General features: G+C 24.5%; 49 protein-coding genes and 4 tRNA genes (2 of these 53 running past the window's edge). 46 read left to right on the forward strand and 7 right to left on the reverse strand.

All coding sequences use genetic code 4. The annotated features are described in order from the left end of the window. The 5 genes from T397_RS0100715 to smpB form a co-directional block, all read left to right on the forward strand. Nucleotides 1-1,460, forward strand: partial view of a ribonuclease J gene (locus T397_RS0100715; protein WP_027123796.1) — the 3' portion only. It extends 256 nt beyond the left edge of the window; only the last 1,460 of its 1,716 coding nucleotides appear in the window; its start codon lies off the left edge, out of view; the stop codon is at nucleotides 1,458-1,460. Nucleotides 1,461-1,561: 101 nt separating this feature from the next. After that, on the forward strand, nucleotides 1,562-2,107 hold the full coding sequence (locus T397_RS03755) for a Spx/MgsR family RNA polymerase-binding regulatory protein (RefSeq protein ID WP_155947920.1): 546 nt from the start codon (nucleotides 1,562-1,564) through the stop codon (nucleotides 2,105-2,107). A gap of 2 nt (nucleotides 2,108-2,109) precedes the next feature. Continuing rightward, a complete protein-coding gene (locus T397_RS0100725) occupies nucleotides 2,110-2,898 on the forward strand; it encodes an NAD(+) kinase (protein WP_036448561.1) in 789 nt (262 codons plus the stop codon). Nucleotides 2,899-2,910: 12 nt separating this feature from the next. Continuing rightward, complete coding sequence (locus T397_RS0100730) at nucleotides 2,911-3,279, forward strand: hypothetical protein (protein WP_027123798.1); 369 nt, start codon at nucleotides 2,911-2,913, stop codon at nucleotides 3,277-3,279. A gap of 2 nt (nucleotides 3,280-3,281) precedes the next feature. Then, nucleotides 3,282-3,713: an SsrA-binding protein gene (gene smpB, locus T397_RS0100735; RefSeq protein ID WP_027123799.1), complete on the forward strand. Its 432-nt coding sequence runs from the start codon at nucleotides 3,282-3,284 to the stop codon at nucleotides 3,711-3,713. 1 nt (nucleotide 3,714) lies between these two features. Here smpB and T397_RS0100740 read toward each other — a convergent pair whose 3' ends face one another. Next, a complete protein-coding gene (locus T397_RS0100740; protein ID WP_081794283.1) occupies nucleotides 3,715-5,205 on the reverse strand; it encodes an aldehyde dehydrogenase family protein in 1,491 nt (496 codons plus the stop codon). Nucleotides 5,206-5,585: 380 nt separating this feature from the next. Here T397_RS0100740 and T397_RS0100745 point away from each other — a divergent pair, with 380 nt between their 5' ends. The 3 genes from T397_RS0100745 (at nucleotide 5,586) to T397_RS0100755 (ending at nucleotide 7,244) form a co-directional block, all read left to right on the forward strand. Next, the gene (locus T397_RS0100745) at nucleotides 5,586-6,599 is read left to right on the forward strand and encodes a coiled-coil domain-containing protein (RefSeq protein WP_027123801.1); all 1,014 of its coding nucleotides are present in this window, start codon (nucleotides 5,586-5,588) and stop codon (nucleotides 6,597-6,599) included. A gap of 304 nt (nucleotides 6,600-6,903) precedes the next feature. Continuing rightward, on the forward strand, nucleotides 6,904-7,053 hold the full coding sequence (locus T397_RS04350) for a hypothetical protein (protein WP_155947921.1): 150 nt from the start codon (nucleotides 6,904-6,906) through the stop codon (nucleotides 7,051-7,053). Nucleotides 7,054-7,169: 116 nt separating this feature from the next. After that, nucleotides 7,170-7,244: transfer RNA gene (locus tag T397_RS0100755), tRNA-Trp, on the forward strand. Nucleotides 7,245-7,286: 42 nt separating this feature from the next. Here the strand turns inward: T397_RS0100755 and T397_RS0100760 are convergent. Beyond that, on the reverse strand, nucleotides 7,287-7,631 hold the full coding sequence (locus T397_RS0100760) for a thioredoxin family protein (RefSeq protein ID WP_027123802.1): 345 nt from the start codon (nucleotides 7,629-7,631) through the stop codon (nucleotides 7,287-7,289). A gap of 151 nt (nucleotides 7,632-7,782) precedes the next feature. Here T397_RS0100760 and T397_RS03760 point away from each other — a divergent pair, with 151 nt between their 5' ends. From T397_RS03760 to recR, 13 genes are all read left to right on the forward strand, one after another. After that, nucleotides 7,783-10,194, forward strand: coding sequence for a hypothetical protein (locus T397_RS03760; protein WP_036448564.1), 2,412 nt, complete (start codon nucleotides 7,783-7,785; stop codon nucleotides 10,192-10,194). Continuing rightward, on the forward strand, nucleotides 10,187-11,083 hold the full coding sequence (locus T397_RS04160; RefSeq protein ID WP_027123803.1) for a glycosyltransferase family 2 protein: 897 nt from the start codon (nucleotides 10,187-10,189) through the stop codon (nucleotides 11,081-11,083). The genes T397_RS03760 and T397_RS04160 overlap by 8 nt, the downstream gene beginning before the upstream one ends. 2 nt (nucleotides 11,084-11,085) lie before the next feature. After that, nucleotides 11,086-12,234, forward strand: a complete 1,149-nt coding sequence (locus T397_RS0100775; protein ID WP_027123804.1) for a glycosyltransferase family 4 protein — start codon at nucleotides 11,086-11,088, stop codon at nucleotides 12,232-12,234. Between the two features lie 112 nt (nucleotides 12,235-12,346). After that, on the forward strand, nucleotides 12,347-14,128 hold the full coding sequence (dnaK, locus tag T397_RS0100780; protein ID WP_036448566.1) for a molecular chaperone DnaK: 1,782 nt from the start codon (nucleotides 12,347-12,349) through the stop codon (nucleotides 14,126-14,128). 309 nt (nucleotides 14,129-14,437) lie between these two features. Beyond that, a complete protein-coding gene (locus tag T397_RS0100785; RefSeq protein WP_027123806.1) occupies nucleotides 14,438-15,940 on the forward strand; it encodes an ABC transporter ATP-binding protein in 1,503 nt (500 codons plus the stop codon). After that, nucleotides 15,940-16,896, forward strand: coding sequence for an ABC transporter permease (locus T397_RS03770; protein ID WP_081794284.1), 957 nt, complete (start codon nucleotides 15,940-15,942; stop codon nucleotides 16,894-16,896). Before T397_RS0100785 ends, T397_RS03770 begins: the two co-directional genes overlap by 1 nt. A gap of 1 nt (nucleotide 16,897) precedes the next feature. Next, complete coding sequence (locus T397_RS0100795) at nucleotides 16,898-17,809, forward strand: ABC transporter permease (protein ID WP_027123807.1); 912 nt, start codon at nucleotides 16,898-16,900, stop codon at nucleotides 17,807-17,809. Nucleotides 17,810-17,814: 5 nt separating this feature from the next. Then, entirely contained in the window at nucleotides 17,815-19,227 is a 1,413-nt protein-coding gene (locus T397_RS0100800; RefSeq protein WP_052663042.1) for a type 2 periplasmic-binding domain-containing protein, read from the forward strand. Between the two features lie 3 nt (nucleotides 19,228-19,230). Next, nucleotides 19,231-20,208: a tRNA (adenosine(37)-N6)-threonylcarbamoyltransferase complex transferase subunit TsaD gene (gene tsaD / locus T397_RS0100805; protein WP_027123809.1), complete on the forward strand. Its 978-nt coding sequence runs from the start codon at nucleotides 19,231-19,233 to the stop codon at nucleotides 20,206-20,208. Nucleotides 20,209-20,226: 18 nt separating this feature from the next. Then, nucleotides 20,227-21,801 carry an amidohydrolase gene (locus tag T397_RS0100810; RefSeq protein ID WP_162150120.1) on the forward strand — a complete coding sequence of 525 codons (1,575 nt, stop codon included), beginning with the start codon at nucleotides 20,227-20,229 and terminating at the stop codon, nucleotides 21,799-21,801. Between the two features lie 47 nt (nucleotides 21,802-21,848). Beyond that, the gene (gene dnaX, locus T397_RS04165) at nucleotides 21,849-23,636 is read left to right on the forward strand and encodes a DNA polymerase III subunit gamma/tau (RefSeq protein WP_052663043.1); all 1,788 of its coding nucleotides are present in this window, start codon (nucleotides 21,849-21,851) and stop codon (nucleotides 23,634-23,636) included. A gap of 21 nt (nucleotides 23,637-23,657) precedes the next feature. After that, complete coding sequence (locus T397_RS0100820; RefSeq protein ID WP_027123811.1) at nucleotides 23,658-23,960, forward strand: YbaB/EbfC family nucleoid-associated protein; 303 nt, start codon at nucleotides 23,658-23,660, stop codon at nucleotides 23,958-23,960. Nucleotides 23,961-23,965: 5 nt separating this feature from the next. Further along, complete coding sequence (recR, locus tag T397_RS0100825) at nucleotides 23,966-24,565, forward strand: recombination mediator RecR (RefSeq protein ID WP_027123812.1); 600 nt, start codon at nucleotides 23,966-23,968, stop codon at nucleotides 24,563-24,565. On the opposite strand, the gene fldA is transcribed toward recR, so the two are convergent. Then, on the reverse strand, nucleotides 24,558-25,061 hold the full coding sequence (fldA, locus tag T397_RS0100830; RefSeq protein ID WP_027123813.1) for a flavodoxin FldA: 504 nt from the start codon (nucleotides 25,059-25,061) through the stop codon (nucleotides 24,558-24,560). The genes recR and fldA overlap by 8 nt on opposite strands. 81 nt (nucleotides 25,062-25,142) lie before the next feature. Continuing rightward, the gene (locus tag T397_RS0100835; protein ID WP_027123814.1) at nucleotides 25,143-26,228 is read right to left on the reverse strand and encodes an NAD(P)-dependent alcohol dehydrogenase; all 1,086 of its coding nucleotides are present in this window, start codon (nucleotides 26,226-26,228) and stop codon (nucleotides 25,143-25,145) included. 76 nt (nucleotides 26,229-26,304) lie between these two features. Between T397_RS0100835 and pth the strand changes: the two genes are divergently transcribed. The 13 genes from pth to T397_RS0100905 all read left to right on the forward strand — a co-directional run bounded on the left by pth (nucleotide 26,305) and on the right by T397_RS0100905 (nucleotide 40,542). After that, entirely contained in the window at nucleotides 26,305-26,871 is a 567-nt protein-coding gene (pth, locus tag T397_RS0100840) for an aminoacyl-tRNA hydrolase (protein WP_027123815.1), read from the forward strand. Nucleotides 26,872-26,874: 3 nt separating this feature from the next. Then, a complete protein-coding gene (tilS, locus tag T397_RS0100845) occupies nucleotides 26,875-27,735 on the forward strand; it encodes a tRNA lysidine(34) synthetase TilS (protein WP_027123816.1) in 861 nt (286 codons plus the stop codon). A gap of 143 nt (nucleotides 27,736-27,878) precedes the next feature. Further along, the gene (locus tag T397_RS04170) at nucleotides 27,879-30,449 is read left to right on the forward strand and encodes a hypothetical protein (RefSeq protein ID WP_027123817.1); all 2,571 of its coding nucleotides are present in this window, start codon (nucleotides 27,879-27,881) and stop codon (nucleotides 30,447-30,449) included. Between the two features lie 168 nt (nucleotides 30,450-30,617). Continuing rightward, nucleotides 30,618-31,682 carry a tryptophan--tRNA ligase gene (gene trpS / locus T397_RS0100855; RefSeq protein WP_238315393.1) on the forward strand — a complete coding sequence of 355 codons (1,065 nt, stop codon included), beginning with the start codon at nucleotides 30,618-30,620 and terminating at the stop codon, nucleotides 31,680-31,682. Then, nucleotides 31,654-32,556 (forward strand): HAD family hydrolase, encoded by a 903-nt coding sequence (locus T397_RS0100860; protein WP_238315394.1) that lies wholly within the window; start codon nucleotides 31,654-31,656, stop codon nucleotides 32,554-32,556. The genes trpS and T397_RS0100860 overlap by 29 nt, the downstream gene beginning before the upstream one ends. Before the next feature lie 506 nt (nucleotides 32,557-33,062). Further along, the gene (rpmE, locus tag T397_RS0100870; protein ID WP_027123820.1) at nucleotides 33,063-33,362 is read left to right on the forward strand and encodes a 50S ribosomal protein L31; all 300 of its coding nucleotides are present in this window, start codon (nucleotides 33,063-33,065) and stop codon (nucleotides 33,360-33,362) included. A gap of 77 nt (nucleotides 33,363-33,439) precedes the next feature. Continuing rightward, entirely contained in the window at nucleotides 33,440-34,519 is a 1,080-nt protein-coding gene (prfA, locus tag T397_RS0100875; RefSeq protein ID WP_027123821.1) for a peptide chain release factor 1, read from the forward strand. After that, nucleotides 34,519-35,358: a peptide chain release factor N(5)-glutamine methyltransferase gene (prmC, locus tag T397_RS03785; protein ID WP_052663044.1), complete on the forward strand. Its 840-nt coding sequence runs from the start codon at nucleotides 34,519-34,521 to the stop codon at nucleotides 35,356-35,358. Before prfA ends, prmC begins: the two co-directional genes overlap by 1 nt. Nucleotides 35,359-35,364: 6 nt before the next feature. After that, on the forward strand, nucleotides 35,365-35,931 hold the full coding sequence (locus T397_RS0100885) for an L-threonylcarbamoyladenylate synthase (RefSeq protein WP_027123822.1): 567 nt from the start codon (nucleotides 35,365-35,367) through the stop codon (nucleotides 35,929-35,931). Beyond that, a complete protein-coding gene (gene rpiB / locus T397_RS0100890) occupies nucleotides 35,915-36,394 on the forward strand; it encodes a ribose 5-phosphate isomerase B (RefSeq protein ID WP_036448570.1) in 480 nt (159 codons plus the stop codon). Before T397_RS0100885 ends, rpiB begins: the two co-directional genes overlap by 17 nt. Beyond that, nucleotides 36,381-36,860, forward strand: coding sequence for a hypothetical protein (locus T397_RS0100895; protein ID WP_027123824.1), 480 nt, complete (start codon nucleotides 36,381-36,383; stop codon nucleotides 36,858-36,860). The genes rpiB and T397_RS0100895 overlap by 14 nt, the downstream gene beginning before the upstream one ends. After that, nucleotides 36,847-38,796 (forward strand): transketolase-like TK C-terminal-containing protein, encoded by a 1,950-nt coding sequence (locus T397_RS0100900; RefSeq protein WP_027123825.1) that lies wholly within the window; start codon nucleotides 36,847-36,849, stop codon nucleotides 38,794-38,796. The genes T397_RS0100895 and T397_RS0100900 overlap by 14 nt, the downstream gene beginning before the upstream one ends. A gap of 6 nt (nucleotides 38,797-38,802) precedes the next feature. Continuing rightward, nucleotides 38,803-40,542 carry a septation ring formation regulator EzrA gene (locus T397_RS0100905; RefSeq protein WP_027123826.1) on the forward strand — a complete coding sequence of 580 codons (1,740 nt, stop codon included), beginning with the start codon at nucleotides 38,803-38,805 and terminating at the stop codon, nucleotides 40,540-40,542. A 7-nt stretch (nucleotides 40,543-40,549) separates the two neighbouring features. Here the strand turns inward: T397_RS0100905 and T397_RS04175 are convergent, their stop codons facing one another. Beyond that, a complete protein-coding gene (locus T397_RS04175) occupies nucleotides 40,550-41,587 on the reverse strand; it encodes a glycosyltransferase family A protein (RefSeq protein WP_027123827.1) in 1,038 nt (345 codons plus the stop codon). Nucleotides 41,588-41,791: 204 nt separating this feature from the next. On the opposite strand from T397_RS04175, the gene rplM reads away from it, so the two are divergent. The 11 genes from rplM (at nucleotide 41,792) to T397_RS0100965 (ending at nucleotide 55,416) form a co-directional block, all read left to right on the forward strand. Beyond that, on the forward strand, nucleotides 41,792-42,232 hold the full coding sequence (rplM, locus tag T397_RS0100915) for a 50S ribosomal protein L13 (protein WP_027123828.1): 441 nt from the start codon (nucleotides 41,792-41,794) through the stop codon (nucleotides 42,230-42,232). 25 nt (nucleotides 42,233-42,257) lie between these two features. Beyond that, on the forward strand, nucleotides 42,258-42,650 hold the full coding sequence (gene rpsI, locus T397_RS0100920) for a 30S ribosomal protein S9 (RefSeq protein ID WP_027123829.1): 393 nt from the start codon (nucleotides 42,258-42,260) through the stop codon (nucleotides 42,648-42,650). A 61-nt stretch (nucleotides 42,651-42,711) separates the two neighbouring features. Continuing rightward, nucleotides 42,712-43,683 (forward strand): phosphatidylglycerol lysyltransferase domain-containing protein, encoded by a 972-nt coding sequence (locus T397_RS0100925; protein ID WP_027123830.1) that lies wholly within the window; start codon nucleotides 42,712-42,714, stop codon nucleotides 43,681-43,683. Then, on the forward strand, nucleotides 43,673-44,512 hold the full coding sequence (locus T397_RS0100930; protein WP_027123831.1) for a hypothetical protein: 840 nt from the start codon (nucleotides 43,673-43,675) through the stop codon (nucleotides 44,510-44,512). The genes T397_RS0100925 and T397_RS0100930 overlap by 11 nt, the downstream gene beginning before the upstream one ends. Before the next feature lie 175 nt (nucleotides 44,513-44,687). Beyond that, entirely contained in the window at nucleotides 44,688-47,996 is a 3,309-nt protein-coding gene (locus T397_RS0100935; RefSeq protein ID WP_155947922.1) for a hypothetical protein, read from the forward strand. A gap of 22 nt (nucleotides 47,997-48,018) precedes the next feature. Continuing rightward, nucleotides 48,019-51,741 (forward strand): hypothetical protein, encoded by a 3,723-nt coding sequence (locus T397_RS0100940; RefSeq protein ID WP_027123833.1) that lies wholly within the window; start codon nucleotides 48,019-48,021, stop codon nucleotides 51,739-51,741. A 63-nt stretch (nucleotides 51,742-51,804) separates the two neighbouring features. Then, a tRNA-Ile gene (locus T397_RS0100945) sits at nucleotides 51,805-51,881 on the forward strand. 5 nt (nucleotides 51,882-51,886) lie between these two features. After that, a tRNA-Ala gene (locus tag T397_RS0100950) sits at nucleotides 51,887-51,962 on the forward strand. Between the two features lie 219 nt (nucleotides 51,963-52,181). After that, a complete protein-coding gene (locus T397_RS0100955; protein ID WP_036448573.1) occupies nucleotides 52,182-53,066 on the forward strand; it encodes a DegV family protein in 885 nt (294 codons plus the stop codon). A gap of 101 nt (nucleotides 53,067-53,167) precedes the next feature. Beyond that, nucleotides 53,168-54,172, forward strand: a complete 1,005-nt coding sequence (gene gap, locus T397_RS0100960; protein ID WP_027123835.1) for a type I glyceraldehyde-3-phosphate dehydrogenase — start codon at nucleotides 53,168-53,170, stop codon at nucleotides 54,170-54,172. Between the two features lie 5 nt (nucleotides 54,173-54,177). Then, nucleotides 54,178-55,416, forward strand: a complete 1,239-nt coding sequence (locus T397_RS0100965; RefSeq protein WP_027123836.1) for a phosphoglycerate kinase — start codon at nucleotides 54,178-54,180, stop codon at nucleotides 55,414-55,416. A 203-nt stretch (nucleotides 55,417-55,619) separates the two neighbouring features. Here the strand turns inward: T397_RS0100965 and recA are convergent, their stop codons facing one another. Together recA and T397_RS0100975 are read right to left on the reverse strand one after the other, a co-directional pair. Then, on the reverse strand, nucleotides 55,620-56,600 hold the full coding sequence (recA, locus tag T397_RS0100970; RefSeq protein WP_265736605.1) for a recombinase RecA: 981 nt from the start codon (nucleotides 56,598-56,600) through the stop codon (nucleotides 55,620-55,622). 476 nt (nucleotides 56,601-57,076) lie between these two features. After that, a tRNA-Ser gene (locus tag T397_RS0100975) sits at nucleotides 57,077-57,167 on the reverse strand. Between the two features lie 119 nt (nucleotides 57,168-57,286). On the opposite strand from T397_RS0100975, the gene T397_RS0100980 reads away from it, so the two are divergent. Then, nucleotides 57,287-57,671, forward strand: the beginning of a protein-coding gene (locus tag T397_RS0100980; RefSeq protein ID WP_027123838.1) for an ABC transporter permease. The gene runs 584 nt beyond the window's last position; only the first 385 of its 969 coding nucleotides appear in the window; the start codon lies at nucleotides 57,287-57,289; its stop codon lies beyond the right edge, outside the window.

Genomic DNA, 57,671 nt, shown 5'->3' on the forward strand with positions numbered 1-57,671 from the left:
TTGGGGGAATTCCATACTTATTAAAAGAAGTAGAAGTTCCTGTTATTTATGCGCCTAAAATAGCATCAGAATTTATTATGCGTAAATTGCAAGAGCATAAAGATGCTAAACCTACTGAAATAGTAGTTTATGATGATTTTTCAATTTTTAAAACTAAACACTTTACAATTGATTTTTATCGAGTAAATCATTCTGTTCCAGATTCATTTGGTGTTTGTGTTCAGACACCTAATGGCAATATTGTTGAAAGTGGTGATTATCGTTTTGATTTTGCTGCTCGAAATGAAGAATTGGATATGCAAAAAGTAGTTGAGATTTCTAATCGTGGTGTTGATCTTTTTATGACTGAAACTACAAATGCAGAAGTTAATGGTTTTAGTTCTTCAGAACAAGATATTTATAAAAACATTAATAAAATTATTTCAGAAGCACCAGGAAGAGTAATCATGACTACTTTTGCTTCAAATACAACAAGAATTAATGAAGTAATTGAAATAGCTTTAAATAAAGATCGTAAAATTTGTTTACTTGGTAAAGCAATGGAAGCTAATGTTACTACTTCTAGAAAAGTAGGATACATAAACATTAAAGAAACTGATTTGATTTCACCGCGTGAATTAAAAAAATATGAAGATCAAAATATAATTATTTTTTGTACTGGTTCACAAGGTGAAGAGTTAGCCGCATTAAATGTTATGGCTCGCGGAAAACATTCTTGAGTTTCATTAAAACCTACAGATACTATTATTATGTCTTCAAATCCAATACCAGGTAATTATGCTAATGTCGAACATCTATTAAATGAATTATACAAGCATGGAGTAATTATTTATGAAAATTCACCATCTTTGCGTTTGCACGCTTCAGGTCATGCAACTAGACAAGAATTGCAATTAATGTTACGTTTGGTTAATCCAAAATATGTTATGCCAATTCATGGTGAATATAAAATGTTTTCTAAAATTAAAAAAATTGCTTCTGAAGTTGGCATTGATAAAGAAAATGTCGTAATAGCTAAAAATGGAGATATGCTTTATTTAATTGATCATGAATTATATTATTCAGATCAGTTTTTTAATTCTGATTCAGTTTATATTGAAGGTCACGCTACTTCAAATAATTCAGCGAAAATTTTAAAAGAACGTAAAATTTTAAGCGAAGATGGAATTTTTACAATTATCTTGTTGATAAATAAAAAGAAATTCGATATTATAAATTTACCTATTGTTATAACTAGAGGTTGTTTTTTTGCAAAAGAATCAGCTGCTTTAGTTACTAAGATGACTCATGTTATTAAACAAGCTGTTAAAGAAGAACTTAGGAAACAATCTAATAATGAAAAAAACAAAGAAATCAATTATTCAAGTATTTCTGATTTAGCTTCTAACATTGCAAATCATTACATTTGAAGAAATAAACGTCGTAATCCTTTGATAAAAACAATTATTGAAGAAATTTAATTTTTTTAAAAATAAAACAAAGCACTTCATCTACAATTTTTAAAATTTAAATTATACTAAAACATATAGATAAAAAAGTTAATTAGGGGCAATGTAGATTTATGAAAAATAAGGATGTTTCTACTCCGAAAAAAGATATTTCATCTTTAGTTAGTTCTGATGCAGGTAAAACATTATTGTTGATTACTACAAGTTGTTCAAGTTGTGTGAGAACAAAAAAGTTTTTTATAGATAATAAATTGCCTTTTATAGAAATAAATTTTTATACCTTGCCAATAACTGAAAAACATTTTAAAGATATTTTGAGTTTAACAGACAATGGTGTTTTTGATGTGATATCAACAAATAGTAAATATCTTTCAAATAATAAAGTAGATATTGGTTCATTAAAGATTTCGGAATTAATAGATTTAATTCATAAACATCCTTCAATTGTAAAACGTCCTATTATATTGCAATATGATAAATCAGGAATTCCAAAAAGATTAATGATTGGATATAATAGTGTTGATATTAGAGTTTTTTTAAGACCAATTAAAGAAGCAGAATTTCATAAATCAGATCTTAGTTACGAAAATCCAGATAAATATTTTGAATTTTTAGATGATATTTCTCCGGTTAAATTTGCAATAAAAAAAGCAAAATAATTATGTTGAATAAACAAACTTATAAAATTGTTTTTAGTGATGCGCCTAAAGCGAAATTAATAGCAATTGAATTAGAAAAAATTTTAAAAAAATTTTTATCACCCGCTGTTAATTTAACGCCAAATTATTTGTTTTCTATTGGTGGCGATGGCACATTCATTAAGCATGGTATAGAATACAATAAACCAAATACTAAAATAATTGGAATAAATGGCGGGAATTTGGGATTTTATAGTTCATTTAGTGAAAAGGATTTACATAAATTAATTTCAAATTGAAAAAAACTGAATTTTGAAAAAATTGATTTATTAAAAGTTAAACAAAAAAATCAAACTTGAATTGGAATTAATGAATTAGCCATAACTAGTAGCACAGCATATCCATTAGAAATTTATTTTGATAATATTTTTTATGAAAAATTTCGAGGTACAGGAATTTTAATTGGTACTAGACCAGGAAGCACAGGATTTATAAAATCTGCAAAAGGAGCAATTATGTTTCCTAAAATTAATGCTTTAGAATTTGTAGAATTACAACCATTATTACATAAAGAATTTATTACAATTCAATCACCTTTAATTCTTCCTTTAAAAACAAAAATTAATATCAAGTCAGAAAAAAATTATAATTTTGTATCTAATATTTGTAGAGTTTTTTTAGATGGTAATGAAATCGATGGTAATTTCGTGTCTAGTGAATTGGAAATAACTTCAGTGAAAAGTCAAGCTAAATTCTTGTTACCTAATACGCTTGAATCATTTATTAAAAAATTACAAAAAACATTTATATAGGTTATTAAATATATGAAAAAACATCACAAATTTTTTTTAGTATTAGGTTATATTTTTACATTCGGAATTCTTTATTTGGTTCTTAATAATTTTGCTAAGAAAAAAGCAACATTATCAAATGAAACTTTATTGGTTTCAAATAATATTCCTTTTGATGTAAATAATTTTTTAATTGTTTTAGGTGGTGCTGAAAATATTGAAAGTACATCAAGTACTATTTCTTCAATAAAAATTAAATTAAAAAACAAAAATTTATTTATAGAAAATAAGTTAAAAAATTTTAAACCAAAAGGTTACTTGTGAAATGCGGACAATGTTTTGACAATATTGTTTGGAGATTTTTCACAAGCACTATCTAATGAAATAAATAAAATGATATAAATATGAAGATTTTAATAAATAACCGTAAAGCAAATTTTAATTATGAAATTATCGATAAATATGAAGCAGGTATAGTTTTAACTGGGAGTGAAGTTAAATCACTGAATGAATCTCACGGAAATTTAGAAGAATCTTTTGTGATAATTAGAAATCAAGAAATTTATATTTTAAATTTTAATATCCCAAAATATAAGTTTAATACTTTAAAAAATCATGAAGAAACTAGAACACGCAAATTATTGATGCATAAACATCAAATAAATAAAATTAATTTAATCAAAAAACAAGAAAAATTAACATTGATTCCACTAAAAGTTTATTGAAAAAAAAATAAAATTAAAGTAGAAATTGGTTTAGCTAAAGGTCGTAAAAAACACGATAAACGCGAAATGTTAAAATTGCGTGATGATATGAGAGCTATTAAAAATTATTAAATTATTTATTAACTATAAATCCTTTATATCTTGTCATAGACAAGATAGCATCTTCTATCCCTTGGACACCAACACCTGAATCTTTTATTCCTAGAAATGGAAATATGTCTGGACCGCGTGATGAAGCTTTATTTCAATTAACAGTTCCAACTTCTAATTGATCAGCAATTTGATGTGCTATAGATTCTTTTTTTGTAAAAATTGATGCTTGCAAACCATATTCTGACATATTGTGAATTTTAATAGCTTCTTTGATATCTTTAACTTCAATTACAGGCAAAACAGGACCAAATGGTTCTTCTCAAGCAATTTTCATTTTATCTGTTACTTTAGTAATTAAAGTTGGTTGAATATAATTTCTTTCTCTTTTTCCACCCGTTTCAATTACCGCTTTATGTTTCTTAGCGTCTTCTATTAATGATTCAATATATTCAGCTGATTCAATATCAATAACTGGACCTATATCTGGACTTTGAATTGGATTTCCCATAATTAAATTTTCTATTGATTCTTTCAATAATTTAATTAATTTATTTGCAATAGATCTTACAACAATAACTCTTTTGATCGCTGTACATCTTTGGCCAGAAAAACTAAATGCACCTTTTACAATTTCAGAAACAGCATTTTTTAAATTAGCATCAGGTAAAACTATAGCTGCATCTTTGCCACCCAATTCCAAAGAAATATTACCAACTTTACTATTAGCTAATAATTCCTTTCCAACTTTTGTTCCGCCCGTAAATGAAATCATAGAAATGTGGGGGTCAGTAATCAAAACATCACCTATTTCACTTCCGTGACCAACAATACAATGGAATACACCTTTTGGTAAACCAGCTTGAATTAACAACTCAGATATTTTGATACCTATTATTCCAGCTTGTGTAGCGGGTTTGAAAACAACTGTATTACCACTAATTAAAGCTGGAATTATTTTTGTTATAGGTGCATTTACTGGATAATTAAATGGTGTTATTGCCAAAACTACACCCAACGGTTCTCTTGTAAAGTATCCTATTTTATTTTTAATTTTGTGTTCTTTCGGCCCAATAATCTTAGGTTTAGACATCATTTTTTCATAAACGTTAATTGTTTCATGAATGTATTCAATTGAACGCTGAATTTCAATTACAGATTCTTTTAAACTTTTGCCAACATGATTTACTAATAACTTTGCAAGATTTTGTATATTTTTGTTTAATAAATCAGCAAATTTTAATAATATTTTTTTACGTTTTGCATAAGTTTCTTTTGATCATGTTTTAAATGATTTGTTTGCAGAAATATATGCTTGCTTAACATCATTTGCAGTCATTGCACAAATTCTTCCATCATCTTCTAAATCAACAGGTGATTTGATAATAATTACTTTTTGAGATGAAATTTTTTTATTTTCAATTAAACCACAAATATTATCTTTTAAATATTCAATGTTAAAACCTTCAGGTGCACAATGCAAACAGTTTTTATTTTTTTTGTTGTCATTCATATATTTTTCTCATTAAATTATTGCAATCATATACATTAATAAGATAATTTATTTTATTTTTTTATGTTAATAATTGCTTAGATTTTTATTCTATTGCGCAAAAATAAAAAATATAAGCATATTCGACTTGCAAAAATTACAAAGGTTTATACTCATATCCTAACATTTAATAATTAATTTTTTGTTAGATGAATTTTTCTTATTAATTTAGATAATTCATGTTGAAATATTAAGCATTGACTTGTATATAGATTAGTAAACTTGCAATACAAAAATGTATTGTGCTTAAAAGATATATAAACATTTAAATTATTAACTAATTTAAATAGTTTAAATTTTTATCTTTTTTTAAATTTAATAAATGAAAGCCGAAGTAACTTATGAATAATCAACAAATAAATAGAAATGATAAGAAATTAAAAAGTAGTAAAAATAAAAAGCGAATTTTAATAATAGGTTCGTTAGGTTTATTAGCATTTGGGGTTGCAGGATTAACAACTTTAACAGTAATTAGATCAATTGATGCAAATAAAAATAATTCTTCATTGAAATCAATAATTGAAAATAAACAATCAGAATTAGATGAAGTTCAAAATTCTTTAATTGAATCTAACGATCGCCTAAGTAAAGAACAATTAGAAAATAAAAAACAAATAACAAATTTGAATCTCAAATTAGAAAATCAGACTTTAAAACTACACAAGTTAAACCTTGAACTTGAAAATAAAAGTTTAGAACTACAAAAATTAAATTTGGAATTAGATGAACAAAATTTAATAATAACAAATCAAATTTTAGAAATATCCAAATTAAATTCTAAATTAGAAAAGCAAATTGAAAAAGTTGATAAAACTAATTTAGAAATTGCTAATTTAAATAATCTTTTAAATAAAAATCTTGAAACAATTAAATTACGTGAATCTGAAATTTTTAATCTTAATTTAGAAATTCAAAATTTAAAAAAAGATAAACTTGAACAAGGTAAAGAAATTATCAATTTAAATGAACAAATAACTAAAATAACTAATAAAAATCAAGAAGAAAGAAATATAGCTAATGAAGAAATAAATAAACTTAAATTAGAATTGTTAAATGAACGCAAAACAATAGATGAATTAGAAACAAAAAATAATCTGATAGTTGAGGCATTTATAAGAAATATTCCAGAAAATCAAAAAATGTTTAGAAATATTGGCACTATATCAAATAGTTCAGATCAAAACATTTTAAATGTTCTAAATAATTTATCTAGAAGAGGGTCTAATTTTTTCCCTCCATTCACAAATATTTTAATACTGTCAAACAATAATGTAGATAAAGCAATGTTATGAGTAACGACTCCAAATAGAGTAAATACATTTTATGAAATCACATATAATGTTTCAATGCAATAATTTTTTTATTTAATTACACAAAACCAAAAAACAAACCAATGTTTTTTGGTTTTTTTTGGTTCAACATTTGATAAATCAATTTTTTTATTTTAAACAATAATTTATAATATTGAAAAATACAAAACTTTTTGAGTACTTTAATTTTTCTTTTGATATTTAGAATCTTTAATAGAGGGTTTTAAATGTTAAAAGATAAAGAAAATTAAGTAAACAAGAATTAATTAAACAAATTACAACCGCAACTAATAAGTGTAATTGTAATGGTTGTAAAATTGCTATTCATTTAATCAAGGACAACTTTAAAATGGACGTTAAGAAAAATAAACGCACATTAGATGATTTGTTTAATGTTATTGTTGAAGTCAAAGACGACATTGTTGGAATTAAACAAGACATTAAACGATTAGACACAAGAATTGATAATCTTGTTAAAGTTAATAAATTAAAAGAATAATTAATAATTTTTACTTATTGCAAAATCTATTTTAATTTGAATAGTATGTATGTAAATTACAAAAAATATTTTATTTTTTTAAATTAATTATAAAATTTTAAATAACATTTTGAATTAGGGGTGTAGTTCAATGGTAGAACATCGGTCTTCAAAACCGAGTGTTGTGGGTTCGAGTCCTGTCACCCCTGCCATTAAATTTTTATGCAAAAGTGTAGCAATGTAATTGTTACACTTTATTTTTTTATTAAGTATTTTTTTACAAGCATTTCAAGTTTTTTAGGTTTAATTGGCCCTACATATTCTTCTATAATATTATTTTCTTTATAAAATCTAAATGTAGGAACTTTTTCTAAATTTCATGAATTATTACCATCTTCTAATCATACTTGATCTGATTCTTCAACATTAATTAAGTAAATTTTGTAATTAGCTTTTATTTCATTAAAATGTGTAATTATTTCTGGAATATTTTTTTGACAATAGGAACATCATGTTCCAAAGAAAATACCTAAAATTGGTTCATTAGTTTTTTTAAGTAATTCCTCAAAAGTTTTAATTGTTGTATTTTTTAAATCCATAATTTGTCTTCTCACTAAAAAAACTATATATTATTTATCATAAATAATATACATAAAAATAAGTATAAATTTGATTTTGTTTTTATAAAATATATAGACATGTATATAAATAAATTAAAATGATGCTAACTTATTCTAGTGATATAAACTAATGAATTACTTTTGAATAATCGGTTTAATTTTAGCCCCGTTTTTATTGAATATAGTTAGAAGTGTTGATCAAAAAGTTAAATTTTGGACTCACCCATTGTTTTTTTTATTGTTTGTTTTTGCAATTTTTCAAGTGGGTTTGTCATGATTTACAGTTATGGCTATACCGTCTTATTTAGCATATAGTATCATTTCATATTTAATCTTTGTTAGTATCTTTTTGTATGTGCTTATTTATTCAATAAGAACAATTTATAAAAATAAAAATTTGATTACTTGAAAATTTTTTTTAAAAACTAATATTTCGTCATTATTGGCAGCAAGTATCTTATTATTAGCTTTACTTATACTTTTATTATTTCCTGAAATTAATAATTTATCTGATACATCTGCTTATATGTCTATCAGTAATTTTTTCAAAAATAATAATTACAGTTTAACTAATGATAATAAAGTTTTAGATTATTTTTATAGATTTCCTTCTGGATATTATTTGAATAGCGTTTTTTCTACAAGAGAAGGATTATATCTTGCATACTATGTTGTTTGACCATTAGTAATTTTTTATTTGTTTTATTGAACTATTGATTTTTTTATAAATAGTATTTGCTTTAGATGAAGCAACATATATAAATTAATTTTTGTTGGTTTTGTTAATTCAGTCTATCTTGTTTTGTCATTTACAATAATATATTCCTTTACTGGTGGTAATTATGAAATTCAAGCAATTTTAGTATTTATAGCATTTGTTTTAGCACTAAATAAAAAATTTAATTATTTCACTTTGGTATTTTTGGGTTTTTCTTTATTTAGTATTACTGCTTTACTAATTTCATTACCTATATTTGTAGCATTATTAGTTTATTTAATATTCAAAAGCAATTGATTTAATATTTTTATTTGAGCAATATCATTTTGCTATATAGTGTTTAATTTATTAGCATTTAATTTTGATAATCCAGCATCAATTTACTCAACGAAACTTGTATACACTTTTGAATTAGTTGCTATTACTTCATTCCTAATATGTTTGAGTGCAATTTTTTATTTATATGAATTTAAAAAAATTGCTTTTTTACAAAAAAATGTTTTAGTTTCTTCAAAAGATATCTGATTAATTAAAAACATTAAAAATCAAAATAAAAATTTAATTTTAATTATTTTTTATTTAATAACTTTTATTGCAACTTTTTTATGTACACAATTTATTGTTTTAAACAATAATGCTGCTTCAGGCAATCTAATAATTTTATATGTAGGTTCTACTAGTTTATTTATTTTCTATATAACATATGCTTTATTTTTATTTTTCAAAAAACAAAGAAGTTTTTCAACAATAAATTGATTAATTATATTCCAATTCTTTTATGTAGCTTATGTATTGTTTAATTTTATTTTATTTGATTTATTTAATTTAAATTCATCAAGTTGAAGAATTATGTTGACTTCTTTTACAATTGGATTTATTTCAACTTATGTTGGCATGATAGGTATTTTAATTGCGACTATAATTAATGATAATTTAGATTTCTTTCAATCAAAATTATGAATTTATAAAAAACATAGATCTAAGAAACTATATTCTTTGAATTTGGGGTTGTGTTCAATATTTATTTTTTCTTCTGTTGCGGCCACTTCAATAGTTTGATCAATTCGAATTAATGATGGTTTTAATAAAGACAATTTGAATAATCAATTTTCAAAAAATTGAGTTGGAGATGTAATTGCTAATGAAGATAAGAATTTTTTAAAATTTATTAATAAATTAAATTCTAATCAAATTTCAAGTTATTCAAATTTAAGTAATAGTGACAAAATTAAAAATAATCCTAATAACATTAGATATTCATACTATTCAGATTTATCAATAAACATTTATTTAAATAATTTGTATGCCTTAAGTTATGGTGAACAATCAAGAACTAGCCAATATAATAATTTTGTTTTATCTGATACTTGATTAAAAATAATTCAAAACAAACCTATTAATGATTTGTTTTATGAAAATGTAAATAACACAATAGCAAATGTGGATCAAGTTATAAACTTGTCTATTGATAATCTTAATTCAAATAATTTACCTTTGTATCCAACAATTAATAAAAAAGCTAATATTCAACAAGATGATGCTTCAAGTCCAATAAAAGTTGATCAATTTATTGTTAATGGATCACCCGATTTTTTAATATTTAACAAAAAAACTGAATATTATGATCAGTTAAATATAATTAAAAATTTGAAATCATATTCAGGTAATAAAAATGATTTTATTTTTACAAATAATAATATTGATAATCAAAATGGATATCAATATTTATATGAAAGTCAAGATATAATTTATTTTTATAATAACAAAACAATTAAGTGAAATAATATAAATAATTTATTTAATGGTGTGGTAAATAATGACTAATACTTTTTCAATTGTAATACCTTCATATAATAGTAGTGAATATATATCAAAAACTATTGAATCAATTATCAATACTAAATATGATCCCAATTTATATGAAATTATTATTGTTAATGATGGTTCAACAGATAACACATTGGATATAATAGAACAATTAAGTCGTCAATATTCTAATATTAAAATTTATTCCAAAAATAATGCTAATTGAGGATCAGTTATTAACTATGTTATTGAAAATAAGTTAATAAATAATGATTATGTTGTTATTTTAGATTCAGATGATTTGCTAAGCAAGAATTTTTTTAATATAGCTAATCAAAATATAAAAAATGCTGATATGTTATTAATGAGTTTAATAGTAAAAGGTAAATTATTTAAATATTACGCAAGTCCACATTATTGATTTTTCAAAAGAACTGTAAATAAAAATCAAAGATATTCAGTTGCTTTTGCGCCTTTTTCAATAGTTATAAAAAAAGATTTATTTTATCAAGCACCTAAACTAGTTGAAAATGTTAGTTATCAAGATTATTTTTTATTTTTTGCATTGATGCAAAAAGCAAATATAGTTAGATTTACATATAAAGTATCAGGTATTTACAATAAATATAGAGTTGGCAATACCATGAGTGCTAATTGAACTGATAAAAGATTTGATCAAGAGTTAGTTTTGCATAAAAAAATGGAAGAAATTAATTTATCAGAAACTTTAATTTTTAGAGTTTTAATGAATGGTTACACCAAAAAAGCTAACGAAAAAAATTATAAAATTCAAATGAAAAATATACCAAAACCATATTGACTGCCGTGATTGGGAAGAGTTTTGTTTTTATTAATGTATAAAATTTATTTGCATAAATTTGTAGAAATTCAAGGATCAAAAAATTAAAAATGCCAAAAAAAGCTTTAATAATAAATATTCAAAATCATAATTATTCTGGCGGAATTGAAACATATAGCAGAAACTTGATTCCTATATTGCATGATCTTGGATATGAAATTTATGAGTATTCAACTTGTGAAAATATTCAAAGCAAAGTTTGTGAACCTATTCCTTATGTAAATCAAGTTTATGTTAATAGAAAAAATTTATTACAAGAATTGAATCTTAATTCTTTTAATAATAATGTTTTTACTTTTTTAAAAAAATCTTTTGATGAATTACTTGCATTAAAGGCGCAAAGAAAACAATTAAAATCTATTATTAAAAATTATGATTTAATCATTAATAATCAAACTGTTTTATCAGGAATTTCATATAAGGATTATGACAAAATAGTTTGGGTTCAACATAACGATATTAATTTTCTTAGAAAAATAGCAATTTTTGGTCGTTTAATTTTAAAAATTTTTTTAAGACAACATTTACCATATAAAGAATTTAAAAATTTAGTTCTTTTTTCTCCATATAGTAAAAAATTATATGAAAAAACTTATCCAAAATTAGTAAATAAAAAAGATATTAATTGTGTTCAATTGATTTCAAAATATCAAAATATGCTGGATTCAACACCTAGTGAAAAAATTTCTAAACCAATCGTTTTATTAGGAAGAATGTTAGATGTTAAGCAAAAAAGACCAGATATAGCTAACAAAATTGCGAAACATTTAAATTGCAAAATTCTTGTTTATGGTGAATACAATCAAAAATTAGTTAAGAAGTATAAAAATCTAATTTTTAAGGGTTCATATTCAGCTGAAAAAGATTTAAAAAATATTTTTGATAATGCTTCATTGTTATTAGTGACAAGTGATTACGAAGGTATGCCATATGTAGCTATCGAATCAATTATGCACTCAACACCAATAGCTATTAGACATACTTTTGCAGAAGCAGAAAATTTAGTTAAACACCAAAATGGTTTGTTATTTTCTAAAAAAATGTCTGCTAAAAAGATTGCACAAAAAATTAATTTTTTGTTAAATAATGAAGTTGAATATAATCAAATGGTACAAAATAATTCATTATGAATAAATGAATTGAAATATGAAAATTTTGTAAATAAATGAAAAGAAATTATTAAGAAATTTGAAAAATAATTAAAAATATAAAATTAGCACTAAAATAATTTAAGTGCTAAAAATTAAAAAAAATGTATATAATTTAATGTATCACTATAAAACAAAAGTATACGAAAGGTAAATTTTGAATATGTCAGATTCTGGAATTATTATAGGAATTGACCTTGGTACGACAAACTCTTGTGTTGCTGTAATGGAAGGCAATCAAAAGACAGTTTTAGAAAATCCTGAAGGTAAAAGAACTACTCCATCAATTGTTTCATATAAAAATGGTGAAGTTATAGTTGGTGATGCTGCAAAACGTCAAATGTTGACAAACCCAAATACAATTGTTTCTATTAAACGTTTAATGGGTACAAGCAAAAAAGTAACAATTGAAGAAAATGGTGTTAAGAAAGAATTGACACCTGAAGAAGTTTCTGCTCAAATTTTGACTTACTTAAAATCATATGCAGAAAAGAAAATTGGAAAAACAATTTCTCGTGCTGTAATTACAGTTCCAGCTTATTTCAATGATGCTGAACGTCAAGCAACAAAAGTTGCTGGTAAAATTGCTGGTTTGGAAGTTGAACGTATCATTAACGAACCTACTGCTGCTGCATTAGCATATGGTATTGATAAGTCTGATCGTGAAATGAAAGTTTTAGTTTATGACTTAGGTGGTGGTACATTCGACGTTTCATTACTTGACATTGCTGATGGTACATTTGAAGTTTTAGCAACTGCAGGTGATAACCGTCTTGGTGGTGATGATTGAGATAATAAGATTATTGATTGAATAGTTGAAAACATTACTAAAGATCATCCGAATTTAAAAATTCGTGAAGACAAAATGGCTATGCAACGTTTAAAAGAGGCTGCTGAAAGAGCTAAAATTGAGTTATCTGCTCAATTAGAAGTTAATGTTTCATTACCATTCATTGCTGTAACTGAATCTGGTCCAGTTAACTTTGATATGCAATTATCTAGATCTAAATTTGAACAATTAACTAAGGATTTAGTTGAAAGAACAAGAAACCCAATTAAAGACGTATTAACAGAAGCTAAAGTTGATCCTTCTCAAGTTGATGAAATTTTATTAGTTGGTGGTTCTACAAGAATTCCAGCTGTTCAAGCTTTAGTTGAATCAATGGTTCCTAATAAGAAACCTAACCGTACTATTAACCCCGATGAAGTTGTTGCAGTAGGTGCTGCAGTTCAAGGTGGTGTATTACGTGGTGATGTTAAAGATATCTTGTTATTAGACGTTACACCATTAACATTAGCAATTGAAACATTAGGTGGTGTTGCTACAGCCGTAATTAAACGTAACACAACTATTCCAGTTTCTAAGAGTCAAATTTTCTCAACTGCTCAAGATAATCAAGAATCTGTTGACGTTTCAGTTTGTCAAGGTGAACGTCCATTAGCTAAAGAAAATAAATCATTAGGTACATTTACTTTGGGTGGAATTGAACCTGCTCCTCGTGGTAAACCTCAAATTGAAATTACATTCAATATTGATGCTAACGGTATTTTGAATGTTAAAGCAAAAGATTTATCAACTGGAAAAGAAAATAGTATTACTATTAGCAATAGTGCAGAATTGAATGATGATGATATTCAAAGAATGATTCGTGATGCTGAAAGTAACAAAGAACGTGATGCTATGGTTCGTAAGCGAATTGAATTACGTAACGAAGGTGAAGGCATTGTTTTCAATATTAATGAAATCTTAAAATCAGATGATGCTAAAGAATTACCTGAAGAAGACAAAAATAAATTGAAAGATCTTGCTGACAATGTTCAAAAAGCATTGGATTCTCAAAATTGAGATGATCTTGAAGCAAAAGTTAATGACTTCAAAAAATGACGTGATGAAATGAGCAAAAAATACGGTGGAGGCACTGATAGTTCATCAGAACCTAAATAAAATTATTTTTTGTATAACAAGTAAGTAATTTAAAAAGCAACTTTTAATAGAGTTGCTTTTTTTTTTTTTTTTAAAAAAAATTTTAAATTTTTGAAGTTTAATTATTAAAAAAACAACTTTTTTTGTACATAAAAATTTGTTAAATTTGTTAAATCTAAATATATAAATTTTTTAGCAAATTACAATTTAAAAACTTGTTAATTATTTAAACTGAAATTTTTTTAAATAAAATATTATTTTTTTTATTTTTTATGCTTATAATTGATTACTAATTTTATTATTTTTAACCATATAAAAAGGTGATTAAAATTGGAAACAAAAAACTTTATTGAATTATCAAATGTCAATAAAATTTTTGATGATGGATTTGTTGCAGTTCGTAATTTTAATTTGACAATTAATCGTGGTGAATTTGTGACATTGCTTGGTCCTTCAGGATGTGGAAAAACAACAACATTAAAAATGTTAGCTGGTTTTGAACAACCAACATATGGACAAATTAAGATCAATGGCGTAGATATAAAAGATATGCCTGCTCACAAACGACCTTGTGCTACAGTTTTTCAAGATTATGCACTTTTTCCTAACATGACTGTTTATAAAAATATTTGTTATGGATTAAAAATTTTAAGAACTAATTTAGATTCAATTCCTAATTCAAGATATCAAGAAGCAAATAATGTGTATCAAGATGCTATTAAAATTGCGAAAGCCAAAATAAAATTTCTTGAAAAAAAACGAATTGATATTAAAAATAAAATGGATAAAATTTCTCAACAATATTTAAAAAATGAGTGATTTAATGAAAATCGCGAAATGCGAAATAGTCAATTTATTGATGAAATGATTAAGTTGCGTGAGCAAGTATTAGAAACAACTGATGAACAATTAATTATTAAAATTAAAAAACAAATGATTGAACTAAAAAATAATTTTAATAAGAAAAAATCAATTGATAGAAAATACGATAAACTTGTTAAAGAATATAATAATGTTGATTATTGAATTTCTTATTGAGAAACATATCCAATTTCGAAAAAAGAATCTTATGAAAAGCGAATGTTAACTCGACCATTAACAAAAAAAGAAATTGCTGAAAAAGCAGATAGAATAATTGAAAAAGTTGGTCTAAAAGGTAAGGAAAATAAATATCCATCAGAATTATCTGGTGGGATGCAACAAAGAGTAGCATTAGCAAGAGCGTTGGTTATAGAACCAGATATTCTTTTGTTAGATGAACCTTTATCTGCTTTGGACGCAAAAGTTCGTAAAACATTACAAGATGAATTGAAACGTTTGCATAATGAATTTAAATTAACATTTATTTTGGTAACTCATGATCAAGAAGAAGCATTAATTCTATCAGATAAAATTGTTGTAATGTCTGAAGGAGATATTGAACAAGTTGGCACACCTAGTGAAGTTTATGATGCACCCAAAAACGTTTGAGTTGCTAAATTTATTGGTGAAGCAAATATTTTTGATGGAATTTATTTGGGTGAACACAAAATTAAATTATCTAATGGAGTAATAATAGAAACCGACGAAGGAAATGATGGTTCTTTTGCAATTAATGAGAAAATCAATGTTCTTATTAGACCAGAAGATTTTGATGTTGTGCCAGCAGATAAAGGTATTTTTAATATTGAAGTTACTAATGCTACATATAAAGGCGTTTTGTGAGAAATCACAGGGTTATTAAATAATGAAACATCAATAACTGTTCAAAATATTGATTATGTAGAAATAAATCAAAAAGTTGGAATTACATTCGATAGTATTGATGTTCATATGATGAAGGTTTATGAATAATGTTACAAGTATTATCAAGCAAATTTGTAGATACTTTTAAAGCTAATAAAAAAATTTGATTATTACTACCATTTGCTTTATTTATTTTATTGTTGTTTGTTATTCCTTTAATAATTATATTAATTAATGCTTTTCAACCTGTTAGTGATTCTGGGATTAATGGAAGCATTGCAGATAATTTTAAAGTAGTTGATGGTTTTGTTTGAGAAAAAATTTGAAAATCACTTTGAATTTCAGTAGTATCCACAATTATTTCTTTTGTTATTGCATTCCCTTTTTGTTATTTATTATCTATATCTAAAAGTAAAGTATATAAATCATCAATTATTTTATTTGCTACAGCACCAATTTGAAGTAGTCTTTTAATTAAGTTAGTTGGTTTAAAATCATTATTTGATTTAATTGCAACTTCAGCAGCTGGTTCATTAACAATCAATAGTACTTACGGAGATGGATACACAATCATTGGAATTTGTTATGTATATATTCCCTTTTTAATCTTACCTTTATATTCTGTTCTAATAAATATGCCTAAAAATTATTTGTTAGCTAGTCAAGATTTGGGCAGAAATCATTTTGCCTCTATTTTCTTGATAGTTATTCCATATTGTAAAACAGCAATTGCTTCAGGAATAACTTTAGTATTGCTACCTGCATTTACAACTGTAGCTATTCCACAATTTTTAAACAACAACAACAATTCTAGTTTAATAGGTGATTACATTTTTAATTTAGGCAGTAATGCATTAGAAAGTAAAGTTGCGATTGCTCAAGCAAGCGCTTTAAGTTTAGTTTTAGGATTATTAATTTTATTAGTTTATATATTTTGAAAACTAACACCTAAAGTAGTTAGATTTTTAAAAAATAAAAATGCATGAAATATTTTGTCTAAAAAATTTAATGTCTTATTTAATTTGTTTAAAAAACCCAATAATTTAAAAAACAAGGAACAATAAAATGACTAGTGGAAAATTTCGTTCTTCATTAAGACAATCTTACATTTGAATTATTTTGATGATAATTTATTTGCCTTTGCTAGTTGTAATTATTATTAGTTTCAATAATTCAACAATACGCGGTAATATAAATTTAGTTTTTGGTGTTCCTGATTCTGGTATTGGTAGTTCGGCGTATGATAAATTAGTTTCTGATGGAGATTTTGTTGATAGTTTAATAAATTCTTTAATAATTGCTGTAGTCGTAACACCGATTTCAGTTATTATTGCTACTGCAGCATCTTTTGCAATATGAAACAATAAAGCTATTTATCGCAAAACTACAATTGGATTGTCTAATGCTTCAATTAGTACGCCAGAAATTATTGCGGGATTAAGTTTAATTATTCTTTTTACATTAACTTGATTAAGTTTTAATCAATCATTGGGTTTATTTACAATTATTGTTTCACATATATCTTTTTGTACACCATATGCATTAGTTGCGATTTATCCTAGAATGCAAAAAATGAGTATGAATTTGATTTTAGCTAGTAGTGATTTAGGTTACAATAAAACACAAACTTTCTTTAAAATTACAGTTCCTTATTTAATGCCTGGAATTTTATCTGGTGCTGCAATTGCTTTTGCAATGAGTTTTGATGATTTCATTATTACAAATTTGGTAAGAGGTTCAACACAAACAATATCTTCACAATTATATACAATGCGTAAAGGAGTAAAAGCATGAGCTGCAGCCTTTGGATCAATTATTATTTTTATAACTATTTTCATTACAATAGCATTATCTATTCAAAAATTCTTTATCGAAAAATCTAAACATCGTGAAAAAGTAATTAGAAGATCTCAACATTTAAATCGAATTAATATAAAAGATTTTAAAAAACAATTTAATCAACAAAAGGTTAAATAAATAAGATGAAAATACTTTTGATTAAACTTGCAAGCATTTTTACTATTATTTTATCAACAATAGTTTTATTAACTTCTTGTTCTAATAATTTTGATAATCCTTTAATATTTGCTAATTTTGAATCTTATATGAGTGAAGATTTAAAAAGTCGATTAAAAAATGAATTCAATGAATTGAAATTCGATTTTTATACTTCTAACGAAAACATGATTACAAATTTTAAAAATGGTACATATACAATTGGCAACGCTTCTACATATGCTGTTATCGAATTGATTAAACAAGAAGAATTAGAACCAATTGATTGAAGTAAATTTAATTTAAAAAAACCAATAACAAATGAACCAATTAATAATGAAAATGACGCCTTGTCGTTATTTATTGAACCAGTTAGAAAAATTTTAACTGGTTTTGATGAAATTCCTAATTTATTAAAATATTGTATTCCTTATTTTTTTCAAAATTATTTATTTGCATACCGTGGTCAAAAAATTTTAGATTTTGAAAATCCAAATATTACTTGAGAAAATATTTTAGATATCATTGGTTCAAAACCTAATGTTTTTAATTCCGCTAGAATGGGCGGAGTAGAAGATGAAAGAACATTATTTTCAGTAAGTAATTTGGTTAATTCAAATAATCAAAATGTTAATCCAATAAATTTAAGTTTAAAACCATCTATTGATGAATATAAAAATGTATATAAACAATTAAGTAATGGTAATCGAATTAATACTAGAACTTTAGGTAAAAATCCCATTCCAATTTTTTTAAATTCAGATAGTAGTGTTATTTTAAATAAATTAGCAACCAATTCTTTAAATGGTGCAATGATGTTTAATGGCGATGCAATTTTTGCAGCACAAGGTGGTGAAGATGCTCTTGATAAATTACCTTCTTCCCAAGATTTTCATTTTGTTTCTCCAATTGATACGCCATTAGCATTAGATTGCTTGGTTATTAATAAAAAAAATGTAGTCAATAATGATCAACGTATGCAAACAACTTATAAAATTTTGAATCAAACAGCATTAGAAGGAAGCGATTCTAATGATCCTAATGATTTTGAGAAATTAAATAGTGATAATTTATTTTTTTATGGACCAATGTTAAATTTTTCATTCGTTCAATATGTATCACCATTAAAAATTATTAGCGGTCAAAGCAATGATATTAGTGATAATGATAAAGATCTTAATAATATTGATAAAAATATAATTAATAGTGTTGTATATACAAATGATTATTTTTTAAATCTTGATGATCCAGATTTGGGAGAAGCAATTAAAAATGCTTACACCATTTCGATTCCAGATAACATTCCTATTACTAACTTAATTGAAAGTCCATTAAATTCATGACAAAAACAAACTATTATTAATTCATATTTACGATTTAAAGAAGAGTTCTGAAATTAATTTATGATTAAGAATAATGTAATAATAGGAATTGAAACTACCTGTGATGACACAGGGATAGGAATTATAAAGAACAACGAGATTTTAGCCAATGTAATAATTTCTTCTGTTCCATTGCATCAAAAATATGGTGGAATTATTCCCGAAATAGCTGCTAGAAGTCATGAAACAAATTTATTAAAAGCTTATGAAAAAGCATTAAAAATTTCTAATGTTTTACAAGAAGAAATTACGCATATTGCATTTGCAGAAACGCCCGGTTTACCAGGTTGTCTCCACACAGGAAAAATTTTTGCCAAATTATTAGCTTTAAATTTAAAAATACCTTTAATTCCATTGAATCATTTATATTCACATATTTATAGTGCCGCAATCAACAAGAAAGACAAAATAAAATATCCTTGTTTAGGTTTAGTAGTTTCTGGTGGACATACAGCAATTTATTTAGTGAAATCTCCAAATGATATTGTTTTGCTTGATGAAACACAAGATGATGCTATAGGCGAAGTTTACGATAAAGTTGGTAGAGCTTTAAATTTAGATTATCCTGCTGGTTCTAAAATTGACTCATTGTATGATGAAACAAAATCTAAATCAATTAATTTTTTAAATCCTACTACAAATCATATTGCTTTTAGTTATTCTGGCATAAAAACTGCAACAATTAATTACATAAATAAATTAAAACAAAACAATTCTAGTATTGATGTTGTAGATATTGTTTCTTCTTTTCAATATTTAATTATTAATGATTTTGTAAAAAGAGTTAAATTTTATCTTGAAAAATACAATGTTGAGATGATTTTACTAGGCGGCGGAGTTAGTGCAAATTCCTTACTAAGAAAAGAATTAAAAAACATCAATAAGGAAATTTGATTACCTGATATGGAATTTACTAATGACAATGGGGCAATGCATTGTTTCTATGCTAATATTTTAATTAATGAAAATTCAAAAAAATATAAATGTATTTTTAATTAATTGAATGGAAATTTAAAATTGATTACACTTTGATACAATGGCAAATTTTATTTAAAAGAAAATTGTTTTGCAGAAGCAATTTTAGTTTCAGACAATAAAATTGTTGATGTTGGAAAAACTAAAATTTTATTAAATAAAAAATATGACAAAAAAATTAATTTAAAGAATAAATTAGTTCTTCCTGGTTTTATAGATAGTCATACTCATTTGTTAAATGGTCAAATAACAAAATCTTTTTTTGATTTAAGCAAAATAAATAATTTAAAAACTTTAATTTATAAATCCAAACAATTTTTAAATAATACAAAAAATAAAAAATTAAAAATTTTAAAAGGTGAAAAATTAGATTATAAATTATTTCCAAATTTAAATCGTTTTGCACTTGATAAAATATCAACATCAATTCCTATTATTTTTCGCACAAAAGATTTGCATACAATTATTTGCAATACAAAGGCATTGAAATTATCTAATTTATTTAAAAAGAATTTTTTCTTTAAAAAGAAATCTTTTATTGAATTAGATAATTATGGATTTCCTAATGGAGTTTTTAAAGAAGAAGCTCAATTTTTAATTCATAATTTTATAAATGATAAATTAAAGAATAATTTTATTAATGAATTAACGACAATTGCACAAACAGCAAATAAATTTGGAATTACATCTGTCAATACTTGTGATTTAATTGATAATAATAAAATAGAGATTTTTAATATTTTTAAAACTTTTACTAAACAAAATAAAAACCTTAGGTTTTTTCATCAGTATTATGTTAGTGACAAAAAAGATTTTTTAAATTTTTTAAAACTTGATTTGAAAGATAAAAAAATGCTTAATCAAATTGTTTCGATTAAATTATTCATTGATGGATCTTTATCAAGCAGAACTGCAAGTTTGTCTAAAAAATACAAGGATAATAAAAAATCTTTTAAGATAAAATTTAGTGCAAAAGAATTATCTGAATTATGTAAATTGATTAATAAATATAAATATCCCATTGTTTCTCATTCAATCGGCGATAAAGCTTCGTTAGAAATATTAAAAGAGTATAAAAAATTGAAAAATAATATTAGAAATGGAATTATTCATTTACAAATAGCTACACCCAAAATAATTAATTTATTAAAAGAAACTAAGACAATTGTTTTATCACAACCAATTTTTTTAAATGAAGATTTGTTGATTTTAAAAAATATTTTAAATAGTTATTTAATTAGACATTCTTATAATTTTAAAACATTAATTAGAAATAATATTCATTTATCATTTGGGACAGACTTTCCAGTATCCTCCTTAAATCCTTGAGAAAATATTTATTGTGCATTATTTAGAACATCATTAAAAGAGAAAAATAACTTTTCTACATTTCAAGAAAATGAAAAATTAAATATATTTGAATGTATTGACGCATATACTAAAGAAGGTGCTTATGCATCTTTTGCAGAAAAAAAACTAGGTAAAATTTCAAAAAATTATTTAGCTGATTTTATTGTCTTAAATCAAAACATTTTTAAACTAAAAAATTTAAAAAATATTTTAAAAACTAAAGTTATGCAAACAGTAGTTAATGGTAAAATTGTTTATCGCAAATAGAATATTAATATAATAAATATATTTAATATTAAAGGATTTTTATAAATATGACCAATAATGCTCTTTATAGTAAATATAGACCAATTTGCTTTAAAGATATGTTTGGTGAAGAACATATTGTTAAATTATTAACAAATGCTATAAGTCAAAATCAAATATCTCATGCATATATTTTTCATGGTCCGAGAGGTGTAGGTAAAACTACAGCTGCTAAACTATTTTCAAAAACAATCAATTGTTTAAATCTAATTGATAACAATGATGCATGCAATAAATGTAAAAATTGTTTATTGATTAATAATAATCAAACATTGGATATTGTTGAATTAGATGCAGCAAGCAATAATGGTGTTTCTGAAATTCGTAATTTAATTGAAACTGTTAATTATTTACCAACTGATTTAAAAACAAAAATTTTTATACTTGATGAAGCTCATATGCTAACTACTGGGGCTTGAAATGCATTATTAAAAACAATTGAAGATTGTCCAGAACATGTTGTTTTTATTTTTGCTACAACAGAATTTCATAAAATTCCACTAACAATTATTTCAAGATGTCAATGCTTAAGTTTTAAACCTTTTTCAGAAAGTGTTTTATTTGATTTAATTTCAAAAATAAGTAATTTAGAAAATATAAAAATTGAAAGCGATGCTATAAAAAAAATTGCTAGATTAGCTAAAGGAGCCGCTCGTGATGCAATAACTTTGTTAGATCAAGTGAAAACATACTCTAACGATTTAATTATTTCAGAATCAAATATTAATGATATTTTTGGTTTATTAGATGAAAACAAAAAAATAGATTTTATAAATCTTTTAGGAACTAATGAGTTAGAAAAAATTATTGAAATAATTAATAAATTTGAATCAGACGGTGTAAATTTGAATTTATTAATTAATGATATATTTGCAATGCTTATAGACATATTTTTATATTTGAAATACAAAAATATAAATTTATTAAAAACAATGTCTTTAAAGACTATGGAATTAGTTAAAATTTCTGATTATAATCAAGCTTTGCATTTAGCTCAAATTTGAGAAGAATTAATGAATAAATCACATTTTAGCTCAAACGTAAAATATAATTTAGAATTAGCAATTTTTAAATTAAATCAAAGTGAAACAAATCATAATAAATTTGAAGAAATAGAAGATAAAAATATAGTTGATCAAAATAAAACATCTAAAAAAAGTATTTTAGTTGAAAAAGATAAAGAGATAGAATTTAATGAAAAAAAATTATTAAGTGGTTTTGAAACAAAAGAAATTAGTGTAAATTCATTTAGTCAATCCAATAAAATTGATCAAGAGGTTATTGATGAGAATGAAATTAATGATTTAAATTGCTTTGCTTCAGAAAAAGAACAACAAAAATTTTTAAAAGAAACTTTTTTTAGCATTGCAAAAGATTACGATAAAAAGTGTTTGTCAAAGTATGACAAAATTTTTAAAAATTTACTAAAAGAATCAGATAATTTTTCAAATAATATCTTTCATTTATTAAAATTTAAAAAAATTTTATTAGCTTCTAACGAAGGCATTGTTTTATTATATGATTCTAATGATGAAATGGTTTTTGTAAATAATCAAATTTTTGATAAAAAAATTCATCAGTTTATTTATGAAAAATTTAACAAACCTTTGATGTTTATTGCTGTGACAAAAGGAATTGCAAAACAATATTCGACAGATTTTTCTGAAATAAAAGATCAAAATTTAATTTCTAACTTAAATATTGATAAAATTAGTAGCTTAATTAAAAATGAAAAAAAGAACCACACAAAAGAATTTGCTGAAAATTTATTTGGCGATGATTTAAAATATGAATAAAATTTTATGAGGTAATAAAACATGAATTTTCAAAAAATGGCTGAAATGATAAAAAAAAATCAAAAAGAAATGGAAAAAAAATTAACTGAATTTAATAACAAAGAATTTAGTTTTGAATACAAAAATAAAGCAATACAAATTAAAATTCTTGGAGATTTAAAAATTAAAAAAATTGAAATTGATAAAACTTTAATTGATCCCGAAGATAAAACTATGTTAGAAGATATGGTTGCTGAAGCGATAAATGAAGCAATTGAAGAAATTGAAAAACAAAAAGATAATATTGCTCAAGAATCTATGCCAAAAATGCCTGGTTTCTTTTAATAAGTATGAATGAATTTTTGGAATTTGAACATTTAGTAGATGCAATTAAAGCTCTTCCTTCTATTGGAACAAAAAATGCTAGAAAAATTGCTTTTTTTTTATTAAAAAAAGATCAATATTTTATAAGAGAGTTTATTAGTAGATTGCAAATTGCAAGATCAACTTTAAAACGTTGCATTGAATGTAACAATTGAAGTAAAGATCTTAAGTGTGAAATTTGTGTTTCTCCATTAAGAGAAAAAAATAAATTATGTATTGTTGCGACAGTTGATGATTTATTAACTATAGAAAAATGTCAAGGTTACAATGGTTTATATCATGTTTTAGATGGAGAATTATCTAAGCAAAAAAATATAGATCCTGATATGTTAAATATTAGAAATTTAAAAGAAAAAATTTATCAACAAAATATAAATGAAATTTTAATTGCTACCAACTTTACAATTGAAGGGGAATTGACTGCTAATTACATTAAACTTTTATTAAAAGATTCTCCTATCAATATTTATCGAATTTCATTAGGTTTGCCAATTAATTCATCTATTGATTATGCAGATGAAACTACTTTAAAAATGGCAATTCAAAATAAACAAAAAATTAAATAAAGTATTTTTTTATATCTTTAATTCAATTTTTTATTTGAGATTCAACTTGTTCTGGAAAATTATCATAATCTAATGCTAAACCAACAAATTTATTTTTATATATGGCTTTAGATTCGCTGAATGTGTAATTTTTTGTATCAACATACCCTACTATTTTTATTTTTTTGTTTGATTTTTGCAATGCACGATGTAATTCACCCATACCATTGCAAAAACTAAATGTATATATTTGGGAATCTCCTAATCCAAAAATTGCTACAACTTTGTTATCTAATTTTAATTTTTTAAATTCAAATTCTTTTCAACCATCAGCCATATCACCTATTCCTCAAGTTGAAGTGCCCATAATAAAAGCATCATATGAATTTAATTCTTCAGCTTTTGCATCATTTACATCAAAAATGTCTTTTTTGTTTATATTTAATTCTTTACCTATTAATTTAGCAATTGTTGCAGTATTTCCTAAGTTAGTTCCATAAATAATTGCTATTTTCATTTTAGTTTCCTTAAATTAGTTTTTTGTTTTGACAACCCTTATATTGAAAAAATATTTAAATTGAAATGTTATTAGCAAACACTATTTAAAATTTTTCATATTTATTACGTATCTAAATTTACCTTTTCCAGTTGTCATTTTTTCTCAAGCTTCATCAATTTGTGCTGGATTAATAACTTCAATTTCAGGATAAATTTTATTTTTTAATGAAAAATTTAACATTTTTTGAGTTAAAGCAATTCCACCAATAAGAGAACCATAAATTTTTTTGTGATTTACAAAAACTAAATCAGAAGGATTTATACTTCATTTAGATTCAGCTGGTGGAATACCTAAAATACACATTTCTCCACCATATTTAAGTAATTTAACATATTCCATAACATCATATTTATTTGGAATTGTAGAAATAATTAAATCAAATTCTTCTTTAACATCTTCTAAAGAAGTATATAGTTTTTTAACACCAAGTTTTTTAGCTTCTTTTTCTTTTTTGTTATTTCTGGCAAACACATAAATATTAGCACCAAATTTTTTTGCATATTTTAATGCCATAACTCCTAGACCACCAAATCCAGCAATTGCAACATTTTGACCTTTTTTAACTTTAGAAAAAACAACAGGTGCATATGTAGTAATTCCGGCACATAATAATGGCGCTACATATTGTAATGGAGCATCCTTAGGCACTTTAATTACAAAATTTTCTGTTACTACAATATAGTTGGAATAACCACCTTGTTGTATTTCATCATTATTAAATATATCTTTTGAATTATAAGTAAATACACCTTTATCACAATTTTGTTCATAACCAGCTTTGCATTTACTACATTTTTGGCAACTATTTACCATACAACCAACGCCGGCATAGTCACCAATTTTAAATTTTTTAACTTTATTACCTATTGCTACTACTTCACCAGCTATTTCATGTCCCGGAACAATGGGATAATTGCAAGTTCCTCATTCTGATCTTGCTGTATGAATGTCTGAATGACATATACCTGCATACTTAATTTTAATTAGAACATCATTAGACTTTAATGCTCTTCTAGTAAATTCAAAAGATTGAAATTTACTTTTAGCATTTGTCATTGCAAACCCTTTAACTGGAATTCTTTTATTTATATTCATTTTATTACCTGATAATTTAAGATTAAACATGAGTAAATTTTATCAAATGAATTTTTATTTTTTATAGAATTGATTAAGTAATAATTTAAAAATCGAGTAAAAAAATATGAGCTTAAAACTTATAGTAGGATTAGGTAACCCTGGAGAAGAATATAAAAATACTCGACACAATGCTGGTTTCATGGTTATTGATAAAATGATTGAAACACTAAATATCAAGTTAACATCTAATAAATTTAAAGGATTATATGCAAAATCTCAGTTTAATAATCAAGATTTTATAATTGCAAAACCTATGACATTTATGAATTTATCAGGCACATTTGTAAGAGAGTTAACTGATTTTTTTAAAATATGACCACAAAATATTTTAGTTATATATGATGATTTTGCATTTGATTTAGGGCAGATTAAACTACGTCAAAAAGGATCATCAGGCGGTCATAATGGAATGGCAAATATTATTAAATGTATGAATACTGATAAAATTAAAAGAATTAGATTTGGTGTTGGACCATTAAATCAAAATAATATATCTAATTTTGTTTTGAGTAAATTTAATTTATCAGATTATTTATTATTAGACACAAGTATTGTTAAATCATCAGTTGCAGCTTTTAGTTTTTTAGAAGAATCTGATTTTTCAATTGTTATGAATAAGCATAATAAATAAGTTATGGAAAGATTGGTTATCGGTGTTTCTGGCGGACCAGATTCAATGGCATTATTAAATCATTATAAAAATCGTGATATAGTTGTATGCCATGTTAATTACAATTTAAGACCTACAGCAATTCGCGACGAAAATATTGTTGTTGATTATTGTAAAAAAAACAATATTAAATATTTTGTGCTTCATGTTGATAGCAAAAACAAAACTCAAAAAAACTTTCAAAATTGAGCACGTATTGTTCGTTACGATTTTATGCATAAAATTGCTAAAGAATATAATGCTTCAAGAATATTAATTGCACACAACCTTAATGATTTTTTAGAAACTGCAATTATGCAATTAGAAAAAAATAAAAAAGTTCTTTATTTAGGAATTAAAAAACATTCTAAATATAAAGATATAGATATTTATCGACCACTTATAAATGTTTGAAAAAAAGATATTTATAAATATTGTGAAAGTAACAATATTATTTATGGTTTAGATGAATCTAATAATTCATTAAAATATTATCGAAATTATATTAGATTTATATTATCTAAGTGAAGTCAAAATAAAATTGATTTTTTGTTAAAGAAAATAATTGATTTTAATCAAAAGCAAAGTAATTTAGTTAATCAAATTAATTCAATTTATAAAAAATGAAAAAAAGATATGAATGTTGATTATATTTTGAAATACTCACCCGAAATTATTTCATCTGTAATTTATGAATTGTTTAAAGATAATGAAATTAAATATAATTTAAATAAATTTAATGCTGTTTTAATTTTGATGCAAAAAAACAATCCCAATAAATATTTTCGAATCGGAAATAACAAAAAAATAGTGGTTAAAAATAAAAAATTATTAATTGTAAATTAAGCAAAAATTTAATTTAAAAAATTAAGTGTTATATTGCTTTAACTTGCTTTTTATCATTTTTTTTAATAAAATCTATAGACCTAATTCAATAAACATTTTTGTTTCATTTGCGAAAATAATTTTGAATGGTTGGAGAAAATAAGATGAAAAAGAAATTAAGGTTATCGACAAAATTATTGTTGAGTTCGTTAGCGTTTTCAACAATTTTATTGTCTGCAATCATAATTCCTGTAAGTTGTTCTAATTCAGACAATAATAGCAATAATGGAACAAATACACCCCCTAGTAATGGTGGTTCAGGCGACAATGGTAGTGGTGGTTCAGGCGACAATGGTAATGGTGGTGGTTCAAATGGTGGTGGAACTACTGCGCCAACAAATAAATTCGTTACACCAAATAGTGAATTAAATAAATCTAATAATGCTACAAAGAGATATGATTTATTTAACTCTTATTTAGATAGAATTAATGTTTCTTCTGTTAATTCTTATAATTTATCAAACAAAACAAGTACTTCATACCCCAATAGTGTATTAAACCAAATACCTACATTGAAAGATGATTTATGAAGACCAACAACTAAGACAGATACATTTAAAGAAATTGTTAAATTAAGTTCTTTTGCAGATCAATTTATAGATGAAACATTAAATTTTGATAATTTTGTGGTAACAGGTGGTGATTTTGCGATTTTAGGGTCTGATTTAATACCACAATTTAAAACAGCTCTACAAGAACAAAAAGATTGAATTAGAAATGCTTATGATTCTACTACTGGTGGTTCTAAGTGAGATAATAATTTTAAATTAGAAAATTCAGCAGCATCAAATAAATCTAAAGTTTGAGATTTTACAAGTAAACCAAGAGCTAGTCAAAGAGAATGGGTTATTAATACATGCCAATTGTATTTGCCAACTGATCATTTAAATTTAAGTTTAAATGAATCAGGTAATGTTGTTCTTCAAAGCACAACTAATGATTTTTCAACATCAAATACTGGTAATCTAAATAGTATTAATAGTGCAAATGTAAATCAATACCCACGATTAGAGTTAAAATTAACAAATAATACTACAATTTATTGTTTCTTTAAACAAGGAAAAATAAATTTACCAAGTGATTTGTTTGGCAATTTTTCAAAATATTATGGAAGTATTATTGATGATAAACCTATATTAGAAAACAGCATTAATGATATTTTCAAAAAGTATGAATCACTTTTAGGAAATGAAGGTTCAAATAATTATGGTTTAACATTATGAAACCAATATGTTGTTAATGCAAAAGACGAAAACGAAAATCACATTAAAAAGCAATTGAACAAACAAGACCCTGTTGCTATCCCTGGTAGTATGGGTACAAATTCAAGTATTCTTAATTGAATAAATAATAATGCAAGTAAATCTTCAAGAAATGTAAGATCCCTTAATTCACAAGATAGAATTTTGTCTTCTGATGGAGTTGAATTTTCAAATTTAAATGCTCCTTATTATAGAACAACAATTGAAAAAGAAGGTATAGTTGTTAATTCATTCAAATTCCACGGTGGTTTTAATGATAGAAGTAGCATTTATGAATTGAAATTAAACATTAATGGATTTAAATTTGAACACAAATTAGGTAATATTTTTGCGCCAAATGAAGATGTAATAAATCAATTAAAACCATTTATTCGTTTGGCTGAAGGAAGTGTACTTTTAAAAAATGATGGTACAAAATTAAACTTTCCTACAAATTCATGATTAGATGCTACCGCTTTAATTGATATGAATTCATTTTATGATTTTTGAAATAATTTAATAATATTTAATGGTTCATATAATAATGATTTTGCTGCAAATAACAAAAAATTACTTGATATCAATAATGATGCTTCTAATACTGATAAAATAAAAATGTGAAATGCTAATGTAACATATTCAGCAAATGCTGGTTCTAAAGCAAATGAAAATGTTCAAGATATTATTAAAAATAATATGAATATAAATAAATCAGCATTAGCTAGTTATATTGTTGATAATATAAATTCTAATTCTGTTTTCACAAACGGTCAGGATCATACTACAAAATTAGAAGGTGAATACAAAACAGTTTTAAATAATCCAGTGTTGCCAACAAACGTTTCTTCATTAACTCAATTAAGAAGCAAAATAGAAAATGCTTCATCAATTAAATTTGCAGATAATATAGAAAATATCAATAAACAAAAAATGTTTGCTTTTAATAATAATGTTGAAGCAACAACAAATACTAATACAACTTGAACTGAAATTTTAAATGATACTAATGGTAGTAAAACGGGCGCAAGTATTCGTATTGAAATGGATTTAGGTGCTGATACTACTTCCGCACAATCAAGTAAAGCCGGAGATAAATTAATTGGTTTAGTTTATTTTGGGGACAATTCTAATAATTCAAATATTAAAAATATTAATTTTAATTTCTGTAGTGATGAAAGTCGATACTTGTTTATTAACACAAATAAAACACCAGAAAATGTTAAAAATCCTATTTCGAATCTTCAAAATTATCCAATAGGAGAAATGATTCAAAATTTATCAAAAACAATATCTGTTGTATTTATTCAACAAGAAACAAATGTTTCAACAAGCACTACTTCACCCAAAGCTTGAGGATTTGCATTAGGTAATATAAATTCTTCTAATGATAAGACAATAATTCTTCCAAAAGGAATATTTGCTTCTACAATATAACATTTAGAAAAAAATTATTTAAAAATAATTCAAAACTTAGATTTTATTTATAACTTAATAAAATCTAAGTTTTTTATTTTTATAAAGTTTGCATTTTCAATTTTAAATTTTAAAATTTTATAATTAATAAAATTAAATTTACATATAAATCATATAGTGTAGATAACAATGAAATTAAAAAGAATTGTTTCAGGAATTCAATCTAGTGGTAGATTACATTTAGGTAATTATTTAGGTTCAATTAGTAATTTTGCTAAATTACAAAATGAATATGAAATGTTTTTATTTGTTGCTGATTTACATGCAATAACTGTAGATTTTGATCCAAGTTCTATTTCAAATAATAAATTGGATATTGTTACTACATATTTAGCTAGTTCAATAAATCCACAGAAAGTTAATATTTTTATTCAAAGTGAAGTGTTAGAACACACTGCTTTGAGTTATATATTGATGTGTCATACTAATTTAGGTGAATTGGAAAGAATGACCCAATATAAAGCTAAAATATCTGATCAATCATTAAAACAAGATAATAATACTCTAAGAATACCAACAGGTCTTTTGATATACCCGACATTAATGGCTGCTGATATTTTACTTTATCAATCAAATTTGGTTCCAGTAGGAGCCGATCAAAAACAACATATTGAATTAACTAGAGATATTGCTATAAGATTTAATGCTAAATATGGAGACACTTTTCAAGTACCTGAACCATGAATCCCAAAAATAGGTAATAGAATAATGGATTTAACTGATGCCACAAAAAAAATGTCGAAATCATCTAAAAGTCATAAAGGTGTTATTTTTTTAGATGAATCAATTGATTCTATTAAACAAAAAATTAAATCAGCTAAAACTGATTCACTAGATCAAGTAAAATTTAATCCAACAAATCAACCAAATATTACTAATTTAATAAATATCTATATTTCTTCTATAAATGATCCGATAAATTTCAATTTAAGAAAAAAATTATTTAATGTGAATAACGAAATTGTTTATCAAGATGTAGAACAAAAATATAAAAATCAAGACTACCGAAATTTTAAAAATGATTTAACAGAAATAGTTGTTGGATTAGTTTTAGAAATTCAAAAAAATAAAAACAAATATAAGGATATTAAAGTTTTAAATCAAATTCTTAATGAAGGAAAATTAAAAGCACAAGCAATTGCCAAGCAAACTTTGGAGATAGTATATGAAAAAATTGGATTTACAATTAAATAATCAAAAACTAATTTTAAAAAAAATGAAAAGAAAAATGTTGATAATTTCAGATTTAGATGGAACATTGTTAGATAATAAATCTAAACTATCTCAATTTACTATTGATGTAGTTAAAAAAATTGTTCAACAAGGTCATCTATTTTGTATTGCAACAGGTAGAAGTGCAAAGGGTTCAATTGATATTTATAATCAATTAGGTCTTAATACTGTATTAATAAATTTAAATGGATCTTATATTTGACATCCAAAAGATAAAGATTTATTACCGATCAATATTGCTTTTAATAAAAATTTAATTCGACAATTAGTATTAGAAAAAAATATTTTTCAACATCTAAATAATATAATTGCTGAATCACATAATGCAATGTATATTTTGAAAAAACCAACAGAAAAAAATGAAATAAAAGAATTAAATGAATTATTTAGAATTGATATGAATATTACTGATAATCAATTTTTTGGTAAAAATCATCTATTGAATATGAAAGTTGATCCAAACACAGCATTGTTACAACTTAAAAATTCCAAATATCTTGATGAAGTTGTTTATTATATAAAACAAAGATTTAATACATTTGTTGTAAGAAGTTGGTCATTACCTAATTCGGGAAATGTTATTGAAATAAACACTAAATTTGCTAATAAAGGAAATGGTGTTGAATTTTTAGAAAGTTATTACGGAATTCAAAGAGATAGTACTATTAGTTTTGGTGATGGCGAAAACGATGTTGATTTACTTCGAAAAGTACGATTTAGTTATGCTATGAAAAATGGTTCTAGTGCTGCTAAATTAATGGCTAGATATATTACTTCTAATACAAATGATAAAGATGGTGTTGCTTTAGAATTGAAAAAAATATTTATGAGATAAAAAAAGAAATATGCACCATAAGATGCATATTTCATGTTTAAACTAAAAACTTAAATCTGTAATCTCTTATTAAAATACATTTACTTACTTATTTAGTCATTTTATGTTTAGAAGAAGATTCTTTGTGTTCCATTTCATCTTCTTCATCCGTCATAGGCATTGTTGCTTTTTTATGCATTTTGGATTTTGGTTTCTTTTGAATCATGTTTGATAACATTCTTTCATTTTTTTTATTTTCACAATCAATTATGTACTCTTAAAAAATAAATAGATTAAATGTGCTTAATTATTTTGTTTGTTAAAACAATATTTATAAGATTATTTAAATACATAGGTTTGTTTTATTTATTATTGTTATTTTTTAAATGAATAAATTTTTAATTATCTTGATATAAAAATTATTAAATTTGATAAAATAAATTGATATTTTTAATCGTTTTATATTTTGTTTTGTAACAAATTGACATAATATAATTTATTTCTTTAAACAAGGTAAACATTATTTTATGAAAAAAGATATTCATTTAAAAACTACAGATACATTATTTACGTGTGCATCATGTAATACAAAATTTAATATTACTTCGACATTAGAAGCAAATGAAGTAACAATTGATATTTGCAGTCATTGCCATCCTTTTTATATTGGTGGAACATCGCAACAAAATATTAAAGGTAGAGCTGAAAAATTATCTTCAAAATTTGCTACTGGCAAAGAAACTATTAATAATTCTTTTGTAAAAAAAGTTAAAGAAAAATTATTCAAAAAATCATCTAAACAACCTAAAACATTAGAAGATCTTTAGATAATATTGTTTAATTTAAAAGTGGCACATTTAATTGTGCTACTTTTCTATTTTATTTAATAATTTTTAGGAATTTTATGGAATATAATAAACAACTTTTTCAAGCTTTAAAAAACATACAAGAAAATGCAAAAAAATTAGAAATAGAATTAGAAAATATAGGTAGCAATATCAAACGTGCTAATGAAATTAATCGTGAATTAAAGCACAAACAAAAATTGTTATTTAAATTTCAAATATATGAAAAACTAATTAATCAAGGCTTAGAATCTGAAAAAATTTTGAATGATTCTTCAATGAAAGAATTTTATGAAATGGCTCAAAAAGATTTAGATGCCTCTAAAAATGAAATACCTAGTTTGGAACAAGAATTAAAAGTTTTATTATTACCTATTGATCCTAATGATGATAAATCTGTTATTGTTGAAATTAGACCCGCTGCTGGTGGTGATGAATCATCAATTTTTGTAGGAAATGTTTTTGATATGTATAAAGCGTATTGTGATTCTCAAAAATGGCAAATAAAAATTTTAGAATCACAAACAACCAGTGTTGGATATGGATTTATTGTTTTTGAAATTAATGGTGAAGATGTTTATGCAAAAATGAAATTTGAATCAGGAGTTCATAGAGTTCAAAGAGTTCCTGCAACAGAAGCTAAAGGTAGAGTTCATACTTCAACAATAACTGTTGCTGTTTTGCCGCAACAAGATGAAGTTGAAATTCAAATTAATCCTGCTGATTTAAGAATTGATACATATCGAGCATCTGGTGCTGGCGGTCAACATGTTAATCGAACAGAATCAGCTGTTAGAATAACACATTTACCAACTGGTATTGCAGTTTCATGTCAAGAAGGAAAATCACAAATTTCTAATAGAGAAACAGCAATGAAAATGTTAAGAACTAAATTATGAGAAAAAGCACAAAACGAACAAAATGAAAATTTATCTTCATTAAGACGCTCTCAAGTAGGTACTGGAGATCGTGCTGAAAAAATACGCACTTATAATTATCCACAAAATCGAGTTACAGATCATCGTATAGGTTTAACAATAAATAATTTAAGTTCATTTATGATGGGCGATTTGGATGAATTAATTGAAAATCTTCGAGCAAATGAACAAGCAGAAAAAATGAAAGAATTTGCTTTGTAATGACATTTTTAGAGTTACAAAATAAATTTAAAGATTTTAATAATGAACCAGTTTTTTATGAATTAATTTTTTTTATTTCTAACAAAATTAAAAATAAAACAGATTTAATTTTATTTAGAGATAATAAAATAGATTTTAATCTTAATAAATTTAAATATCTTATGAATCAATATTTTGTTAAAAAAGTTCCATTAGGTTATATTACAAATGAAACTATTTTTTTTCAAAATAAATTTTTTGTTAATGAAAATGTATTGATTCCTAGAGAAGACACAGAAACTGTTTTAAAAAAATTTGTTTTATATGTTAAAAAAACAAATTACCAAAATAAAAATATTTTAGATTTATGTACAGGCAGTGGTTGCATAGCTTTGAGTTTATCTAAAATTTTTCCTAATAATAAAATTTATGGTTCAGATATTTCTAGTAAAGCTTTATTAGTAGCAAAGCAAAATAAAAAAATTTTTAAAGCAAAAAATGTTTTTTTTATTAAAGCTAATTTTTTAGATTGCTTGAAAAAAATAAACAAATCTATTGATTATTTAATATGCAATCCACCATATATTGATAAAAATGATTTAGATATAAATTCTAGTGTTAATTTATATGAACCTAAAAAAGCTTTATATTCATCAAAAAAAGGGTTAAAATTTTATATAGATTTTTTAAATTTTGCTATTAATAACAAATGATATCCAAAAATTTGTTGTTTTGAATTTGGTTTTAAACAAAAAGAACAAATTAAAGATATATTTAAACCAATATCAAAAATTTATAAAATTCATTATTTTAATGATGATAATAATTTACCTAGATGTACCATCTTAATTAGGAAATAACCATTTATGCAAGTTTATGAATTAAATGAAATAGATTCAATAATTTATGAATTAAAAAGTGGTCGAGCAATAATTATAGAAACTGATACTCAATTAGGTTTATTATCATTAAATCCCAAATTGATTTATGCAATTAAAAAACGGCCAAGATTTAAAGAATTAATTCGTTTTATCTATGACTCATCACAAGTTGAAACTGATTATTATTTATTTCACAAACTGGCAAATCGTTTTTGGCCCGGGCCATTAACATTAATTATTAATAAAATTAGTTATCGAATTCCTGATCATCCTATATTATTAGAAATATTAAAAAAAATTAATGTTATTTATTCTTCAAGTGCAAATGTTTCTTCACAAAATCCACTTAAAACTTCTCTTGATGCTTTCAAAATAAAAAGATTTTTAAAATATGAAAAAGATTTAGTTGTGATTAAGGGAAATGAATATTCTAGTATTCCTTCGACTATTTTTAACGTTGATAGTGGTAAAATCATACGTAAAGGTCTTATGTATGATGAGTTGGTGCAGTTTTTAAAGGATAATAAAATCGATTATGAAGAAAACTACTAAATTAAAAACTATTTATATCGGTGCTGATCACACTGGATTTGATGCAAAAAACAAAATTATTGCATATCTAAAAGATAAAAATTATATAGTTAAAGATATGGGCGGAACTAGTCCAACTGCTCCAGATGATTATCCTGATTTTGGCTATGCTGTAAGTTCAAATGTTGCTAAAGACAAAAATAATTTAGGCATAGCAATATGTGGAACAGGAGTTGGAATTTGTATTGCATCAAATAAAATTAAAGGAATTAGAGCAGCTTTAGTTTACGATCCAAAAGTTGCTGATTTAGCAGTTCGCCATGATAATGCAAATGTTTTATGCCTTGCTGCCAGAATCACAAATATTAAAAAAATGTTTGAAATAATTGATATTTTTTTATCAAGTAAATTTGAAAAAGGTCGTCATTTAAGAAGAGTTAATAAAATAACTAAAATTGAGAATAACAAATATGAAAAAAAATAAAACAGAAAATTTAACTATTGAACAAAAGAAAAATCTTAAAAAATTGCATATAACATGAATAGCGATGGGAATCTTGTTAGTTGCTATGATTTTATTTGCAATGTATGGATTTGCAGCTTACTTGTATCCAGTTGATAACAATGGTCAATTTCTTAATCAACCATCATTAACTTTTATTAATTTTTCAGAAAATTTTGGACCTATTGGTCAAGAAGTTACAAATGGAGGTTTAGAAGGTCAAACTGTAGGCATCTATATATCACCATTCGTTCAAAATAGCAATATTCGTTTAATGTTGGCTTTCTTTTCAGTTATTTCATTTTTAGGTTTTTTATTATCTTGTTTTATGAGTTTCTTTTATTATATGAATTCTCGTAATGTTCCAAATAAAACAAAAGATAAATACAAAGATAGTATTGATTACAAAAAAGAACAAAAAAAGGTAAAAATGCATGCAAAAAAATAATTTAACAATTGACACAATTCGTTTGTTGGGTATTGAAATGATTGCAAAAGCAAAATCAGGACATCCTGGAATTGTTTTGGGCGCAGCGCCAATTATGTATACTCTTTTTAAAAATCATTTAAATGTTGATTTAAAAAATTTAAATTATTTTAATCGTGATCGTTTTATTTTGAGTGCTGGACATGGTAGTGCATTATTATATGCAACAATGTATTTGTCAAATTATTCTTCTATTACTTTAGAAGATATTAAAAACTTTAGACAACTTAACTCTAAAACTTCAGGTCACCCTGAGTCACACATTTTAGATGGTGTTGATATTGGTACTGGTCCATTAGGGCAAGGAACTGCTGCTAGTGTTGGATTTGCTATTGCTGAAGCTTATTTGAATAAAACTTACAAAGGTGTTGTTGATCACTACACTTATTGTTTATTAGGTGATGGTTGTTTGCAAGAAGGAATTACTCATGAAGCAATTGCAATTGCAGGAAGATTAAAATTAAATAAGTTAATTTGAATTTATGATTCTAATGACATCCAATTAGATGGAAAAGTTAAAGATTCTACAATAACAAATTTTGCTGCTGAATTTAAAGCTAATGATTGAAATTACATTTTAGTTAAAAATGGTAATAATGTTATTGAAATTGATGATGCAATCAAATTAGCTAAAAAAAGTGATAAACCTACTTTAATTGAAGTAAAGACAATTATTGGTTATGGTTCAATTAATGCTAATTCTACTAAAGCACATGGCACTCCATTGAGTTGAGAACAAGTCGAACAAGTAAGATCTACATTACAATTTCCTTATCAAAAACCATTTGAAATCAATAAAAAAGCAAAACAAGATTTTAATGAATTAGCATTACGTGGCGCTAAGCATCATAATGAATATAAAAAACGCTTAAATAATTTAAAAACAAAAAATCAAAAACTTTATAAACAATTTTTAGATAGTATTAATTTAAATTTTGATTTTGAAAACATCGATTTATCTAAAATTGAGTTATTAAACAAAGATGCAACACGCAATGTTTTTTATAAAGTTTTTAATGAATTTACAAAAAAAATTCCAAATCTTTTAGTTATTAATAATGATTTATCTGGTTCAACAAAAGTTAAGGATAATAATTCTCAAGTTTTTGATATTAACTCGTATGATCAAAAAAATATTAACATAGGTGTTAGAGAATTTTTAGGCGCAGCACTAGCATTTGGAATTACAATGCATAAAGGTGTCTGGGGAATTACTTCAACTTTTATGAGTTTTGCTGATTACGCAAAACCTGCAATTCGGTTGGCTGCTATCAATCAAATTAATTCAATTAATGTATTTAGTCATGATTCAATTACTGTAGGTGAAGATGGTCCAACTCATCAACCAATTGAACAATTAACTATGTTGCGGTCAATACCTAACACAATTACGTTTAGACCAGCAAATGCAGATGAAATAAAAGCAGCAATAATTTATGCTTTAAATGCAAAAACAACGCCAATAAATATCATTACATCTAGATCAGAATTTAATCAATCTAAATTAAAAAATTATAAATCATTTAAACAAGGTTACTATTTTGTTAAAAAAGAAAGTAAACCTAATGTTAATTTGATTGCAACAGGTAGTGAAGTTGGTTTGTGCATTGATTTAGCAAAAGAATTAAAAAAATATAAAATTAATGCAAGTATTATTTCTGTAACATCAATGGAATTATTGAGACAAAATTTTAATTTATTCAAAAAAGATGTTTTGAATTCAAAAGTTAAATCGATTGCAATAGAATTAGGTTGCACATACATGTGGTATGAATTTGTTGATATTGTTTATGGTATTAATGAATTTGGTAAATCTGGTAATCCAAATGATGTTATGAAATACTTTAAAATGGATTTAAGTTCTTTAGTTAAGAGAGTTATAAAAGATATTAAATAATCACTTATGGTTTATACAAATAATCAAATTGCTTTTTTTGTTTTTTTAGGTTTATTTCTTTTAATGTTGGTATTGTATTTTTCTTTTGCATGAATGTATTGCAAATCAAGAAAATCAATTGATAAAATGTATGCATATCAAAGGAAATATAAGGAATATTCTATTATTTCTTTTTCAAGTTTAATTAAACCACTTGAATTGCTAGGTAAACGTGAAACATTAGCTAAAAATTCGTCTAATTTAAAACTTGTTATTGAATATATGCATGATTATGATGAACAATATAAAAAACAATTAACTGAAATTTGAAAAGCTATAGATCAATTAACTAATTTAAAAAATCATTTTAATTTTGGCAAAACTAAAAAAATGTTTAAGCAAATTGATATGCAATTTGATAAATTAGATATTTGAATTAAAGATTTTAAAGATTTAACTAAGGATTCTTCTATTTATCAAAATGAAGCTTCTAAAGTTATTGTAGAATATCGTTCACTTGTTGATCAATTGATCACATTTTTAAAAGAGCATATTTTAGTTAAATACGATAGCCCAGTATTTAAAGATTTTTTAAGTAATATTTCTAAAAATTTTGAAGATGCTAATACAGCATTAATGATGTTTCAAAATGAAAAATATGTAAAAAGTTTAGAAAATTTGCGTTATTCAATTTACACTTTGTTAACTTATGCCAACCGTTTATATGTTCTAGATAAGAAAAACGATTATTTAAAATTTTTAGTTCAAGAAATTAAATTATTGTATAAAAAAGCAGAAAGTGAAAAAGGTCTTGCTAATCAAAATAAATTAAGTGAAATTTATCGCATATTAAGTGATGCTGATGATGGAATTATTAAAATAGATACTCATTTACATTTATTACAATTTAAAGAAGCTGAAGAATTAATTACTAACTTATTAAAAATTTTGCAACCAATGCAAGCCAATTTAGCAACAGAAAGTGAAGCTAAAAGTATTATTTCTTTAGGACTTAATAATTTTATTAAAGGAGTAAATAGTTTAGAAGAAAAAAGTAATACATTAACTGATGCTATTAAAAAATTAAATAAAATTTTTGAAGGTCATGCAGAGATATTGCAAAAAATAAATTTACTAAAAACATTATTTAATTCAATCAAATCTTCAATTGCTGAATTGCAAAAATTTAACATCAACAATCCAAACGACAATTATAGTAAGTTATTAGAGAAAATTACTGTCTTTATTGATCTAGTAACAAAACTTAAAGATAATATTAATGAATTAGTTTTGGATATTGAAAAAGAGATTAGTCTATATAAAAATACTGTTCATAAAATTAATGATTTAAATTTGAAATATTCTCAATTGCAAAAATACATATCCGAAAATAATTTATTTTTGGACAAAAAATTATTTGATATTTTCTTAGATTACAAAACTGTTATTTCCAAAAAAACAATTTTAGCTAAAGATGATTATCGAAATATTCTTGAAAATTTTGATTTATTAGCAGAAAAAGCTGATAAATTATTTATTAAAGTCTTACAAACTGTTGTTGAATTATCTTCTATAAAAGAAATGACTCAATTAACATTAATGTTCTTAAATAAATATCGCTATGAAAATGTTAACATAGAAAAAAATATTAATGTTATTCAAGAGTTATATCAATATAGTAATTATGAATTAGCATTAGAAAGAGCAATAAAATTATTAGATGTAATGAAACGTTCAGCTGAATCAAATAATTTAACCTTAAATTAATTGTATTTTATCTATTAAATTTATTTTTTCATTTTGAAATTATTGAAGACAATTTTGGCAAAAACCAATCAAAAATAGGAAAATAAATCGCTAAATACAAATATATTTTCTTCTTTTGTTCAAAATTTGAATTATATTTTTTGTAAAAAATTTTAAGATCTTTTATGTTTAAACAGTCTAAATATTTTAAGCGTTTTCTTAAATTATTTTTATAAACAGATAAATGGATTAAATAATGAATTAAATATTCTTTAACAAATTTGTTATTTTGTGCATTTCAATCATCAAAAGTATTTAGTCATTCAAATAAGATTGATATAGAATCTGTTTTATTTTTTTTAATATTTGACATTATTGAATCAGGATTATTAATTCTATACGCATAATATATTTCATTTGTAAATAAAACATTAGGATTTTTATTTAATAGACATGAAAAAAAATATTCATCTTCGTGCGGCAAATTTAATGTGTTTCAAAAATTATTATCTTTTATTAAATAAGCTTTATAAGCATATTTTCAAGTCATTGTTTCAAGAAATTTACTATTAAAGAATAGTGAAAAATTTATTTGTTTTATTTCTACATTAATGTCAATATTCGAATTAATTTGAAATTTTGATTCATTTTCACATGTTATTTTTTGAAAACTTATTAAATCTATATTGGGATTTTTTTCAAAATAGTTGTTTAGTTTATCTATTCATTTTTCATCACATATTCAATCATCAGAATCTACAAATAAAATAACACTACCTTTCGATTCTTGAAAACCCGTTTTTCTAGCAGCGGCTAAACCTTTGTTTTCTTGATTTATTAATTTAATTAAATACTCATTTGAATCATTAACTTTTAAATTAATATCATTGATTAAATTTGTTATTTCTTTTGTATGTGAATCATCACTTCCATCATTGACAACAATAATTTCTTTTAACAAATTCTTATTTTGAATAATTAAAGATTTTAAACATGTTTTAACAAATTCAATATTAGTGTTATAAAAAGGGACAATTATAGAAAATGATTCTTTATTATTTATCATAAATGCTAGTTATTGTTTGATTTTAAATAATTGTTACATAAAAGTAAATCAATTTTTCAATAATTTAAATTTGTTGCAAATTTATTAAGATAATAAATAAAAAGTAATATTTTGTTATATAATTGTGGTGCTTTGCGTGACAGTATGTCACTTTGATGGACAAAACAAAGAAGTAAATTTAATTATTAAATTGTTAGGTTCCTTATGCAAAAAACAACAATGTTAAAAAAAGCAGAAGCACAAAACAATAGAAAATGATATTGTGTGGATGCTGATGGATTAGTTTTAGGTAAATTAGCAGTAAAAGCTGCAAATATTTTACGTGGTAAAAATAAAGTTAATTTTACTCCAAATCAAGATTGTGGAGATTTTTTGATTATTATTAATTCAAATAAAATTAAATTAACTGGAAACAAATTAGAAAATGAATTTTGATATCGTCATTCAAATTATATTGGCGGCATTAAAAAACGTAGTGGCCGTGAAATGTTAGAAAATTATTCTGATAAATTAGTTTACAATGCCATTAAAGGTATGCTTCCAGACAATAGAATTAGTAAACAAATAATTAGAAAATTAAAAGTTTACAAAGATGATAAACATGAGCATGATGCTCAACAACCAAGTGTTTTAAATTGAAAGTAATTAATTAGGAGAAATTTTATAAAGTATGGCAAATGCTTCTTTTTATGGATTAGGTAGAAGAAAAACATCAGTAGCAAAAGTAGTTTTAACCCCTGGTTCTGGAAAAATTACTGTTAACAAAAAAAATCCTGAAAATTATTTTCCTAATAAAATTGTTATTCAAGATTTAGAACAACCATTAACAATTACTGAATCAAAAAATAATTATGATATTAATGTTGTGGTTAGTGGTGGCGGTTTTACTGGTCAAGCTGGAGCTATTAGATTAGGAATTGCTCGTGCGTTAATTAAAATAAATCCAGATTTTAAGAAAAAATTAAAAGCATATAAATTGATTACACGTGATGCAAGATCTAAAGAACGTAAAAAATTCGGTCTTTATGGTGCAAGAAGAGCTCCACAATTTACAAAACGTTAGGACTTATTCAAAAATTAGTATTTCTAATACTAATTTTTTAATTTTATAAATAATTATCAATATGAAATGTGTTAATTCTGAAAATTTAGTTGATTTTCAAAATGCAATTAATCAAGTTAATTCAAACAATATATTTTCTGCGGCCACTTATCTATCATGATCAAATTTTGGTGTTGAAATCACATATGAACATAATTTAGATTTAGATTGTGTTTTTTTATATTGTAAATATGAATCTAAATATTGAGATTACATTAATGATTTTTCTAACAAAGAATTAGAAAAATGAAATGATGCTTCTCATAAATATTTATTGTTTGCTCCTATAGTAAGAGATGATAATAGTTTTTTAAAAATTGCTAAAAAACAAATTGAAAAATTTTTAAATCACAAAAAAAATTCAGGTGGTTTATTTATGGATGATTTAACTAATGAACAAGTTGAATTATTAAAAACTGTTTATGATGTAGATGTCATTTTTAAAAATTTTAGCAATTATTTATACACTAAAGAACAGCTTGAAACTATGGCTGGCAAAAAAATGCAAAAACGTCGAAACCATCTTAATTTTTATTTAAATAATTATGCTAGCAAAACAACAATAAAAAAGATACATGAAATTGATTTTGAAGAAATAATTAATTTTTTAAATCATTGAGGAACTGAAAATGGTCAATTTGATTATGAAAGTGAATTAAAGTTTTTAAAACAATCTAAAGAATTAATTGCAAAGCAAATTTTTCAAGGAATTGGTTTATTTTTGGATAATCAATTAATTGGTATAACAATTAGTTTTCAACACAATGATTATTGTGAAATATTAATTGAACATGCTGATAAAAGCAAAAGAGGTTCATATCAATATTTATTGTCAAACAACATAAAAATTAATCATAAAAACGTTAAATGAATAGATCGTCAAGATGATGTATGATCGCCTATTATTGATTTATCAAAACGAATGTATCATCCAGTTAAAATTGTTGAAAAAAATGTTGTTCATATAAAATTAAAAAGTAATCATGTTAACTAATCAATATCCAGTTTCTTTTTTAAAGGATTATCAAAAAATTTTTCTCGATAATTTCATAGATGAAACACCTAATTCTTTTAATTATTTAGTTAAAAACTATTTAAAACCAAACAACATATATTTAAGTATTGATTCAAATCAAATATTGGAATTAGGTTTAATGGTAATTCCTAAAAATATTTATATTAATAAAGAAATTAAAAAAGCAGGTTTAATTTATGGTGTTGTTGCATCTGATAAGTATAAGCACACAGGCATTTTAAAAAAAATCTTTCCAGCATTTATTAATGAACTTTATAAAGAATACGATTTAATTTTAATTGAAAGTGAACATTGAAAAATTTATAAAAATTTTGATTTAATACCGATTAATTTTATTTCAAAATTTATTTCAACAAATAAAATTGATAAGAAAATTTTAAAAAAATATTTAATTGATTTTAGACAAGAAACTATTATTAAAATTTTTGATATATACAAAAATCATATTAAAAATTTTCATCAAAATGAATATGTTTTTTATTCATTTAATGAATTTGAAAAAGTTATAAATTTAAATATTTTAATGGATGACAAAATTTTTATATTTAATAATGCTTTTGGTTTGTATTCATCTAAATTTAATCTTCTTCAATCGATTTATTTTGAGTCAGAAAAAGATTTAATAGATTTAGTCAATGTTTTACCTAAAGATACTAAACTTATTGTTGATAAAAAATTTTCAAATTTATTACCTAAAACTTTAATCAAAGAAGAAGATTATGCAAAAACTAAAATGTTCAATCAACCTAATTTATTAAAATCATTATTTTTTGTAGAAAGCAATTAATTTCACAATTTTTTACATCATTTTTTCATAGATTAATATATCAATTTAAATATTTGGTTTTATTTTGAAAATTTAAAAATGTTTTTCAATTTTATATAATATATTTCAAAGTAATTTAGGAATAATAGCAAAATTACATAAATTTTATGTGGTTTTTGTTATTAATATAGAAGATATGAAAAAAAGTAATCGCTTTAAAATTTGATTGTATTCAACTCTTAGTTTTTTTACTTTGGGATTAATGCTTATTGGTCTATGTAATCTAACTAATAATAATCAAATATCTAACAATCTAATTAATAATAATAGTAAAGAAATTAAAACTAATGTTGAACCAAAACCATTGTCAACAATTTCTGATATTAAATTAACTTCACAAAATATTCAAAATGGAAAAGTTAATTCAGAAGAAGCGATTGATTCATCAGGAAATTATATTTTATCTGCTTCAAGTACAGATGGAAAAACTGCAAAAGTTGTTAAATTGAATTACAACTTAGAGTATTTATATGAATGAAAATATGATAAATCAGATTATAAAACAGTCCAAATAGTAGCTGATACTGATGATCTTAGTTATTATTATGTTTTACTAGTTAATGATAATGTTAGAGTTAATTCTAGTGTTAGCAATGCAAGTGGTTCTGTTACAACTACTTCAGTTGCTAATGCTATGAATATTACAATAACAAATCCAGCAATTGTTGTACAACTATATGATAATGGAACAAGTTTTGAAACACGAAATCAATATAATTTAGGTTTGCCTAATTTCAAAATTAATAATAAAGATAATATTTCAAATTCTGTAGCTAATCAAATAAAAATTACAGATGCAAATGCATCTACTAATATTTGAGATCATATTTATGTTCAAGAAGCAATTAGCGAAACTGATGAAAATTCAAGATTATCTTTTATTAGAAATACTAAAACTACAAATTCAACTGCAAATGTTGGTGAAAGAACTGAAACCAATGTTTATGTAAATGATTCATCAAAATCAGTTATATACGCTTTATTAGGTACTGATAACAAAAAAGAAAACAATAATTATCAAACAACATCTAATCAAAATTATATGTATATGTTGACACAATTATATAAAAATAATGCTAATAACATGGTCTATATAAAAGATGCTGTAACTAATAAAAAAATGATTTTGTTATTTGGTGGTAATTTATATCAAAATTTTTGATTTTACGATTTTGAAGTAAAAATTAATAATAGCGGAATTTATTATGTAACTCCTTTATTATATGCAAATTATGATTTTGATCCTTTCAATAAAAAATATGAAGGTGATTACATGTATGGTAAATATTTTGATACTACCAGAAGTCATCAAGTAAAAAAAGATTATTATTATTTGCCGTTCATGAAAAAAAATAAAATTTCTAATTTAGCTTGATATGTTGGTGGTGCCAAAACTTTAACTTTAAAAAATCAAAATAATAACACGTCAAATTCATATATATTTTTAGCAATGATGCAACCTAATGTGTCTGATTTTGACAAAACTTTAATTTCTTCTTCTTCATCGTCAACAAGTACAGAAACAATCAAAAAAGCTACTTATGCAACACCAGAAAATATTACTTCAAAACAAAGTCCAACTGGTGCTTCTAGTGGTTCAGTAACTACACCTAGAAACACTAATGAACAAAATATACAAAGTACATCATCAAGCACACAATATCAGAATAAAGATGTTTTAGTAGGTTCATCATCAATAAATGCATCATTTCAATTATTTTCAACACAAGCGCCTGCTGAAGGAAATGCAACTGACTATAAATATCCTTTTTCTGCAATCCAATCATTAACAGTTTTACCAGTAATGACTAGTCAGATTGCTTCATTAATTTGTGTTCAACCTTTAACAAGTTCAACATCTATTCCAAATGAAAAAATTTATTTGAATACTTTTTTTGAAAACAACATAAATGTTTCATTAAATAGATTTTCATTATTTAATTGCTTGTATCAAAATAATAAATTTTATCGTTTTGATTTTGGTCAAAAATTTTTTACAATGCCTTCAAATTGATTGGCTTCAATGAGAGGTCCTAGTCTAAGTAATAATAGATCAAATGATGCATATGCTGAAGTTGGTAGTGATGATTATGGATTTTCAAGAATTTTATTAAATAAAAATCCAATGAACTCATCCCCTGTTAGCACAACAAGTAAAACTATCATTAATGATGGCTGAAATAATACAGCAAGTCAAAAAATTGTTGCTTTTTCTCCACAAATAACAAGTAATGTTGTAAATACGCCTCAAGGTTCATACAATCAAATTTCAGCAATGCTAATAGTTCGTGGCTTTGTTTATGGTTTAACATATAATTTCTCTACAGTTAACAATACAATAGTTCCTATTGCAAATACAAATAACATGATAAGTAATTTTATTGAACCTACATTGACAACAATTAATGGGAACAATACATTAGTTAAGAATAATTTCTTAAATTTATTATCTATTTCTTATATTGATAACACTTGATTTATAACTTATCAAAAAGATAATTATTCATCAAGCTACTTATTAAAATTATCTAAAGATAGTGAAAATTTCTGAGATTATCGTCCAAATGCTTATTTAGATTCTTCAACAAAAATATGTAAAACGTTTGTTTTATTGGGTGGAAATTTTTTAACTATTGAAGATAGCAGCAAATATGTAAAAATTTCTAATCCTTCTCATGACATTAAAGATGTTAGTTATGATAATGTATCAAATAATGTCGATATTTGAGGAAAAGTAAATCCTGTTAGTCAAGAAAAGATTACATCAAGTAATATTTTATTAAAGAGTGCTGATGAAATTGCTAATAGCCCTCAATGATTAGAATTTTTAATTGATTATCAAGGTGGATGAAGTGTAGATTCCAATACAGGTTTACCAACTGTAACTCCATTGTTTATAAATATAAAAACAGATGGTGGAACAATTTCATTTGATGTTGCTATTCCTTTTATTAATGGAATGTATTATTCTTCAGTTCCAATTCAAAGTAGTAAATATACAAATGTAGCTCAAAATTCTGCATTAAATATTCCAACTTTTCAATATAGTGGGTTTGGTTTAATTCCCCCTCATGATATTGCTGGTATTGTAATCGGCTTGCTTCTTGTTGGTATGTTAGCTGGTTTAATTTCAGTTTGAGTAGTTCTTGCAAAACAAAAAAAGGAAAAACTTTCAAATCTTGAATTTTTATTTGCGAAACAAAAATTTGATACTCCACAAACTTCAACAACTCAAAATGCTGATTCAGTTGCTTTAAACAATAAAAAGAAAGTATTTATGATTGGTTATTCTGAAAAATCAAAAGATCCTTCAAAACGTTCAAGACAATTCTTGTTGACTGCTACTGATAGAGGTGATGGTAAAAAATCATTATCAATATATCGATTACCTAAATCTAAGAAAATAGCACAATTTAAAAAAGAACCACCAAAACAATTAACTTAATCTATTTAATGTGAGAAATTGTATGAAAAAAACAAAATTTAATTTTAAATATTTAGCAATATCTTTAAGCAGTACAGCAATCTTAAGTGCTAGTGCTATAAGTTTATATACATTATTGAATCAAAATTACAATAATAACTTAAATTATGTAAACCAAAACTTAAAAACTACAATAACTACTCCTAACAATGTGGTGGGTAAAAAAGTTGGCGCAATTCGTCACTGACAAAATAATAATTTTAGTGGAGTAGAACTTAAAAATGGTGGATTTGCTGTTTTAACTGAAGAAAATAGTGCAACTAGAATTGATGCATTTGGAAATATATTATGGGAATTTAAACCCGAAGAATTAAAAACTTATTATCCTGATTTTCAAGATAAAAAAGTAGTTGAAATTGCTCAAGATGAAGGTAATAATTCAAATATTATTTACTTGTTATTAGTGCCAAACAAAGTAATTGATTCAAAACAAGAAATTGATCAGCCTGATCCTTATTTTTATGAAGATATAATTAAATCCACTTCAACAAATTCAAATAAAGCAATAGTTGTTCAAATTAGTGATAATTCTAATGTTTATTTAAACAATAAATGAAATCCATCATTTACAATTTTAAATCACATCAATATTAATCCTCAAAAAATGGTTGATAATTATCCTGAACAATGAAAATCAAAATCATCAACTACTCCATCATTTTTTTCAAAAGATGATCACCCTTCTTGATATGTTGCTAAATCTGGACAAAAAGTTAATAATTTAGTTAGCGCAAATTCTAATCTTAATTCAACTATGGTTTTACCTTGAAAGCAATATATTTCAAGTTTAGGTAACATGTTCGCTAAAGATGGACATGTATTTATTTTTGGTGGTAATGGATCAATATTTAATGATCCTGAAGCTTTATCTATTGGAATGTGAAAATTAAATTTCAATCTTTCAAATAATGGTAACAATTACGCTGGAATACCATATGCTTATTTATTAAAAAATTTAAATTATCAACCAGAATTAAACTCAAATTTTAATATTTGAAATTGAGAAAAATCTTATGCACCAATTGGACAAACAAATAATTTTACATATGTTCCAAGATTAGCGGTTGGCGGTATTCAAACAAATGTATCGGGTGGTACTAATAGTTTTTTATATCTAGCTGGTGCAATTACTATTGGACAAGTTACAAATTCATTAACACGTCAAGAAGTTGATACTAATGGCTCTCCGATAACAAATAGTGATTCTGAATTTAATGCTACTACTATCCAACAAAAAAGATCATTGCAATTAAGTGGAGCTAACACAATCACAAATACTAAGGATAACACTGCAAATTCTATTGATCCTGCTTTACTATTTGGTACAGCTTTTAATATTCAAGCTTTAACAAACATAGTATTTGGTAATAAAGATAGTTATGAAAACACTTTAGAAAATAACAACTATTTTGATGTTGGTGCAACAATGGGTTCTGCATCATCATATAGTTCATACTATTTTTTTAATAAAGGTGAAACTAGCTTAGGTTGAAATGTAAATTCGACTGGAAATTATAGTAATTCTAAAAAATCATTTGATCCATCAGTAAGTGCACACCGCAAATATGTTAAATCACCTGATTTGCCAACTGATTTAACTTACATTGGTGAAGTCAAAAAAATAACGAGTCATAATGCAAGCAATAATAATGCAACATTGAATCCATCTTCTCAAAATGCAACTGCATCTTACTCTTATTCATTAAATTTATTAATTGAAAATGCTAAAAATTATTACTATCCAACATTGTCTTTTGGTTATTCATTAAAAAATATTGGTAGCTTAACAAAAATTGAAATGCCTAGTCAATATAAATCAAATTCAACAGTTTATGGTTATGCTATGCAAGTTGGTTCATCAATCCTATATTTAAATGAACCTGCATTTGATACTAATTCAATTGTTTTACATGGGGCATCATCTACTCAAATAGGTGATAGTTCTGTTGTGGGAACAGCAAAATATGCTAATCACGATTATCCACAAACTCAAAAGAAAACTAATTCTGTAAATTTTTTACCATTCAATTACACAGGTTATGAAGGTGTTAATGATGTAATTTCAAAAATTGGAGTAGTTCCTTTTATTCGGGGAATAGCATGTTTTAACGATACAGTTCCTATGATTACAGAAGGATTTAAAATTAGTCAAGATCCATATGCTGAAAATTCATCAAACAATAACTCTAATACTAAAGAACCAAATTTAAATTGAAATAATTTTGCAGGCTTAACTTCTTCTAATAATGGTAGAAGTATTTTAAGTTTATGATCATCACAAAACAATAATAATTTTATTTTAAGTAATAGTCCACAAATTCCTGAATATGACTTAAGTAAATCTTCAAATTGAGCAAATTATGTAGGTAAGCAATATTCTTCGCAAGTAACTGAAATAAAAGAAGAAGATTTCGTTTTGTTGCAAGGAACAAGAAAAGCTTGATTTTCACAAAATATAAATTCCAATAGTTCGACTGATATAAGCATTGTAAAATTTCATAATTTAGTAAATGTTAAAAATCCATCAAATCCTGAAGATTTTTTTGTTAAACCTGCAAGCCAAGATATTAAAACAATTGACGTAACAATAAATGCTCGCAATAATTACAAAAATCTTTTATTTTTTGGACAAATAAATAATGGTCAAACTAAATCAACTGAAATAGGTTTATCATTTCAATATGCTGGCACTGACACTTATGAATCAATAGCAACAATTAATCGTCAAGATATTTTGGGTTCTGGTACCTTCCGAACGATTTTATCTAATGATATTTTGTCCACAAATGTTAATGATTTGTTTGATACAGTAAATTTATCCACAATTACAAATAATACAAATGATAGTTCAACTTATGTAAAAGTAGTTAAAGACAAATGATTTAATAATTTATTTATTGTAGATAAAAAACCATTGGCTGATCCAGTTGCCCCTTATGGTCCAATGATTATTATTGCTTCAAATGTAAATGTTATTTCTCAATCAGCTACATTTACAACTTATTCATGAAACGCATTTACTAAATCATATGATATTACTCCAAATAGTCAATCAAATGAGATTGAAGGTATCAAAGGTATTAACAGTTTAGTTTTTCGCGGTTTTAACATTATGCCAAGTTGGGTATTGCCTGTTTTAATTGTTTTACCAATTTTAGTTATTATCACAATAATTTCATTGACTTTCGGATATTGTGTTCCTTTATACCGCGACATCAAAGCGTTAAAAAATATTTCCAAGACAAACCGCAATGAATTGCATTATTTGAATGACAAAGAAGTTGAATACTTCCAAAAAGCTATACACGCAAGAAAATGAAGTACAAAAATTTTGAAATTGCTTGGAATTCACACTGATCCAAGCGATATGTTTACACGTGCTCCAAAACTTTTAGCTGGGGGTACTAGAAAATCTGAAAATTCTAAAACTAACAAAAATCCTAAACTAATCACAGGCGATTCTAAACAAGTTAATAAACCTAAAATTAAGTTTAAACCAAAACTTATTACAGGTGATTCTAAACAAGTCAATAAACCTAAAATTAAATTTAAACCTAAACTTATTACAGGCGATTCTAAAAATCCATCAAGATTTGATAAAAATAAAGTTAAATCTCCTAAATTAATAGTTGGTAATTCTAAACAAACTGAATTTGATAAAAACAAAATAAAACCACCTCGAATAGAAGATAATTCAAAATCTTAATTGCTTTATTTATTAAGTAAAATACAATATATTTATTGTATAATTGCTATGCTTTTAAAAGTTGGAAGTATAGCTCAGTTGGTTAGAGCACACCCCTGATAAGGGTGAGGTCGATGGTTCAAGTCCATTTACTTCCACCATTTATGGGGACGTAGCTCAATTGATAGAGCACCTGACTTGCACTCAGGAGGTCGAGGGTTTGACCCCCTTCGTCTCCACCATTTATGGCAATAGCCACCAAAGTATCAACATGATTGTTGATACTTTTTTTTTTTTTTTTAAATTAAAAATTTAAAAATATTTTTAATTTTTTTAATTAATATTCAAGTTAATTTTTAAATTTAAAAATAGAAATAAATGTATTTCCTATTGAATTTAAAAAAATTAAATATAAAATTAATAGCACTTAAAAACATTACATTAGGATTTTTTTGAATTATATGTCGTCTAAAATAGCTATAATAACTGACACGAGTTCAACCATTTTGCCGGATGAACTTTCAGACGTTTATGTTGTGTCTTTATTGGTTACAATCAATGATCAAAAAACATATTTAGATGGCAGAGAATTAACTAGTAAAGATTTATACAATTATTTTTTAAACAATTCTTCAGGTAATGTTAAAACTAGTTTACCTAGAGCAACAGATGTTATTGATACTTTAAATCAAGTAGTAGATAAATATGAGCATGTAATTATGTTGCCAATATCTTCTGGTTTATCTGGAACTTACAATCAATGAAAAATGATTGTTGAAAATGAATTTGCTTCTAAAAACAATATTCATATTTTTGATACACAAGACACTGCAATATCTTTGAGATGATTAGTTGTTGAAGTAAAAAAATTAGCTGAAAATGGTGCTTCAATTGCTGAAATACAAAAATATGTTGAAGACTGACATTCAAGAATTTCTTGTGTTGTTATTTTAAATGATTTAACACAAGCAAGAAATGGTGGACGTATTGGTAAAGTAACTTCTTACATTGGTGGCATTTTAAGAATTAAGCCAATTTTACACTTTCACAACGGTAAAAATACAATAATTAGTAAAAAGCCCACAAATAAATTAGCCATAATGCATAGTATGGATGTTTTTGATAAAATATTTAATTTTGCAAAAAATAAAATTGAAAAAGTTGGTTTTTGTAATTCATTTATTTCATTAGAAAAAATCTCAAAAACATTATCTGATTTAAAAGAAATTTTAAAAAAATATAACGTAACAAATATTGAAGAAGCTCCGATTACTCCAATTATTGGTGCTCACACTGGAAATGATGCATTTAGCATTAATATTTTAGTTAAATCTTTTTCAAAATAATATATATAATTTAGATATATTTACTTGTTTCATTGTGATTTTCTTTGAAATGAGTTTTCTCGCTAGTCTAAATATATTATTAAAGGAGAATATAAAAATATATGTCTCAAATTAAGGTTGCAATTAATGGTTTTGGAAGAATTGGAAGATTAACTTTTAGAGCTTTAATGAATTATCCAAATATTGATGTTGTTGCAGTTAATGATTTAACTGACGCAAAAACTTTAGCTCATTTATTGAAGTATGATACAGCTCATGGTGCATTGCCAAATTTTGTTACTGTAAATGATAAAAATAATATTTCAATAGATGGTAAAGAATTAAAGGTTTTTGCTGAAAAAGATCCATCTAAATTACCTTGAAAAGATTTAGGAATTGATTTAGTAGTTGAATCAACTGGATTATTTTTAACAAAAGAAAAAGCACAATTACATATTGATGCAGGCGCAAGAAAAGTTTTATTGTCAGCTCCAGCCAAAGAAAAAAATATTAAAACTGTTGTGTTTAATGTGAATCATGAAATTATTAATTCAGATGATCAAATAATTTCTGCTGCTTCTTGTACAACTAACTCATTAGCACCTGTTGTTAAAGTTTTAGAAGATAATTTTAAGATTGTTGCAGGAACAATGACAACTATTCATGGTTATACTGCTGATCAAAGACTTCAAGATGCTCCGCATAGTGATTTGCGTCGTGCTCGTGCTGCTGCTCAAAATATGGTACCTACAACTACAGGTGCTGCTAAAGCAATTGGTTTAGTAGTTCCAAGCGCTGAAGGAAAAATGAACGGTTCAGCGATTCGTGTTCCAGTGGTTACTGGTTCTATAACAGATATAACAGTTGAATTAGAAAAACAACCAAGTGTTCAAGAAATAAATGAAGCAATGAAAAAAGCTGCATCAGAAAGTTTCATGTATGCTGAAGATCCAATTGTTTCATCAGATGTGATTTCTTCAACATATGGAGCAATCTTTGATTCTTTATTAACTTCAATTGTTGAAGCGAATGGTAAGCGTTTATACAAATTATTTAGTTGATATGACAATGAATCATCATATGTAAGTCAATTATGCCGTGTAATTCAATACTTTGGTAGCAAATAATTTTTATGAATTACAATAAAAAAACATTGGATCAAGTTGATATTCAAGGTAAAAAAGTAATAGTTCGTTTAGATTTAAATGTTCCAATTGTTGATGGTGTTATTACAGATATTGAAAGAATTGTTGCTGCATTACCGACGTTGAAATATCTTATTGAAAAAAATTGTAAGATTATTTGTTTAAGTCATTTAGGTAGAATTAAATCACTAGATGATAAAAATTCAAACAAGAAGTCTTTAAAACCTGTTTCTGTTAAATTGCAAGAATTATTAGGTGATTTAACAAAAGTAAAATTCTTAGATAAAAATGTAGGTGACGAAGTAATTGAATCTATTAATCAATTAGAACCTAAAGAAATTCTTTTGCTAGAAAATACTAGATATAATGATGTCAATGATTCGGGCGAAGTTATAAAAGCTGAATCAAAAAACGATCCTAAATTAGGATTATTTTGAGCTTCTTTAGCTGATGTGTTTGTTAATGATGCATTTGGAACAGCTCATCGTGCTCATGCTTCAAATGTGGGAATTGCTTCTAATATTCAAACAAGTTGTATTGGTTTTTTAATTCAAAAAGAATTAGATTCATTGCAAAAAGTTATTAATAATCCTGAACGACCATTAGTTGTTGTTTTAGGTGGAGCAAAAGTAGCTGATAAGTTAGGTGTTATAAAAAATTTATTAAATATAGCTGATGAAATTCTAATTGGTGGTGGTATGACATATACTTTTTTAAAAGCCAAAGGAATGGATCTTGCTAATACAAAATATGAAGAAGATTTAGTTGAAGAAGCTAAACAAATTCTTGCAAGTGAACAATCTAAAAAACTGTTTCTACCTATTGATTTAAAAGGTTCAAAAACTTTTGAAGATATTCCACCAATTATATGTGAAGATATAAATCAACCATGACCAGAAGGATTTATGGGAATGGATATTGGTGAAAAAACTATTGAATTATATAGTAAACAATTAGCTAAAGCTAAAACTATTTTTTGAAATGGTCCTGTAGGTGTTTTTGAATTTAGTAATTTTTCTGGTGGAACTAATGGAATAGCTAAAGTTATTTGTGATTTAACAAGCAAAGGTGCATACACTGTTATTGGTGGTGGAGATAGTGCTTCAGCTATTAATAATTTGGGTCTAACAAATAATGTTAGTTTTGTTTCAACCGGCGGTGGAGCTAGTTTGTCATTATTAGAAGGAACTGTTCTTCCGGGTATTGAATGCATACCAAATAAATAAAATGAACATTCAAGTTAAAAAAATAACTAGTGACTTTCTACACTAGTTATTTTTTATAATTTATTGGTTTTAATCATTTTTGTTTAATAAATGGTTTTCTAAAATTTTTAATAACAATAAAAAATACTTTTTAATTTTTGATAAAAAAAAATGCAACTTTTAATTTAAATTTAAAAAAGTTGCATTTAATTATTTTAAATAAGTTAAGAAGGTTGTATACCTTTTATAGATTTGCTTTCAATATCTTTAAATAATTTATTATCTTTATGCATTAGTTCAATTAAACTTGTTCTTCCTTGGCAAAGTTTATTGTTATTATATGAATATCATGAACCGCTTTTTTTAATAATATCTTGTTGGATAGCAACATCAACAATTTCAGCTAAATAATCAACGCCTTTATTAAAATAAAATTCTAAATAAGTTACTTTAAATGGTGAAGATAATTTATTTTTGACAATTGTAACTTTTGATTTAATACCTATACTTTCATTATTTTCTCTTATAATTTCAGTTCTTCTAACTTCTAGTCTTAAAGAACTATAAAATTTTAAAGCTTTACCGCCAGGCGTAATTTCGGGATTTCCATACATAACTCCAACTTTTTCTCTAATTTGGTTTATAAAAATTATACAAGTATTAGAATTACTTAAAATGGATTGCAATCTTCTTAAAGCTTTTGACATTAATCTTGGTAATAATCCAATAGATTGTTCTTCAATATTAGAATCTAACTCAGCTTTTGGAACTAAAGCTGCTATTGAATCCAAAACAATTAAATCTATCATATTTGTTTTAACCAAAGATTCAATTATTGAAAATGCTTGTTCTCCATAATCTGGTCTAGCAACTAATAATTTATTTAGATCTATACCCAAATTTTTCATGTAATCTAAATTTAATGTATATTCTAAATCTATGTATGCTGCTCTACCATTATTTTTTTGACATTCTCTTACAACCTGCAAAGCAAGTGTAGTTTTTCCAGATGATTCATTTCCAAAAATTTCAATAATTCTTCCGCAAGGAAATCCTTTTATACCCAATGCTTCATCTAATTTAAAACTTCCTGTTGATATAGTTTTTATTTTTTTGTTTTTATCAACAAAAGATAAATTATTTTTTCCATACTTATTTTGAATTTCTTTTAATGCTTCTAAATACAATTTATTATTATCACTCATAAATATATTTTTACTCCCCATAATAATAAAGTGTTTAAAAAAACAAAAAATAAGAAAAAATATTTATTTTGTTTAATCGCATACATTTAATATACTAAGTTATTAATTTAATTTTTGTAAATTAAATGACAAATTTAGTTTTTTTAAAACAATTCAAATTTATTTAATTTAAAAATTTTTGATAAAATTTTTTTGGTTGTGTAGAATTCAAGTTTTCATAATTATAGTCTCCTCTTTTTAAAATGTTTATATTTTTCTATGCAACCATTGTTTTTTATAAAAAGTCTGTTTAATAATTTTTTGTTTTTATTAACCTCTTATTATCATTTTTATTTTTATAAAAGTTTATTTATAGTTCAAACCACCTTATTTTTAAGGTGGTTTTTTTGTTTTAATTTCGGGAATTTATTAATTTTTTAATTTATATGAACTAATAATAAAAATATCCAAACTAGAAGTTTGGATAAAAATTTAAATGGCGGAGATTGAGGGATTCGAACCCTCGCATGTCGTTAAACATCTACAAGCTTTCCAAGCCTGCCCCTTCAGCCTCTTGGGTAAATCTCCAATATAAATATCATAAATATAAAATATTAAAATTTATTAAGTAAATTACGAATTATTTTTTTTAATAGTGTTATAATTATTCCCAATATAAGTGTAATTAAAATTGTAGGCATATAGATATGAAATTGGTTAAAACCCATTTAAAAAAGGAATATAACTTTCATTTTAATCAAAATTGAGCATTATTTAAATTAATAAATGCTTCATTTTGAAGAAGTGGTGAAAAATGATTCATGAGTTTTGTTTTTACAGCACTTTTTATTGTTATTTTTGGTTATATCAATCAAGCTATTCTTGTTTCTAATAACTCTCAAGAATTAGTACCAGCACAAGGTTTTAAAGATGCTTTAACAGGTTTAGCAGCTTTAATGGTTATTTCAACAGGACTAAATTCAATGCCTGTTTCAATTATGGAAATTAAAGAATCTGTTTTAATGAAACGTATCGGTTCAACGCCTATCAAACCTTGAATGTTTATTACTACAATTGCAGCTTTTTACATAT

It is taken from the genome of Mycoplasmoides pirum ATCC 25960 (assembly GCF_000685905.1).
GTDB lineage: Bacteria > Bacillota_I > Bacilli_A > Mycoplasmatales > Mycoplasmoidaceae > Mycoplasmoides > Mycoplasmoides pirum.